Source organism: Klebsiella sp. JN_Kp127 (assembly GCF_040062505.1).
Taxonomy (GTDB): Bacteria; Pseudomonadota; Gammaproteobacteria; order Enterobacterales; family Enterobacteriaceae; genus Klebsiella; species Klebsiella quasipneumoniae.
This window is the reverse complement of sequence record NZ_JBEAHS010000036.1, coordinates 1-55,463: the sequence shown is the minus strand read 5'-3', so window position 1 is coordinate 55,463 and position 55,463 is coordinate 1. Positions and strand designations below refer to the sequence as shown.

The 55,463-nt window shown below is 57.9% G+C and carries 56 protein-coding genes (1 of these 56 running past the window's edge); 35 read left to right on the top strand and 21 right to left on the bottom strand.

Annotated features, from left to right (window positions below; all coding sequences use genetic code 11):
- The 4 genes from feoB to greB all read right to left on the bottom strand — a co-directional run.
- Positions 1–1,001, bottom strand: partial view of a Fe(2+) transporter permease subunit FeoB gene (gene feoB / locus ABLV04_RS13260; RefSeq protein ID WP_032454235.1) — the 5' end (the start) only. 1,318 nt of this gene lie to the left of the window's left edge; 1,001 of the gene's 2,319 nt are visible here — the first part of the coding sequence; its start codon is at positions 999–1,001; its stop codon lies off the left edge, out of view.
- Positions 1,002–1,029: 28 nt separating this feature from the next.
- A complete protein-coding gene (gene feoA / locus ABLV04_RS13255; protein ID WP_002920506.1) occupies positions 1,030–1,257 on the bottom strand; it encodes a ferrous iron transporter A in 228 nt (75 codons plus the stop codon).
- 418 nt (positions 1,258–1,675) lie between these two features.
- Positions 1,676–4,006 carry a Tex family protein gene (locus ABLV04_RS13250; RefSeq protein ID WP_048335460.1) on the bottom strand — a complete coding sequence of 777 codons (2,331 nt, stop codon included), beginning with the start codon at positions 4,004–4,006 and terminating at the stop codon, positions 1,676–1,678.
- Between the two features lie 100 nt (positions 4,007–4,106).
- Positions 4,107–4,580 (bottom strand): transcription elongation factor GreB, encoded by a 474-nt coding sequence (gene greB / locus ABLV04_RS13245; RefSeq protein WP_002920503.1) that lies wholly within the window; start codon positions 4,578–4,580, stop codon positions 4,107–4,109.
- Between the two features lie 227 nt (positions 4,581–4,807).
- Here greB and ompR point away from each other — a divergent pair, with 227 nt between their 5' ends.
- Together ompR and envZ are read left to right on the top strand one after the other, a co-directional pair.
- Positions 4,808–5,527, top strand: a complete 720-nt coding sequence (ompR, locus tag ABLV04_RS13240) for a two-component system response regulator OmpR (RefSeq protein WP_001157751.1) — start codon at positions 4,808–4,810, stop codon at positions 5,525–5,527.
- Positions 5,524–6,879, top strand: a complete 1,356-nt coding sequence (envZ, locus tag ABLV04_RS13235; RefSeq protein ID WP_023291203.1) for a two-component system sensor histidine kinase EnvZ — start codon at positions 5,524–5,526, stop codon at positions 6,877–6,879. Before ompR ends, envZ begins: the two co-directional genes overlap by 4 nt.
- A gap of 77 nt (positions 6,880–6,956) precedes the next feature.
- Here envZ and pckA read toward each other — a convergent pair whose 3' ends face one another.
- The 5 genes from pckA to ABLV04_RS13210 form a co-directional block, all read right to left on the bottom strand.
- Entirely contained in the window at positions 6,957–8,579 is a 1,623-nt protein-coding gene (gene pckA / locus ABLV04_RS13230; protein WP_048335459.1) for a phosphoenolpyruvate carboxykinase (ATP), read from the bottom strand.
- A 359-nt stretch (positions 8,580–8,938) separates the two neighbouring features.
- Entirely contained in the window at positions 8,939–9,823 is an 885-nt protein-coding gene (hslO, locus tag ABLV04_RS13225; RefSeq protein WP_017899960.1) for an Hsp33 family molecular chaperone HslO, read from the bottom strand.
- Positions 9,824–9,841: 18 nt separating this feature from the next.
- Positions 9,842–10,243 (bottom strand): ribosome-associated heat shock protein Hsp15, encoded by a 402-nt coding sequence (gene hslR, locus ABLV04_RS13220; protein ID WP_180266256.1) that lies wholly within the window; start codon positions 10,241–10,243, stop codon positions 9,842–9,844.
- Positions 10,240–10,923, bottom strand: coding sequence for a GMP/IMP nucleotidase (gene yrfG, locus ABLV04_RS13215; RefSeq protein ID WP_004202162.1), 684 nt, complete (start codon positions 10,921–10,923; stop codon positions 10,240–10,242). Before yrfG ends, hslR begins: the two co-directional genes overlap by 4 nt.
- A gap of 60 nt (positions 10,924–10,983) precedes the next feature.
- A complete protein-coding gene (locus ABLV04_RS13210) occupies positions 10,984–13,113 on the bottom strand; it encodes an intracellular growth attenuator family protein (protein ID WP_023291200.1) in 2,130 nt (709 codons plus the stop codon).
- A 320-nt stretch (positions 13,114–13,433) separates the two neighbouring features.
- Between ABLV04_RS13210 and nudE the strand changes: the two genes are divergently transcribed.
- Positions 13,434–13,994: an ADP compounds hydrolase NudE gene (gene nudE / locus ABLV04_RS13205; protein ID WP_032429005.1), complete on the top strand. Its 561-nt coding sequence runs from the start codon at positions 13,434–13,436 to the stop codon at positions 13,992–13,994.
- Between the two features lie 53 nt (positions 13,995–14,047).
- Here the strand turns inward: nudE and mrcA are convergent, their stop codons facing one another.
- Complete coding sequence (gene mrcA / locus ABLV04_RS13200; RefSeq protein WP_101866328.1) at positions 14,048–16,606, bottom strand: peptidoglycan glycosyltransferase/peptidoglycan DD-transpeptidase MrcA; 2,559 nt, start codon at positions 16,604–16,606, stop codon at positions 14,048–14,050.
- A 118-nt stretch (positions 16,607–16,724) separates the two neighbouring features.
- Here mrcA and ABLV04_RS13195 point away from each other — a divergent pair, with 118 nt between their 5' ends.
- The 12 genes from ABLV04_RS13195 to trpS all read left to right on the top strand — a co-directional run bounded on the left by ABLV04_RS13195 (position 16,725) and on the right by trpS (position 26,675).
- Positions 16,725–17,525, top strand: coding sequence for a pilus assembly protein (locus ABLV04_RS13195; protein WP_180264113.1), 801 nt, complete (start codon positions 16,725–16,727; stop codon positions 17,523–17,525).
- A complete protein-coding gene (locus ABLV04_RS13190) occupies positions 17,509–18,042 on the top strand; it encodes a PilN domain-containing protein (protein ID WP_048298487.1) in 534 nt (177 codons plus the stop codon). The genes ABLV04_RS13195 and ABLV04_RS13190 overlap by 17 nt, the downstream gene beginning before the upstream one ends.
- Complete coding sequence (locus ABLV04_RS13185) at positions 18,032–18,460, top strand: hypothetical protein (RefSeq protein ID WP_044524958.1); 429 nt, start codon at positions 18,032–18,034, stop codon at positions 18,458–18,460. The genes ABLV04_RS13190 and ABLV04_RS13185 overlap by 11 nt, the downstream gene beginning before the upstream one ends.
- Positions 18,450–18,830 (top strand): HofP DNA utilization family protein, encoded by a 381-nt coding sequence (locus tag ABLV04_RS13180; RefSeq protein WP_023291194.1) that lies wholly within the window; start codon positions 18,450–18,452, stop codon positions 18,828–18,830. Before ABLV04_RS13185 ends, ABLV04_RS13180 begins: the two co-directional genes overlap by 11 nt.
- Positions 18,766–20,007, top strand: a complete 1,242-nt coding sequence (hofQ, locus tag ABLV04_RS13175; RefSeq protein ID WP_064154975.1) for a DNA uptake porin HofQ — start codon at positions 18,766–18,768, stop codon at positions 20,005–20,007. Before ABLV04_RS13180 ends, hofQ begins: the two co-directional genes overlap by 65 nt.
- A gap of 270 nt (positions 20,008–20,277) precedes the next feature.
- Positions 20,278–20,799 carry a shikimate kinase AroK gene (gene aroK, locus ABLV04_RS13170; protein WP_002920267.1) on the top strand — a complete coding sequence of 174 codons (522 nt, stop codon included), beginning with the start codon at positions 20,278–20,280 and terminating at the stop codon, positions 20,797–20,799.
- A 55-nt stretch (positions 20,800–20,854) separates the two neighbouring features.
- Positions 20,855–21,949 carry a 3-dehydroquinate synthase gene (gene aroB, locus ABLV04_RS13165; protein ID WP_044524957.1) on the top strand — a complete coding sequence of 365 codons (1,095 nt, stop codon included), beginning with the start codon at positions 20,855–20,857 and terminating at the stop codon, positions 21,947–21,949.
- A gap of 84 nt (positions 21,950–22,033) precedes the next feature.
- Positions 22,034–23,323, top strand: coding sequence for a cell division protein DamX (gene damX, locus ABLV04_RS13160; RefSeq protein ID WP_180266257.1), 1,290 nt, complete (start codon positions 22,034–22,036; stop codon positions 23,321–23,323).
- 78 nt (positions 23,324–23,401) lie between these two features.
- Complete coding sequence (gene dam, locus ABLV04_RS13155; protein WP_004202178.1) at positions 23,402–24,229, top strand: adenine-specific DNA-methyltransferase; 828 nt, start codon at positions 23,402–23,404, stop codon at positions 24,227–24,229.
- Between the two features lie 17 nt (positions 24,230–24,246).
- Positions 24,247–24,924 carry a ribulose-phosphate 3-epimerase gene (gene rpe, locus ABLV04_RS13150; RefSeq protein WP_023291190.1) on the top strand — a complete coding sequence of 226 codons (678 nt, stop codon included), beginning with the start codon at positions 24,247–24,249 and terminating at the stop codon, positions 24,922–24,924.
- The gene (gene gph / locus ABLV04_RS13145; RefSeq protein WP_180266258.1) at positions 24,917–25,678 is read left to right on the top strand and encodes a phosphoglycolate phosphatase; all 762 of its coding nucleotides are present in this window, start codon (positions 24,917–24,919) and stop codon (positions 25,676–25,678) included. Before rpe ends, gph begins: the two co-directional genes overlap by 8 nt.
- Positions 25,671–26,675 carry a tryptophan--tRNA ligase gene (gene trpS, locus ABLV04_RS13140; RefSeq protein WP_002920253.1) on the top strand — a complete coding sequence of 335 codons (1,005 nt, stop codon included), beginning with the start codon at positions 25,671–25,673 and terminating at the stop codon, positions 26,673–26,675. The genes gph and trpS overlap by 8 nt, the downstream gene beginning before the upstream one ends.
- A 74-nt stretch (positions 26,676–26,749) precedes the next feature.
- Here the strand turns inward: trpS and cysG are convergent, their stop codons facing one another.
- The 3 genes from cysG to nirB all read right to left on the bottom strand — a co-directional run bounded on the left by cysG (position 26,750) and on the right by nirB (position 31,143).
- Positions 26,750–28,123 carry a siroheme synthase CysG gene (gene cysG / locus ABLV04_RS13135; protein ID WP_023291188.1) on the bottom strand — a complete coding sequence of 458 codons (1,374 nt, stop codon included), beginning with the start codon at positions 28,121–28,123 and terminating at the stop codon, positions 26,750–26,752.
- Between the two features lie 153 nt (positions 28,124–28,276).
- A complete protein-coding gene (gene nirD / locus ABLV04_RS13130) occupies positions 28,277–28,603 on the bottom strand; it encodes a nitrite reductase small subunit NirD (protein ID WP_023291187.1) in 327 nt (108 codons plus the stop codon).
- The gene (nirB, locus tag ABLV04_RS13125) at positions 28,600–31,143 is read right to left on the bottom strand and encodes a nitrite reductase large subunit NirB (RefSeq protein WP_050533985.1); all 2,544 of its coding nucleotides are present in this window, start codon (positions 31,141–31,143) and stop codon (positions 28,600–28,602) included. The genes nirD and nirB overlap by 4 nt, the downstream gene beginning before the upstream one ends.
- Before the next feature lie 238 nt (positions 31,144–31,381).
- Between nirB and ABLV04_RS13120 the strand changes: the two genes are divergently transcribed.
- The gene (locus ABLV04_RS13120; RefSeq protein ID WP_032454219.1) at positions 31,382–32,704 is read left to right on the top strand and encodes a cytosine deaminase; all 1,323 of its coding nucleotides are present in this window, start codon (positions 31,382–31,384) and stop codon (positions 32,702–32,704) included.
- Here ABLV04_RS13120 and tsgA read toward each other — a convergent pair.
- A complete protein-coding gene (gene tsgA / locus ABLV04_RS13115; protein ID WP_004202192.1) occupies positions 32,701–33,888 on the bottom strand; it encodes an MFS transporter TsgA in 1,188 nt (395 codons plus the stop codon). The two genes, ABLV04_RS13120 and tsgA, sit on opposite strands and share 4 nt — an antisense overlap.
- A 277-nt stretch (positions 33,889–34,165) precedes the next feature.
- On the opposite strand from tsgA, the gene ppiA reads away from it, so the two are divergent.
- The 5 genes from ppiA to ABLV04_RS13090 all read left to right on the top strand — a co-directional run bounded on the left by ppiA (position 34,166) and on the right by ABLV04_RS13090 (position 37,506).
- Positions 34,166–34,735 carry a peptidylprolyl isomerase A gene (gene ppiA, locus ABLV04_RS13110; RefSeq protein WP_002920238.1) on the top strand — a complete coding sequence of 190 codons (570 nt, stop codon included), beginning with the start codon at positions 34,166–34,168 and terminating at the stop codon, positions 34,733–34,735.
- Positions 34,736–34,841: 106 nt separating this feature from the next.
- Positions 34,842–35,009, top strand: a complete 168-nt coding sequence (locus tag ABLV04_RS13105) for a YhfG family protein (protein WP_004202194.1) — start codon at positions 34,842–34,844, stop codon at positions 35,007–35,009.
- The gene (locus ABLV04_RS13100; RefSeq protein WP_180266259.1) at positions 34,999–35,601 is read left to right on the top strand and encodes a putative adenosine monophosphate-protein transferase Fic; all 603 of its coding nucleotides are present in this window, start codon (positions 34,999–35,001) and stop codon (positions 35,599–35,601) included. Before ABLV04_RS13105 ends, ABLV04_RS13100 begins: the two co-directional genes overlap by 11 nt.
- A gap of 31 nt (positions 35,602–35,632) precedes the next feature.
- Positions 35,633–36,196: an aminodeoxychorismate synthase component 2 gene (gene pabA / locus ABLV04_RS13095; RefSeq protein WP_044524952.1), complete on the top strand. Its 564-nt coding sequence runs from the start codon at positions 35,633–35,635 to the stop codon at positions 36,194–36,196.
- An 89-nt stretch (positions 36,197–36,285) separates the two neighbouring features.
- The gene (locus ABLV04_RS13090) at positions 36,286–37,506 is read left to right on the top strand and encodes an aspartate aminotransferase family protein (RefSeq protein WP_032454216.1); all 1,221 of its coding nucleotides are present in this window, start codon (positions 36,286–36,288) and stop codon (positions 37,504–37,506) included.
- On the opposite strand, the gene ABLV04_RS13085 is transcribed toward ABLV04_RS13090, so the two are convergent.
- Together ABLV04_RS13085 and crp are read right to left on the bottom strand one after the other, a co-directional pair.
- Positions 37,496–39,574 carry a YccS/YhfK family putative transporter gene (locus ABLV04_RS13085; protein ID WP_180266260.1) on the bottom strand — a complete coding sequence of 693 codons (2,079 nt, stop codon included), beginning with the start codon at positions 39,572–39,574 and terminating at the stop codon, positions 37,496–37,498. The genes ABLV04_RS13090 and ABLV04_RS13085 overlap by 11 nt on opposite strands.
- Before the next feature lie 51 nt (positions 39,575–39,625).
- Positions 39,626–40,258, bottom strand: a complete 633-nt coding sequence (gene crp / locus ABLV04_RS13080) for a cAMP-activated global transcriptional regulator CRP (protein ID WP_000242758.1) — start codon at positions 40,256–40,258, stop codon at positions 39,626–39,628.
- Positions 40,259–40,564: 306 nt separating this feature from the next.
- On the opposite strand from crp, the gene ABLV04_RS13075 reads away from it, so the two are divergent.
- Positions 40,565–40,969 carry an OsmC family protein gene (locus tag ABLV04_RS13075; protein ID WP_023291180.1) on the top strand — a complete coding sequence of 135 codons (405 nt, stop codon included), beginning with the start codon at positions 40,565–40,567 and terminating at the stop codon, positions 40,967–40,969.
- Positions 40,970–41,024: 55 nt separating this feature from the next.
- Here ABLV04_RS13075 and ABLV04_RS13070 read toward each other — a convergent pair whose 3' ends face one another.
- The 4 genes from ABLV04_RS13070 to ABLV04_RS13055 form a co-directional block, all read right to left on the bottom strand.
- On the bottom strand, positions 41,025–41,894 hold the full coding sequence (locus ABLV04_RS13070; protein ID WP_004202201.1) for a phosphoribulokinase: 870 nt from the start codon (positions 41,892–41,894) through the stop codon (positions 41,025–41,027).
- Positions 41,895–41,930: 36 nt separating this feature from the next.
- On the bottom strand, positions 41,931–42,149 hold the full coding sequence (locus ABLV04_RS13065; RefSeq protein WP_002920151.1) for a YheU family protein: 219 nt from the start codon (positions 42,147–42,149) through the stop codon (positions 41,931–41,933).
- A complete protein-coding gene (locus tag ABLV04_RS13060) occupies positions 42,146–43,144 on the bottom strand; it encodes a hydrolase (RefSeq protein WP_072096663.1) in 999 nt (332 codons plus the stop codon). The genes ABLV04_RS13065 and ABLV04_RS13060 overlap by 4 nt, the downstream gene beginning before the upstream one ends.
- A gap of 219 nt (positions 43,145–43,363) precedes the next feature.
- Entirely contained in the window at positions 43,364–45,268 is a 1,905-nt protein-coding gene (locus ABLV04_RS13055) for an ABC transporter ATP-binding protein (protein ID WP_023291178.1), read from the bottom strand.
- 173 nt (positions 45,269–45,441) lie between these two features.
- Between ABLV04_RS13055 and kefG the strand changes: the two genes are divergently transcribed.
- From kefG to slyD, 4 genes are all read left to right on the top strand, one after another.
- Complete coding sequence (kefG, locus tag ABLV04_RS13050) at positions 45,442–46,005, top strand: glutathione-regulated potassium-efflux system ancillary protein KefG (RefSeq protein WP_004202208.1); 564 nt, start codon at positions 45,442–45,444, stop codon at positions 46,003–46,005.
- Positions 45,992–47,797 carry a glutathione-regulated potassium-efflux system protein KefB gene (gene kefB, locus ABLV04_RS13045; RefSeq protein WP_348815791.1) on the top strand — a complete coding sequence of 602 codons (1,806 nt, stop codon included), beginning with the start codon at positions 45,992–45,994 and terminating at the stop codon, positions 47,795–47,797. The genes kefG and kefB overlap by 14 nt, the downstream gene beginning before the upstream one ends.
- A gap of 11 nt (positions 47,798–47,808) precedes the next feature.
- The gene (locus ABLV04_RS13040; protein WP_002920143.1) at positions 47,809–48,009 is read left to right on the top strand and encodes a YheV family putative zinc ribbon protein; all 201 of its coding nucleotides are present in this window, start codon (positions 47,809–47,811) and stop codon (positions 48,007–48,009) included.
- A 93-nt stretch (positions 48,010–48,102) separates the two neighbouring features.
- Entirely contained in the window at positions 48,103–48,696 is a 594-nt protein-coding gene (slyD, locus tag ABLV04_RS13035; protein WP_004202213.1) for a peptidylprolyl isomerase, read from the top strand.
- 58 nt (positions 48,697–48,754) lie between these two features.
- Here the strand turns inward: slyD and ABLV04_RS13030 are convergent, their stop codons facing one another.
- A complete protein-coding gene (locus ABLV04_RS13030) occupies positions 48,755–48,973 on the bottom strand; it encodes a protein SlyX (protein WP_002920136.1) in 219 nt (72 codons plus the stop codon).
- Between the two features lie 222 nt (positions 48,974–49,195).
- On the opposite strand from ABLV04_RS13030, the gene fkpA reads away from it, so the two are divergent.
- The 9 genes from fkpA to ABLV04_RS12985 form a co-directional block, all read left to right on the top strand.
- Positions 49,196–50,026: an FKBP-type peptidyl-prolyl cis-trans isomerase gene (gene fkpA / locus ABLV04_RS13025; RefSeq protein ID WP_004202215.1), complete on the top strand. Its 831-nt coding sequence runs from the start codon at positions 49,196–49,198 to the stop codon at positions 50,024–50,026.
- A 168-nt stretch (positions 50,027–50,194) separates the two neighbouring features.
- Positions 50,195–50,917: a transcriptional regulator gene (locus ABLV04_RS13020; RefSeq protein ID WP_002920130.1), complete on the top strand. Its 723-nt coding sequence runs from the start codon at positions 50,195–50,197 to the stop codon at positions 50,915–50,917.
- The gene (gene tusD / locus ABLV04_RS13015; protein ID WP_002920128.1) at positions 50,917–51,303 is read left to right on the top strand and encodes a sulfurtransferase complex subunit TusD; all 387 of its coding nucleotides are present in this window, start codon (positions 50,917–50,919) and stop codon (positions 51,301–51,303) included. Before ABLV04_RS13020 ends, tusD begins: the two co-directional genes overlap by 1 nt.
- Complete coding sequence (gene tusC, locus ABLV04_RS13010; RefSeq protein WP_032454214.1) at positions 51,303–51,662, top strand: sulfurtransferase complex subunit TusC; 360 nt, start codon at positions 51,303–51,305, stop codon at positions 51,660–51,662. The genes tusD and tusC overlap by 1 nt, the downstream gene beginning before the upstream one ends.
- Positions 51,663–51,669: 7 nt before the next feature.
- Complete coding sequence (tusB, locus tag ABLV04_RS13005; RefSeq protein WP_004202221.1) at positions 51,670–51,957, top strand: sulfurtransferase complex subunit TusB; 288 nt, start codon at positions 51,670–51,672, stop codon at positions 51,955–51,957.
- A 124-nt stretch (positions 51,958–52,081) separates the two neighbouring features.
- Positions 52,082–52,456, top strand: coding sequence for a 30S ribosomal protein S12 (gene rpsL, locus ABLV04_RS13000; RefSeq protein ID WP_002920115.1), 375 nt, complete (start codon positions 52,082–52,084; stop codon positions 52,454–52,456).
- 96 nt (positions 52,457–52,552) lie between these two features.
- Positions 52,553–53,023, top strand: a complete 471-nt coding sequence (gene rpsG / locus ABLV04_RS12995; protein WP_002920113.1) for a 30S ribosomal protein S7 — start codon at positions 52,553–52,555, stop codon at positions 53,021–53,023.
- A 96-nt stretch (positions 53,024–53,119) separates the two neighbouring features.
- Complete coding sequence (fusA, locus tag ABLV04_RS12990) at positions 53,120–55,234, top strand: elongation factor G (protein WP_023291175.1); 2,115 nt, start codon at positions 53,120–53,122, stop codon at positions 55,232–55,234.
- A 69-nt stretch (positions 55,235–55,303) separates the two neighbouring features.
- Positions 55,304–55,463: GTP-binding protein (locus tag ABLV04_RS12985; protein WP_227507214.1), on the top strand; the 160-nt coding region annotated here is incomplete at its 3' end.

The following is a 55,463-nucleotide window of genomic DNA, read 5'->3' as shown; positions in this document are numbered from 1 at the left end:
CAGTCCGGGAAGTGCAGGGTGTAACCCAGCCATTGAATACCGTGAATAAAGACCGCGACCGAGCCGGCGTCGAAAATCGGCTGCAGCGCGCCGCCGATGTTGATGGCCAGCAGGAACATCAGGTACATAACAAAGAGAAAAATCGGCAACCCGAGGAAGCGGTTGAGGATCACTTTGTCCATCGCCGCGGTGAAGCGGCTTGGCTCGGCGGTCAGGGTGTTACTGACGGCGTCGCAAATGGCGGCGATGGTCTGATAGCGCGCGTCAGCGATATGCAGAGCCGGGTCGTCGATCTCGTCGCTGAGATTCGCCAGGGCGATATCCAGTTTATCGGCGGCGTCGCCGGCATAGGCCCGGCTGTAGATGTCGCCCTCTAGCATCTGCAGACCGAGCCAGCGCCGCTGCCGGGCCGGGATCTGCGCTGACATCTGCTGCGCCAGCAGGTCGGCTTCGCGCAGCAGCGGCTGTGGATAGTGGACCAGCTCGATATCGCTGTTCGCCTGATGACGGTCGAGGGCAATCTTCAGCGCTTCGATCCCGCGTCCGCGGGTCGAAACCAGCGGAATGACCGGGCAGCCGAGGCGTGCGGCGAGGGCATCGATATCGATACGCACCTGCTGCTTTTCGGCAATATCCAGCATGTTCAGCGCCACGACGCAGGGGATCCCCAGCTCGAGCAGCTGCAGCGTCAAATAGAGGTTTCGCTCGAGGTTGGAGGCGTCGACCACGTTAATCAGCATGTCGGCGTCGCCGCTGAGGATGTAGTGGCAGGCGATCTGCTCGTCCAGCGAGGTTTGCGAAGAGATGGTGGTCAGAGAGTAGGTTCCCGGGAGGTCGACCAGCGTGACCTGGTGGTCAGTGGTGGCGAACACGCCCTCTTTACGCTCAACGGTGACCCCGGCCCAGTTGCCCACGCGCTGGCGGGCGCCGGTCAGCTGATTAAACAGGGTAGTCTTGCCGGAATTAGGATTACCAATTAAACCAACGGTTAATTTTTTCATATTTCAAACTCTTGTGCCGGGTCAGCCGTTATTGTGCAACCGCTTCCAGTTCGATTAAGGCGAGATCTTTTTTGCGTAATACCAGACTGACGCGTCGGGTTTCAATATGAACAGGATCGCCGAGCGGCGCCACGCGCACCACATGAAAAGAGGATCCGGGCAGCATGCCGAGGGAGAGCAATTTCTGACGGTATGCTGGGCTAATATCGCGGGAAAATCCGGTAATTTTCCACGCACTATCAGGTGTGAATTGCATAGGGCCTACTTGTCTATCGCTAACCGAAGAAGAATTTTCCGGACGCCTGGAGGCAGTTGCGCCGGGGACCGTAGCCAACGAAAAAGAAAAAACATTCTGCAAGCGATGATAATGAGAATGGTTTTTATCATCAATACATATGATGCGCTTTATGCCATTTTTAAAGTGAAATTCACCTTTTTATTGATATGCCGCAAAGTCCGCCTGTGATCGAAAATATGCGAAATATTATTTCGTCGCTCTAATGTTTAATTAAGGTTTCTTAAGTTAACGAAATGAAAATATTAATTTCGCTATCTACCCGGCGCGGAATAAATGCAGGTTATCAGAAATAACTGAGAGCCATTTGCGCGAAAAAGCGGCTATAGGTCAGTGACAATGAAAAGGAAAACTGCCCCTGAAAAGGGGCAGGGAGGGATTAGCGTTTTTTACCCATCGCCGCGGCGAGGGCATCCATCATCGCGCTGTTGCCGGCAGGCTGCGCGTCGCGACCGCGGGGTTTGGCGGCTTTCGCGGCCGGGCGATTGCCCTGCGGGCGATCCTGACCGCCGCCGCGGCGGGCGTTGCTGTCGCCCGGCTGCTCGTCGAGACGCATGGTCAGGGCGATACGCTTACGCGGCAGATCGACTTCCATGACCTTGACCTTCACGATGTCGCCCGCTTTCACCACCGTATGCGGGTCTTCAACGAACTTGTTCGAAAGGGAAGAGATATGCACCAGGCCGTCCTGGTGAACGCCGATATCAACAAACGCGCCGAAGTTGGTGACGTTGGTCACCGCGCCTTCGAGGATCATCCCCGGCAGCAGGTCGTTCATAGTCTCCACGCCGTCGGCGAACTGAGCGGTTTTGAACTCAGGACGCGGGTCGCGGCCCGGTTTTTCCAGCTCTTTGATAATGTCGGAAACCGTCGGCACGCCAAATTTATCATCGGTGAAATCGACGGCTTTCAGGTTCCGTAGCTCGCTGCTGTTGCCCATCAGATCTTTCAGCGCCTGCTGAGTCGCCGCCAGAATGCGCTCGACCACCGGATAGGCTTCCGGGTGAACGGTGGAGGCGTCCAGCGGGTTGTCGCCGTGGTTGATACGCAGGAAGCCGGCGCACTGTTCAAAGGCTTTCGGCCCCAGACGGCTGACCTTCAGCAGCTGCTGACGGTTCTGGAACTGGCCGTTCTCGTCGCGCCAGGCGACGATGTTCTGCGCCATCATGCGGGTCAGGCCGGCAACGCGGGTCAGCAGCGGCACGGAGGCGGTGTTCAGGTCAACGCCGACGGCGTTCACGCAGTCTTCCACCACCGCGTCCAGCTTACGCGCCAGCTGGGTCTGGCTGACATCATGCTGATACTGACCGACGCCGATGGATTTCGGGTCGATTTTCACCAGCTCGGCCAGAGGATCCTGCAGACGGCGGGCGATGGAGACCGCGCCGCGCAGCGACACGTCGAGGTCCGGGAACTCCTGCGCCGCCAGCTCGGAGGCGGAGTAAACGGAAGCCCCGGCTTCGCTGACGATCACCTTCTGGGCGGTGACCTTCGGGAACTGCTTCTGCACGTCGAGGAAGAAACGCTCGGTTTCACGCGAGGCGGTACCGTTGCCGATGGCCACCAGCTCAACGTTGTATTTCTCACACAGCGCGGCGACGGCGACGGCCGCTTTGGCGGCCTGGCCGGTGTGGGGGTAAATGGTGTCCGTCGCCACCAGTTTGCCGGTACCGTCAACTACGGCCACTTTCACCCCGGTGCGCAGGCCCGGGTCAAGGCCCATGGTGGCGCGCAGCCCGGCGGGCGCGGCCATCAGCAGGTCGTGCAGGTTGCGGGCGAAGACGTTAATGGCTTCGTCTTCGGCGCGCTCGCGCACGGTGCCCATCAGCTCGGTTTCGAGGTGCATCAGGACTTTGATCCGCCAGGTCCAGCTGACGACGCCTTTACGCCAGCTGTCCGCCGGGGCGTTGTTCAGGCGCAGGCCCAGGTGGTCGATAATAATCTGCTCGCCGTGGCTCTCTTTCGGCGGCTCGTCAAACTGCGGGTCGGCGTTTAAAGAGAGCTGCAGGACGCCTTCATTGCGGCCGCGGAACATCGCCAGCGCACGATGCGACGGCACGGCGGCGATCGGTTCGTGGTGATCGAAGTAGTCGCGGAATTTGGCGCCTTCCTCTTCTTTGCCGCTGACGACGGTGGAGACCAGGTGGGCGTTTTTCCACAGATAGTCACGGACCTTCGCCAGCAGCGCGGCGTCTTCGGCAAAACGCTCCATCAGAATATAGCGCGCGCCATCCAGCGCCGCTTTGCTGTCGGCCACGCCTTTATCGGCGTCAATATATTTTGCGGCTTCCGTTTCCGGATCGTGGGACGGTTCGTTCCACAGCAGGTCAGCCAGCGGCTCCAGCCCGGCTTCGATGGCGATCTGTCCGCGGGTACGGCGCTTCGGCTTGTACGGCAGGTAGAGGTCTTCCAGTTCGGTTTTGCTGAGCGTGGTATTGATGGCTTTTTCCAGCGCGTCGGTCAGTTTGCCCTGTTCAGCGATGGATTTGAGGATCGCCTGACGACGGTCTTCGAGTTCGCGCAGGTAGCCGAGGCGGGTTTCCAGATTACGCAGCTGCGTGTCATCCAGACCGCCGGTGACTTCTTTACGATATCGTGCAATAAACGGCACGGTGTTCCCTTCATCAAGCAGGCGAACGGCAGCTTCTACCTGTTCGGCTCTGGCCTGAAGTTCACCCGCAATAATGCGGCAGAGCGAATCATTCATCATGGCTTTTAATTCATCTTTAGGGTCAAAAAACAGGGACTAGTTATACGGACTGGCGGCTGAAAATGCCAGCCGCGCCCGGCGTCTCTCGGAAAGTTCTTGTCTATTTTACGTATTCGATCTCGTTGACATACCAGCTGGCTTCCCCCGCCGGCGTGTTAACGATGGCCAGATCGCCGACCTCTTTTTTTAACAGCGCGCGCGCCATCGGCGAGTCGATGGAGATATAGTCTTTGCGGCCAAAAATTTCATCGTAACCGACGATGCGAAAGCGCTTGATATCGCCTTCATCGTTTTCAATTTCTACCCAGGCGCCGAAGAAGACTTTGCCCTCCTGCTGCGGGGAGTAATCGACGATCTTTAACTGTTCCAGACATTTGGTCAGATAGCGGACCCGGCGATCGATCTCGCGCAGGCGCTTTTTGTTGTACTGGTAATCCGCGTTCTCGCTGCGGTCGCCAAGGCTGGCGGCCCAGGTCACCTTTTTGGTCACTTCCGGGCGCTCCTGGCGCCACAGGTAGTCCATCTCCTGCTTCAGTTTTTCATATCCCTCGCGGGTGATCAGCGGCGTTTTCATCGTGAGTTCAACCTTCTGACAGTCTGTCGTTGCGCACAATTTGTAGCGCGCAATAATACCGACAGGATAAATACTGTGTCTTATGATTAAATGTATACTTAACCTGCTGTTAAATATGCTTTGTAACAATTTAGCCTGGAATGTATACCAGATTTAGCTGGTGAGCGCGCCGGGCTTTTTTGAGAATACGCACTGACTATTGCAGTGAACCTTTGGGAGTACAAACAATGCAAGAGAATTATAAGATTCTGGTTGTGGATGACGACATGCGCCTGCGTGCGCTGCTCGAACGTTATCTGACCGAGCAGGGCTTCCAGGTTCGTAGCGTGGCGAACGCCGAACAGATGGATCGTCTGTTAACCCGCGAATCCTTCCACCTGATGGTGCTGGATCTGATGCTGCCCGGGGAAGATGGACTCTCGATTTGCCGCCGTCTGCGCAGCCAGAGCAACCCGATGCCGATCATTATGGTGACGGCGAAAGGCGAAGAGGTCGATCGGATCGTGGGCCTGGAGATCGGGGCTGACGACTATATTCCGAAGCCGTTCAACCCGCGCGAACTGCTGGCCCGCATCCGCGCGGTGCTGCGCCGTCAGGCGAACGAGCTGCCGGGCGCGCCGTCGCAGGAAGAGGCGGTTATCGCCTTTGGTAAATTCAAACTGAACCTGGGCACCCGCGAAATGTTCCGTGAAGACGAGCCGATGCCGTTGACCAGCGGCGAGTTCGCGGTCCTGAAGGCGCTGGTTAGCCATCCTCGTGAGCCGCTGTCGCGCGATAAGTTAATGAACCTCGCTCGCGGCCGCGAATACTCTGCGATGGAGCGTTCCATCGACGTACAGATCTCCCGCCTGCGCCGCATGGTGGAAGAGGACCCGGCGCATCCGCGCTATATCCAGACCGTCTGGGGTCTGGGCTACGTCTTCGTCCCGGACGGTTCTAAGGCATGAAACGCGTGCGCTTTTCGCCGCGCAGCTCCTTTGCTCGCACGCTGCTCCTGATCGTCACCTTGCTGTTCGTCAGCCTGGTGACGACCTATCTGGTGGTACTGAATTTCGCGATCCTGCCGAGCCTCCAGCAGTTTAATAAAGTATTGGCCTACGAAGTGCGTATGCTGATGACCGATAAGCTGCAGCTGGAGGATGGCACCCAACTGGTGGTGCCCCCGGCGTTTCGTCGTGAAATTTATCGCGAGCTGGGGATTTCGCTCTATTCCAATGAAGCGGCGGAAGACGCAGGCCTGCGCTGGGCGCAGCATTATGAATTCTTGAGCCAGCAGATGGCTCATCAACTTGGCGGCCCCACTGAGGTGCGGGTGGAGGTCAATAAAAGCTCCCCCGTGGTGTGGCTGAAGACCTGGCTGTCGCCCAATATCTGGGTGCGGGTGCCGCTGACCGAGATCCATCAGGGCGACTTCTCGCCGCTGTTCCGCTATACCCTGGCGATCATGCTGCTGGCGATAGGCGGCGCCTGGCTGTTTATCCGAATTCAGAACCGCCCGCTGGTGGATCTGGAGCATGCGGCGCTGCAGGTCGGGCGCGGCATTATCCCGCCGCCGCTGCGCGAGTACGGCGCCTCTGAGGTGCGATCGGTGACCCGCGCCTTCAACCACATGGCCGCGGGCGTGAAGCAGCTGGCCGACGACCGTACGCTGCTGATGGCCGGGGTCAGCCATGATTTACGTACTCCGCTGACCCGCATTCGTCTGGCCACCGAGATGATGGGCGAGCAGGACGGCTATCTCGCGGAGTCGATCAACAAAGATATCGAAGAGTGCAATGCCATCATCGAGCAGTTTATCGACTACCTGCGCACCGGGCAGGAGATGCCGCTGGAGCTGGCGGATCTGAATGCGGTGCTGGGGGAAGTGATCGCTGCGGAGAGCGGCTATGAGCGGGAGATCGCCACCGCCCTGCAGGCCGGCGAAATTCCGGTACGCATGCATCCTCTGTCTATCAAGCGCGCGCTGGCGAATATGGTGGTCAACGCGGCCCGCTATGGCAATGGCTGGATCAAGGTCAGCAGCGGCAGCGAAGCGAGCCGGGCGTGGTTCCAGGTTGAAGATGACGGACCGGGGATTAAACCTGAGCAGCGGGAGCACCTGTTTCAGCCGTTTGTGCGCGGCGACAGCGCCCGCAGCACCAGCGGAACCGGGCTGGGGCTGGCGATTGTTCAGCGTATTATCGACAATCACAACGGCCGGCTGGAGATTGGCTCCAGCGAACGCGGCGGGTTACTGATCCGCGCCTGGCTGCCGGTGCACCGGGTGCTGACGCCGATGAAACCGGCCAAAGAGAGCTGATCGCGCCCGCGGTTGGCTGGTCAAAACGCTGCGCAATAAAAAGCCGGGCAAGCCCGGCTTTTTCATCTCTGCGTCCGTTAGCGCTGCGGCCCTGCCGCCACCAGCGCGGCGCCCGCTGGCGTATCGGTATACTTCTCAAAGTTCTCAATAAACAGCTTCGCCAGCTGGTCGGCTTTTTCCTGCCACTGCTCCGGGGAACCATAGGTGCTGCGCGGATCGAGGATCTGGGTATCCACGCCCGGGAGCGCCGTCGGGATCTGCAGATTAAACATCGGCAGGGTAAAGGTCTCCGCGTTGTCCAGCGAGCCATTGAGGATGGCGTCGATGATGGCGCGGGTATCTTTAATCGAGATGCGCTTGCCGGTGCCGTTCCAGCCGGTATTGACCAGATAAGCCTGCGCGCCAGCCGCCTGCATACGTTTGACCAGCACTTCGGCGTACTGCGTCGGGTGCAGCGACAGGAAGGCGGCGCCGAAGCAGGCGGAGAAGGTTGGCGTGGGTTCGGTCACGCCGCGCTCGGTGCCGGCCAGTTTGGCGGTAAACCCGGACAGGAAATGGTACTGCGTCTGATCGGCGGTCAGGCGGGAGACCGGCGGCAGTACGCCGAACGCATCGGCCGTCAGGAAGATCACTTTGGTGGCGTGACCCGCTTTGGAGACCGGTTTGACGATATTATCGATATGGTCGATGGGGTAGGAGACGCGGGTGTTTTCGGTTTTTGAACCGTCATCGAAATCGATTGTGCCGTCGGCGCGCACCACCACGTTTTCCAGCAGGGCGTTGCGGCGGATGGCGTGATAGATATCCGGCTCGGCCGCTTCAGAGAGCTTGATGGTCTTGGCGTAGCAGCCCCCTTCGAAGTTAAACACCCCATCGTCATCCCAGCCATGTTCGTCATCGCCAATCAGGCGGCGTTTCGGATCGGTGGAAAGGGTGGTTTTGCCGGTGCCTGAGAGGCCGAAGAAAATGGCGACATCGCCTTTCTCGCCGACGTTGGCAGAACAGTGCATGGAGGCGATGCCCTTCAGCGGCAGCAGGTAGTTCATGATCGAGAACATCCCTTTCTTCATTTCGCCGCCGTACCAGGTGCCGCCGATCAGCTGAATGCGCTCGGTGAGGTTGAAAGCGATGAAGTTTTCCGAATTCAGGCCCTGCTCTTTCCACTGCGGGTTGGTGCACTTCGCACCGTTCATCACGATGAAGTCGGGCGCGAATTCCGCCAGCTCTTCGTCGCTCGGGCGAATGAACATGTTTTTCACGAAGTGCGCCTGCCAGGCCACTTCGGTAATGAAACGTACGCTGAGACGGGTATCGGCGTTAGCGCCGCAGAAGGCGTCGACGATAAACAGGCGTTTACCGGACAGCTGCTGTGTCACCAGCCCTTTCAGATGCTGCCAGGTTTCCTGCGAAAGCGGCTTGTTGTCGTTTTTACCCTTGCCTTTATCGGACCACCAGACGGTATCGCGGGTGGTGGTGTCGCGCACGAGGTACTTATCTTTCGGAGAACGACCGGTAAAAATGCCCGTGTCGACGGCGATAGCACCCAGACTGGTTAATACGCCACGTTCGTAGCCTTCCAGGTTGGGGTCGAGCTCTTCCTGAAACAACATGTCGTAGCTGGGGTTGTGGACGATATCCTGAACGTCATTGATACCATAAGCCTTGAGATCCTGCGGGGTTAAACCATGATTAACGCGCATGTCACTGCTCCTTAGCCAAGATGTACTGCTGTAAATTGTAGGGTTTATTACCGGGTATTGACCGCGACCAGGCTCATAGATTTACGTATCTCGACATTCCGCAGAATGACGAAAAAAACGGTGACTCCTGTCACGAAGTGAAGTGGATTATCTCAGGAAATGGCCGGATGGTGGGGTTAGATGTTTCTCAATGGTTAAAAAGTAATTAAAAAAACTGCTGAAATGTGAATGTAATCGCTTTCCTGGAATAAAATTACGTAACTCTTTCAGCGAGAATCGATTCAACTCGTGAATAAATAAAAGTCAGGCACCGGGCGACAAACCACATCGCCGCCCGGCGCCTGAAGAAGAAGTGAGGATTAATGGACCTGCGGGTCGGCCGGAGAGGCGTTGTTACGGATCTCGGCGATGTCCATGGCGTTGAAGATATAGTGGTTACCGCAGTAGTCGCAGTGCATATCAATCTCGCCTTCGTCGGCAAGGATGCTATCTATTTCTTCGTCCGGCAGCGTCTTCAGCGCGCCGGCGCAGCGTTCGCGGGAGCAGGTGCACTTGAACTCCACGCTTTGCGGATCGTAGACCGTGACTTCTTCTTCATGGTACAGACGCCACAGCACATCGTTCGCCGGCAGGGTGAACAGCTCTTCCGCCTTGATGGTCTCGGTGAGCGTCGCCAGGTGTTCAAAGTCAGCAGTCTGGGCATCCTGGGCCGGCATCACCTGCAGCAGCATCCCGCCCGCCATCGGCTGGCCTTCATGTTCGCCGGTGCGGATGATAAGGCGCGTCGGCAGCTGCTCTGAACGCTGGAAGTAATCTTCCAGGCAGGCGGCCAGCGTATCGCCTTCCAGACCGACCACGCCCTGATAGCGCTCACCCTCTTCCGGGGAGATGGTAATGACCAGATAACCGTTGCCGACCATCGCTTTCAGATCCGCATCGTCCGCAATCTCGCCCTGCACGCGCGCGACGCCGCGCAGCTGCTGCTGGTTATTGCCGTTGATCACCGCCAGCTGTAAAGGCCCATCGCCCTGCAGCTGCACGGTAATGTCGCCGGCAAACTTCAGGGTCGCAGTCAGCAGACTGGTGGCGACCAGCAGCTCCGCCAGCACCGTTTTCACCGGCTGGGGATAAGTGTGATTCGCCAGAATCTGTTCCAGGGTTTCCGACACCGTCACCAGCTCGCCGCGCACGGCATAGTTTTCAAACAGATAACGATGTAATTGATCGTGTTGAGTCATAATCATCTCTCTTTCTGGCGCGAGTTACTCACTCTCGCCGTGTTTAAATCTCATCAGGTCGCGGCGCTCTTTCTTGTCCGGACGTCTGTCAGGGTGCGGCATGGTCAGGGCGTTCATTTTGCGCGCCAGGGCCATTTTTTCACGCTTCTCGATACTCTCCGCCGTCTCTTCATACAGGGTGACGGCTTCGCTTGCCGGGCGGCGCTGCTCGGTGATACCGACGATGCGCACCGTCCGCTCGTCGTTGCCCTGACGCAGCGTCAGCATGGCGTCCAGTTCGACGATTTTCCCTGGTTTGCTCCGTTGTCCGTTGTAATGCACCTTGCCGCCTTCAATCATCTCCCGCGCCAGCGCGCGGGTCTTGTAAAAGCGGGCGGCCCAAAGCCATTTATCCAGTCTGACGGTTTCGGCAGGCTTCTTTTTCATCGCCTCTCCTTCGGGGTAAGCGAAGGGATCAGTCGTCGGTAATCATTCAGCCCCGGATGGCGCAGATACTGCTTTTCCGCCAGCCCGGAGTCGGGATTGGTAATGCCCAGGCAGTAGCGAATGCCAAACTCCCTCGCGGCATCCAGAATCGCCTCGCTGTCGTCGACAAACAGCGTTTTATGCGCCTCAAGGCCGGTTTCCTCCGCCACGGCGCGCCACAGACGCTGATCCTCTTTCGGATAACCAAATGTGTGGGTGGAAAGTAATAAATCAAGGTGCGCATCCAGGCCGGTGTGTTTGAGTTTCACCGCCAGATTGTGGGGATGGGCATTGGTCAACAGAATACGTCGCTTACCGCTGGCCTTGAGCGCATCAAGGAACGGCACGGTATCCTCACGCAGCGTGGCGCGCGGACCCTGTTCGCTGGTCATCGCACAAATATCCAAACCCAGGCGCTCGCTCCAGTAATCCAGACAGTACCAGTTTAGCGTATGCTGCACGGCATGATACTCCTGGTGCATGGCCTCTTTCGCCTGTTGCAGATTGAGGCCGCGGGCGGCCCCCCAGGTTTCCGGCACCAGCGTTTGCCAGAAATAGTTATCGAAAGCGAGATCCAGGAGCGTGCCGTCCATATCCAGCAGAACGGTATCGACCTCCTGCCAGGCGATATCAAAATGCATGATGACTCTCCAGCGAGCGGGAAATGGGCGACAGGGTATCACACCCTGCCGCCGGGGAAATTAATCTTGCGGGTCAGACGAGGGGAGCAGCACCGGGTTCAGGCAGCTTTCGTAATATTTCTGAATTTCTTCCATACGCTGGCGATGGCGTTGATAACGACGCAGCGCCTGCACGCCGTGGTAAGCCATGCATCCCACCATCGACAGCAGCAGAAGAGTGATGCCCAGATAGCGCCACAGGCCGCTGCGGTCGGGAATGCGGTGCAGGTTGATATGCTGGGTGCCGTTGGCGTCAGTAAACAGATTGGTGACGATCCCTTCGGCGTGGAAGGGGGTATGCATCAGCATACCGGCCAGCCGCCGCAGTTCGCCCCATTGCTCATGCGCCGGGTAATCATACAGGCTTACCGCCGGCCACGGCTGATTGACCAGCACGCTGCCCTCGTCGCTGGCGATGAGGAAGCCGCCCGGGGCCGGGCTGTTGAGCGCCTGCGCCGCTCGCGAGGTTTCACGCATTACAAAGGGGGCGGTTGAGGTGGTCACCAGATTCTCCAGCGACTCGGCGCTGACTGGTCGCAGGAGCACGTTCACACCATCCAGTTTCCCGGCGGACGCGCGCTTGGTTAACGTCTCCCAGTTACGGGTATTGCCGAGATTAACCAGCGCGTTCTTCAGGCGCAGGCAATCATCGGCAGCCGAACAGAGATCGTTGGTTTTCTGAACGATATCGCCGAAATCATCCAGCAGCACCATGCCTGATTTTTGAATGGCGGAGCGCAGCGCCGGGCTGACGCGGGAGTCGTCGTCGGTTTCCGGGTGCAGCTGACGCTGGACGGACTCCATCAGGGCGGTCGCTTTGCTGACAATGTCAGACTCCGGCAGCGGCAGAGGAGGGGCATCGTTCCACACAATCTGCGAACAATCGAAAGGCAGGAACGGCGAATCCTCTTTGGCCGTCCAACTGCCCGGCGTGCGGATGTTGCACATCCCGGTACCGGTCAGGCGCAGCGTATCGCCAATGCGCACATGGGCCTTTTCCAGCTGGCTGACGGTCGTGGCTTCAATCGTCTGCGCCCCCTTCAGCCACGACAGGGTGAACTTAAACGGCATATTCAGCGGTACGCTGGCCCATAGCATGATCACCACCACAAGAGCGCCGGCGGCGATAATCGCGCTGCGCAGCCAGTACTGCAGCGGGAAATTTTTCACTTCATCATGAAGCGACAAGTAGCGTCCCTGACGGGCCACATGGCGGTTGAGATAGATATCAATATCGGTCTGCTGTCCGAGGTCCTGGGCGATCCAGGGCTGCCAGTGGCGCGGATAGATGAGATCGATAATGCCCAGCGAGATATTATTGATATGTTCCTGATCGTTTTCGCCGAACAGCCCCCAGCGCTTCGGGACGCCGCGCAGGCAGTGGATTTCGCGCAGCGCGGCGCGGCGCGGCGGGGCATAGATCCCCCACAGGCCGGCGGCGAGCAGCAGCAAACCGGCGGCTACCAGCCACGGGGTAAAGACGGCTGGCCCAATCAGGCTGAAATAAAAGAACAGGAAAGAGGCGACGATCAGGATCGCTTCCCGCAGACCGTCCGGGCGATTCAGGGCGTGCTCTTCCGGGCTTTCCCGCCGGATCTGCCGCAGCTCTACCTGTTCGCTCTCTTCGCCGCGAATCGAGGCCTGGGTGGCCGAGGCGCGTTCCAGAGCGTAGCTTTGCGCTTCCTGACGATAGTCGCTCAGGGTATGACCGTTAAGGGTGATAACCAGCGGCAGGCTGTCGGTGGGGATCAGCTCAACGCTGTTTTCATCGTTGATATGCTGTTCCCAGAACGGCGGCAGATGTACCTCCACCGAATCGAGAAAATAGCGCCATTTATTCGGCGCGTCGGTGGTGATCCCGTAGCGGGTGATGGCTCGCGTCAACCCATAGACGGTATCGCTCTGTTCGTTTAGCGCCAGAGCGACGGGCGCGCTGGTGGCGCCGGACGCGGGCACCTGCTGGGCGCGGCTCAGTTCGGCAAGATACTTTTCGATGGCCTGGCGCTCATCGGCAGGGAGCGGCCGCGTGGTGGCATCGCTAAAGGCGTGCAGTAGGGGGAGCCGGCGGCGTCTGGCGTGCGTGCGATACCACCATCCAATGAGCAATACGCAGATTAGCAGAGCTGTAAGGAATATCAGAAAGGTGCCCATGCCCATCCCATCATAGTTATATTTTTCTTACGAAATCGTCGGTGAACGTGAAGACTAACGTCAAGCTGCAGTGTTAGCGGCGCACCTGCTTGCAGGGTAGTGAATATGTCATGCAGCAGTGTATAAGCTTACCAAAAACGTTAAAGCGCAGAAATCGGTAAATTCTCAAACAGAATTCAAGCTATTGACTTTTTTATCTTTATTACTTTCACCTTTGCAGGGAAAAGGTTACAACTCTGTAAATAAGTGGCGATTTGGATTGCCGAAAGCGTGTTGCGTATCGCACAATGACTGCTTAATCACAGCATAGACCGATGACAATGAGCAAATCATTACAAAAACCCACCATTCTCAATGTTGAAACTGTCGCCCGTTCGCGCCTCTTTAATGTCGAAAGCGTCGATCTGGAATTCAGCAACGGTGTGCGTCGCGTTTATGAACGTATGCGGCCTTCCACCCGCGAAGCGGTAATGATTGTGCCGATTGTGGATGATCATATTATTTTGATTCGCGAGTATGCCGTCGGGACGGAATCCTACGAGCTGGGCTTCTCCAAAGGGCTGATTGATCCGGGTGAAACCGTGGATGAAGCGGCCAATCGCGAGCTGAAAGAAGAGGTTGGCTTCGGCGCCAATAAGCTGACGTTCCTGAAGAAGCTCAGTATGGCTCCCTCTTACTTCTCCAGCAAAATGAATATCCTGGTGGCGGAAGATCTCTATCCGGAGTCGCTGCCGGGCGATGAGCCCGAGCCGCTGCCGCAGGTGCGCTGGCCGCTGACGCAGCTGATGTCGCTGCTGGATGAAGAAGATTTTAACGAGGCCCGCAACGTCAGCGCGCTGTTTTTAGTGCGGGAATGGCTGCAGGCCCAGGGAAGACTCTGAACGAGCGTTCACGCTAAGCAGCAATAAAAAAGCGCCCGCAGGCGCTTTTTTTGTCAGAACAGCTCGTGGGTTTCACCGCCGCCGTCCGTCAAGGTGGTGCCCACCTCATGGACCGCCTGCTGCGTGGGCTGGGTACCCTCAATAAAGTATTCCGCCCGGCTGTTGCCCCCGTTCGCCAGCTGACCGGTGCTGCGATCGATATTCACCGTGACGATTCCCGGCGGCGGCGTTAACGGCTCTTCCGCAACGCCTTCCAGCACGCTCTTCATAAAGCTGTCCCAGGCCGGCTGGGCGCTTTTGGCGCCGCCTTCGTAGCCGGAGATCTGATCTTTAATCGCCCCTGATGCGGTGGTCCGGCCAAGATCGCGACGATGATCGTCAAAGCCGATCCAAACCGAGGTCACCACGCCCGGCCCGTAGCCTGAGAACCAGGCGTCCTTCGAGCTGTTGGTGGTTCCGGTTTTGCCGCCGATATCATGCCGCTGCAGATCCCGTCCGGCGCGCCAGCCGGTTCCCATCCAGCCCGGTTCGCCAAAGATGTTGCTGTTCAGCGCGCTCTTGATCAGGAAGGCCAGCGGGGTATTGATCACATGCGGCGCGTATTCCTGGGCGCCGCTCTGCGCCACCAGTGACTGATTGGCCTGCTCCAGCTGCGGCTGCGGCGGCACGTTGCCATTCTGCGGTTCCGTCGAGGTGGCGACATCTTCCACATCTTTGTTTTCCAGCACATTGGATTTTGGCGTATCGCCGTAAATCACCGGTAAATCACACTGCGGGCAGGCGATTTTCGGGCGCTCCTCGAAGAGGACCCCACCCTGATCATTCTCAATCTTACTGATAAAGAACGGGTTGACCAGGAAGCCGCCGTTGGCCATCACCGAATACCCGCGGGCGACCTGCAGAGGCGTAAAGGAGGCGGAGCCCAGCGCCAGCGATTCGGTGTGGACAATGTTTTGCGCCGGGAAACCAAAGCGCTGCAGATACTCGGCGGCATAGTCAACGCCCATGGCGCGCATGGCGCGCACCATTACCACGTTTTTCGACTGCCCCAGGCCCTGGCGTAAACGAATCGGACCGGCATACTGCGGCGGCGAGTTTTTCGGCCGCCAGTCGGAGCCGGCCCCGGCGTCCCAGCGCGAGATTGGCACATCGTTGAGCATGCTTGCCAGAGTTAAGCCTTTATCCATCGCAGCGGTGTAGAGGAACGGCTTGATGTTGGAGCCGACCTGGCGCAGCGCCTGGGTGGCGCGGTTAAACTTGCTCTGGTTAAAGTCAAACCCACCGACAAGGGCAATAATCGCGCCGTTTTGCGGGTTAATGGAGACCAGCGCCGAGTTGACGTCCGGGACCTGCGACAACCACCAGCTGTCACCCACTTTGCGAACCCAGATCTGCTGCCCGGCCTGCACGACGTCGTTGACTTTACGCGGAGTCGCTCCCTGCTGCGTATCGGAGATAAAGCGACGAGCCCAGCGCACGCCGTCCATCGTCAGTGAAACGGAGTCGCCGTTAGCCAACAGCGCGACGGCCTCCTGGGCAGTCGCGGAGGTGACCACCGCAGGAGAAAGCGGGCCTAAGCCAGGCTGGCGCTTCAGGGCGTCGACGATCTTTTTCGCCTCCCACGGCGTTTCGCCGACCTTCCACAGCACGCTGGCCGGGCCGCGGTAGCCGTGACGCATATCGTAATCCAGCACGTTATTGCGGACCGCCTGCTGGGCCGCCTGCTGGTTTTTGCGGGTAATCGTGGTGTACACCCGGTAGCCATCTTCATAGGCCTGCTCGCCATAGCGATTCACCATCTCCTGGCGCACCATTTCGCTCAGATAAGGCGCTGAGAAGGCGATTTTCGGCGCGTGGTAGCTGGCGTCGATGGGTTCGCTGCGCGCTTCATCGTATTGCGCCTGGGTGATGTACCCCTCGCTCAGCATACGCGACAGCACCACGTTGCGACGGGCTGTGGCGCGATCCATCGAATAGAGCGGGTTAAAGGTGGACGGGGCTTTCGGCAGACCGGCAATCACCGCCATTTCGCTGAGGGTCAGCTGGTCGATAGGTTTGCCAAAATAGACCTGCGCCGCGGCGCCGACGCCATAGGCGCGGTAGCCGAGGTAAATCTTGTTCAGATACAGCTCAAGGATTTCATCTTTGTTCAGCAGCTGCTCGATGCGGATGGCCAGAAAGGCCTCTTTAATCTTACGCATCAACGTCTTCTCGGGGCTGAGGAAGAAGTTACGCGCTAACTGCTGGGTGATGGTGCTGGCGCCCTGCGAGGCGTGGCCTGAGAACATCGCCACGCTGGCGGCGCGGAAAATACCCACCGGATCGACGCCGTGATGCTCATAGAAACGACTGTCTTCGGTGGCGATAAACGCTTTCACCAGCTCGGGGGGAATTTGCTGCAACGTTACAGGGATACGGCGCTTTTCGCCGTACTGCGCAATAAGCTCACCGTCGGCGCTATAGACCTGCATCGGGATCTGCAAACGCACATCCTTCAGGGTTGCGACGTCGGGGAGTTGCGGCTCTATGTATTTGTAGAGGCCAAAAATCGAGCCTGCTCCCAGCAGTACGCAACAGACTGCAAGGATCAATAGATACTTTACGAACTTCACCGGTGTTTTCCCATTTAGTTTTATTTGGGCAGTTTATAAACAAACGCGCGGTAGTATAAAGGCAAGCCAGGTGCATTGATATAGCCGGACAGTTTTGCCGGATAAGGAGATCGTAAGCATGGCTTTCAGAAACTGGCGGATCGGAATGCATATCCAACAGGATAGCATTGCCATTGTCGCGCTACTGCATGAGCGCTCACGCTGGGCACTGCGCCGCTGGTGGCGCATTCCGCTGCCGCCAGGTCTGGTGCGGCAGGGGATGGTGGAGGACGTTAGCGCCCTCGGCTCACGGCTGGCCGCCTGGCGGCGGGAGCTACCGGTGCAGCATCAGATCAGTATCGCCTTTCCCGCGGCTCGCACGCTGCAAAAACGCCTGCCTTATCCCCAGTTCGCCCTGCGAGAGCGGGAACAGGCGACGTGGATTGCCAGCGCCATGACCCAGCAGCTGGCGATGCCCGCCTCCTCTCTATGTATTGATTATGCGCCCACTTCGCGGGATGACGGCTGGCAGGTGACGGCGGCGCAGCGGCTGGATATCAATGTTCTGCGGGAGCTGGCAGGGCGGCTGCGGCTGCGGGTGGCGGCCATCGTACCGGATGCCAGCGCGCTCGGCGCCTTTTTCCCCTGGGTGACGGCAGCAGAGCAAGGCCTGGCGTGGCGGGATGAAAAGTACTGGCTATGGGCGACCCAGGAGGCCTGGGGCTGTGACGCCTGCGATGCGATAGGGTCCTTAAGCCAGCTGGCGGGGCAACTTCAGGTTCCTCTGCGCCTGTGTGCTGATGCGGGCGACGAGGCCAGTCGTTTTGATGTCTGGCAGGTGGTTCACCGCCGGCAGCCTCCGCTGCCAGCCGACGGCGATCGCTACGCCATTGCCCTTGGGCTGGCGCTGGGAGGCGGGCGCCATGACGCATGTCGTTAATCTTCTCCCCTGGCGTGACCTGCGTCGCCGCCAGCGCCTGCGCTACGCCCTGTTGTTAGCCACCGGTATCGTGCTGCTGGTGGGAACGACCCTGCAGGCGGGGCGAACAGCGGGTCTACAGCGCGACGCCCTGGCGAGGATCCACACGACAGCCGACGCAGCGTTGCTCGCCTCGCTCAAACAGCGCGAACAGGCGATGCGCGAGGCATGGCAGCAGCATCAACGCCAGCGCGAGCAGCGCCAGCGCAGATCGACGATCGCCGCCTGGCAACCCAGACTAATGGCGCTCGCGGCAGGCCTGCCCGCTCAGGCATGGCTGACGCGGCTGGAGTACCAGGGGGCGCGCCTGACGCTGGATGGTCTGGCCCTCAACCTGCAGGCGCTGGCCCGGGTGGAGGCTGCTCTGGCCAGCGTCGCGGGATTCGCGCCGGCTAAAGCCGGCGGAACGCAGCGCGACGCCGAGGGGCGCTGGCGGTTCAGTTTTACCCTGTCGGGAGCGCGCACCGATGCGGATTAACACCCGGCGCACCCGGGCGGGGCTGTTGATCCTGCTCGCGATGGGGCTGATGGGGGGCGGCGTGGCGCTCTGGCGCGATGCCCCCCAGCCGCTGGCGGCGCTGTCCCGCGATGGCGCTCTGCAAACGCAGTGGCGGCGGATCATGGCGCTGCGCATCCCCGCCGGTGAAAGTTCCGGGGAACGCATCGACAAGCAGCCGTTCTCGCCCATCGCCATTCCGCTCGCCGGCGCGAAGCTAATCGCCTGGCATCCGCAGGGGAGCGGCGGTGAGATGGCGCTGACTCTCTCCTGGCCGACGGTACCCGCCCTGTTCTCATGGCTGGCGCGCTGCGGGATGAACCCGCGTTCGTTCTCGCTGGAGCGCGAGGGGCAGGCGCTGCGCATGCGGCTGCAGCTGGAGGCGGAAGATGGGCGGTAAATGCTGGATTTTGCTGTGGTTGCCGCTGTCGCTGCTGGCGGCCGGGCGCGATCCTTTCCTGCCGGTTGAAGATCCTTGCCGCACGGCGCAGCTGTCGCAATGGCGCTATGGCGGCGCGGCCGGCGATGGCGCAGGCTGGACGGGGTTTTTGCAGGATGGAAGCGGCATGTGGCGACGGGTACGCCTGGATGAGCAATTGCCCACGGGCTGGCGGGTGAGTCGGCTGACGGCCGGCGAGCTGGACATCGTCACGCCTCCGGGATGTGAACCGCCAGCGTGGCGCTGGCAACGTGAAGGAAAACAAGATGATGCGATGGATAAGCCTGCTGCTTCTGCTGCTACCGCTGGCGGTGGTCGCCGCGCGAAATGACAAGCCGGTTTCGCTGGTCGTTGACGACGCGCCAGTGGCCCAGGTGCTGCAAGCCCTGGCCGAAATGAACCATAAGAACCTCGTTGTCGCACCGGACGTCAGCGGCACGCTCTCCCTGCGCCTGCAGAAGGTCCCCTGGACCCAGGCGCTGCGGGCAGTGGCGGATAGCGCAGGCCTCTCTTTGCAACAGCAGGGGACGGTCATCTACGCGCATACGCAGGCCTGGCAAAAAGCCAATCTGGCGCAGCGCGAAGCTGAACAGGCGAAACGTCTGCAGAACCTGCCGCTGCTGGCGGAGAGCGTGACGCTGCACTATGCCGATGCCGAGGAGCTGGCTAAAAGCGGCGGTAAGTTGCTTAGCGCCCGGGGCAACCTGATGGCGGACAAGCGGACCAATCGGCTGCTGATCCGCGATGATGCGCGGCATCTGCCGGCGCTGAAGGCCTGGGCGCAGGAGATGGATCTGCCGGTCGGACAGGTGGAGCTGGCCGCCCATATCGTGTCGATGAGCGAAACCAGCCTGCGTGAACTGGGGGTGAAGTGGCGGCTGGCGGAGGCTGAAAGCACCCCGGGATCCGGGCACATCACCACCCTAAGCAGCGATGTGTCGGTCAACGATGCCAGCACCCGCGCAGGCTTTAACATCGGCAAAATTAACGGGCGCTTGCTTGAGCTGGAGCTTTCCGCGCTGGAGCGCAAGCAGCAGGTCGAGATTATCGCCAGTCCTCGTTTGCTCGCCTCCCATATGCAGCCCGCCAGCATCAAGCAGGGGAGCGAGATCCCCTATCAGGTCTCCAGCGGTGAAAGCGGCGCCACGTCGGTGGAGTTTAAAGAGGCGGTGCTGGGCATGGAGGTGACGCCGACGGTGCTGCAGAAGGGGAGAGTGCGGTTGAAGCTGCGAATAAGCGAGAACACGCCAGGCCAGGTGCTGAAGCAGGATAACGGCGAGGCGCTGGCCATTGATAAACAGGAGATCGAGACCTTGGTGGAAGTCCGCAGCGGCGAGACCCTGGCATTGGGCGGCATCTTTTCGCAGAAAAACAAAACCGCCCGCGACAGCGTCCCGCTGCTTGGCGATATCCCGGTGCTAGGGCGTCTGTTTCGCCGCGACGGGAAAGATAATGAACGCCGTGAACTGGTTGTCTTTATTACGCCACGGATTCTGGCAGTACGTTAAGCAGGTTTTTCATGCTAAACACGTTTCAGGTGTTTGACGTGAGGACGGATTTAGCATACAAGGGGTACCGATTTGAGAGTCGGGTACGACATCAATCCTCCCTTTATTGTCCGGCGATTTTATTCAGTTGCCAAACCAGCCGGAGTATTGAGATAATTTTTAGTCTGACTCTCGCTCTATTGCATATGAGGTTTCAGTTCATGCCCTGCGGCGCTGGGTGTCTGCGAAGCGGGTTTATCATTAACGAATAGTCTTAGTAGTACCGAAAAAATGGCAGAGAAACGCAATATCTTTCTGGTTGGGCCTATGGGTGCCGGCAAAAGCACTATTGGGCGCCAGTTAGCCCAACAGCTCAACATGGAATTTTACGATTCTGATCAAGAGATTGAGAAACGCACTGGCGCTGATGTGGGCTGGGTCTTCGATGTTGAAGGCGAAGAAGGCTTCCGCGACCGTGAAGAAAAAATTATCAATGAGTTGACGGAAAAACAGGGGATTGTGCTGGCGACTGGCGGCGGCTCTGTAAAATCCCGTGAAACGCGTAACCGTCTCTCCGCCCGCGGCGTGGTGGTCTACCTGGAAACAACGATCGAGAAGCAGTTGGCCCGTACGCAGCGCGATAAAAAGCGTCCTTTGCTACAAGTCGATGCGCCGCCTCGTGAAGTACTGGAAGCGCTGGCTGACGAGCGTAACCCGCTGTATGAAGAGATCGCCGATGTGACTATCCGCACAGACGATCAGAGTGCGAAAGTCGTCGCGAACCAGATTATTCATATGCTGGAAAGCAACTGATTCTGGCTTAATAAAAGTGCGTCAGAGTAAAAGTCATTGAGGTGGATGTCGCGTTATGGAGAGGCTTACTGTTACCCTCGGGGAACGTAGTTACCCGATTACCATCGCGGCTGGTTTGTTTAACGATCCAGCTTCCTTCCTGCCACTCAAGTCGGGCGACCAGGCTATGCTGGTCACCAACGAAACGCTGGCGCCGCTTTATCTGGATACCGTCCGCTCTGCGCTGGAGCAGGCAGGGGTCAACGTTGACAGCGTGATCCTGCCCGACGGCGAGCAGTATAAAAGCCTGGCGGTGATGGATACCGTATTTACCGCGCTGTTACAAAAACCCCATGGCCGCGACACCACGCTGGTGGCGCTCGGCGGCGGTGTTATCGGTGATTTAACCGGTTTCGCCGCGGCAAGCTATCAGCGCGGCGTGCGTTTTATTCAGGTCCCTACCACCTTGCTGTCGCAGGTCGACTCGTCGGTCGGCGGCAAAACCGCAGTAAACCACCCTCTCGGCAAAAACATGATTGGCGCCTTCTGGCAGCCGGTTTCCGTGGTGGTTGATCTTAACTGTCTGAAGACGCTTCCGAAGCGCGAACTCGCTTCCGGACTGGCTGAGGTCATCAAGTATGGGGTGATCCTCGACGGCGCATTCTTCAGCTGGCTGGAAAACAACATTGATGCCCTGCTGGCGCTGGATGAAAAGGCCATGGCGTACTGCATTCGCCGTTGCTGTGAGCTGAAAGCGGAAGTTGTGGCTGCCGACGAGCGTGAAACCGGGTTACGTGCTTTACTCAATCTTGGACATACCTTCGGCCATGCTATCGAGGCGGAAATGGGCTACGGTAACTGGCTGCACGGCGAAGCGGTGGCGGCAGGTATGGTGATGGCGGCGCATACGTCCGAGCGGCTGGGGCAGTTCCGCGCGCAGGATACTCAGCGCCTTATCGATCTGCTCAAGCGTGCAGGCTTACCGGTACGCGGCCCGCAGGAAATGAGTGCGCAGGCGTATTTGCCCCATATGATGCGCGATAAGAAAGTACTGGCTGGCGAAATGCGGCTGGTGCTCCCGCTCGCAATAGGAAGCAGCGAGCTGCGCGGCGGAGTGCCGCATGATGTGGTTCTTGGCGCGATTGCTGATACTCAGCAGGCGCAACAATAAGAAGGTCTGGCCGCGTTCGCGCGGCGTTATCATTTCGGGTGATGTGCAATAATCGTGAGCATAAGCCTTTTAGTGGGGTGTTAAATGGATGATTTCAAACCAGAAGACGATATGAAAGCCGATCGCAACGATCGTCGTGCTGGTCGTTCCCGTCAGTCTTCCGAGCGTGATGCCGATCCGCAGATCAATTTTGACGATGTCGATCTTGATGCCGATGAAGGCCGTCCGACGCGCGCCGGCAAGGCCCGTCGTGAGCGTGACGAGGAAGAGTTCGAAGAAGAACTGGATGCGGAAGACGAGGAGATGCTCGAAGAGCAGCCTGTAGAGCGTCGTCCGCGTAAGCGTAAAAAAGCGCCGGCGAAACCCGCTTCCCGCCAGTACATCATGATGGGCGTGGGGATTCTGGTGCTGTTGCTGTTAATCGTAGGTATCGGTTCCGCGCTGAAATCGCCATCTTCGTCCAGCCAGCAGACCGCTTCCGGCGAGAAGAGCATTAATCTGTCTGACGACCAGTCCGCCAGCACGCCAGCTGCCGGCCAGGATCAGACAGCCGCCAATACCACCACACAGCAGGACGTCACGGTACCGCCTATTGCCGCGAACCCGACCCAGGGCCAGGCAGCGGCAGAACCGCAGGGCCAGCAGCGTGTTGAAGTTCAGGGCGATCTGAATAACGCGCTGACCCAGCAGCAGGGCCAGCTGGACGGCGCCGTAGCTAACTCGACGCTGCCAACTGAACCGGCAACCGTCGCGCCGATCCGTAATGGCGGCAGTGGCGCCGCGGCGCCGCGCCAGACGACCGAACGTCAGACGGCGGCAACGCCGCGTCCGGCCGAGCGTAAGCACACCGTCATCGAAGCGAAGCCGCAGCCGAAACCACAGGCGGTGGCGAAAGCGCCGGTAGAAACGAAACCGGTCCAGCCGAAGCATGTTGAAAGCGCGGCCACTACCGCTCCGGCGAAAACGACCGTCAGCGAAAGTAAACCGGCAGCCACCGCGCAGAGCAAACCAGCCACGACCGCGACGACCGCAGCGCCAGCCGCAACGGCAGCCGCGGCAGCGCCGGCGGCGAAGAGCGGTAAAACGGCAGGTGACGTCAGCTCGATGAAATCTGCGCCGTCGGGTAACTATACCCTGCAGCTCAGCAGCTCCTCTAACTATGAAAACCTGAATAACTGGGCGAAGAAAGAGAAGCTGGACAGATATGTTGTCTATGAAACGTCGCGTAACGGCCAACCGTGGTACGTGCTGGTGAGCGGTATCTATTCATCGAAAGATGAAGCGAAACGCGCGGTCACCTCGCTGCCGCCGGACGTGCAGGCGAAAAATCCATGGGCAAAACCACTGCATCAGGTTCAGGCTGATCTGAAATAATGCCGTGGGGTAGTCTTAAGCGCAGGATGCTGTCGGAGCTTTCTCCACAGCCGGAGAATGTGTAATTAGTTAGGCAGCATGAAAAAGAATCGCGCTTTTCTAAAGTGGGCAGGGGGGAAGTACCCCCTGCTTGACGATATTAAAAAGCATTTGCCGGAAGGTGAGTGCTTAATCGAGCCCTTTGTGGGCGCCGGGTCGGTATTTCTCAATACCGACTTTTCTCGTTATATCCTCGCGGATATCAACAGTGATTTAATCGGCCTGTACAACATCGTCAAATTGCGCACCGACGAGTATGTCGCTGCCGCCCGCGAGATGTTTACCCCGGAAAACAACGTCGCTGAGCGCTACTACCAGTACCGTGATGAATTCAACCAGAGCCAGGATCCGCTGCGTCGCGCGGTGCTGTTCCTGTATCTGAACCGTCACGGCTACAACGGCCTGTGTCGCTACAATTTGCGCGGCGAATTCAATGTGCCGTTTGGCCGCTATAAGAAGCCCTATTTCCCCGAGGCTGAGCTCTATCATTTTGCCGACAAGGCGCAAAACGCTGAGTTTTACTGCGAATCTTATGAAGAGTGCATGCAGCGTGCGGATAGCCGCACGGTGGTGTATTGCGATCCGCCCTATGCGCCGTTGACGGCGACGGCGAACTTTACCGCCTACCACACCAACAGCTTCAACCTGGAGCAACAGGTGCTGCTGGCGCAAAAGGCGGAATCGCTGATGAAGAAACGGATCCCGGTGCTGATTTCCAACCACCGCACGCCGTTGACGCAGGAGTGGTATAAAAACGCGGCAGAAACGCATATTGTGAAGGTTCGGCGCAGCATCAGCAGCAACGGTGGTACGCGTAAAAAGGTGGACGAGCTCTTAGCGCTCTACCGTCCGCCTAAGACCAAATAAATTTCAAGGAGATGCGGATGAAGCAGTATTTGATTGCCCCTTCGATTCTGTCGGCTGATTTTGCCCGTCTGGGTGAGGATACCGCGAAGGCGCTGGCGGCGGGTGCGGATGTCGTGCACTTCGACGTCATGGACAACCACTACGTGCCGAACCTGACGATTGGCCCGATGGTGCTGAAGTCGCTGCGTAACTACGGTATTACCGCGCCGATCGACGTCCACCTGATGGTGAAGCCGGTCGACCGCATCATTCCTGATTTTGCCGAAGCTGGCGCCAGCATCATCACCTTCCACCCGGAAGCCTCCGAACACGTCGACCGCAGTCTGCAGCTTATCAAAGAGCACGGCTGCAAAGCGGGCCTGGTGTTTAACCCCGCGACGCCGCTGAGCTATCTCGATTACGTGATGGATAAGCTGGACGTGATCCTGCTGATGTCGGTTAACCCGGGCTTTGGCGGCCAGTCCTTTATTCCGCAGACGCTGGATAAACTGCGTGAAGTGCGCCAGCGCATAGATGCGTCCGGCTACGACATTCGCCTGGAAGTGGATGGCGGAGTGAAAGCGAGCAATATCGGCGAAATCGCCGCGGCGGGTGCGGATATGTTCGTTGCCGGTTCGGCGATCTTCGGCCAGCCGGACTACAAGAAAGTCATTGATCACATGCGTAATGAATTAGCGAAGGTGAGTCATGGATAAATTACAGGCGATCCGCGGCATCGCGTTTGATCTCGACGGCACGCTGGTGGACAGCGCGCCGGGTCTGACCGCCGCCGTTGATAACGCCCTCTACGCCCTGGAGCTGCCGGTGGCGGGAGAAGAACGCGTCGTGACCTGGATCGGCAACGGCGCCGATGTTCTGATGGAGCGGGCGCTGACCTGGGCTCGCCAGGAGCGTGCAACGCTACGTGCGGCGATGGGCAAGCCTTCCGTCGACGATCATGATATTCCACAAGAGGAACAGCTGTGCATTTTGCGTAAACTGTTTGACCGCTATTACGCCGAAGCGGCGGAAGAGGGCAGTTTCCTGTTTCCGGCAGTGGCCGATACGCTCGGCGCGCTGCAGGCCAAAGGCCTACCGCTGGCGCTGGTGACCAATAAGCCGACGCCGTTCGTCGCCCCGCTGCTGGACGCGCTCGATATGGCGAAATACTTTACCGTGGTGATCGGCGGCGATGACGTACAGAACAAAAAGCCGCATCCGGAACCGCTGCTGCTGGTGGCGCAAAAGCTCGGCCTGACGCCGGAGGCGCTGCTGTTCGTCGGCGATTCCCGTAATGATATTCAGGCGGCCAAAGCGGCAGGCTGCTGCTCTGTTGGCCTGACCTACGGCTATAACTATGGCGAACCGCTTGCGCTGAGCGAGCCGGACTATCTCTTCGACCAGTTTAATGAACTCTTACCCGCTCTCGGGTTACCGCACAGTGAAACTCAGGAATTGAAACATGACTAAGCCCATCGTTTTTAGTGGCGCACAGCCCTCAGGTGAACTGACCATTGGCAACTACATGGGTGCGCTGCGTCAGTGGGTAAACATGCAGGACGATTACCACTGCATCTATTGCATCGTGGACCAGCACGCCATCACCGTGCGCCAGGATCCGCAGCAGCTGCGTAAGGCGACGCTGGACACCCTGGCGCTGTATCTGGCCTGCGGCATCGACCCGCAGAAAAGCACTATTTTCGTTCAGTCTCACGTGCCGGAACATGCCCAGTTAGGCTGGGCGCTGAACTGCTACACCTATTTCGGCGAACTGAGCCGCATGACCCAGTTTAAAGACAAGTCCGCGCGCTACGCGGAGAACATCAACGCCGGTCTGTTTGATTATCCAGTACTGATGGCCGCTGACATTCTGCTGTACCAGACCAACCAGGTTCCGGTGGGCGAAGATCAGAAACAGCACCTTGAACTGAGCCGCGATATCGCCCAGCGTTTTAACGCCATCTACGGCGATATTTTTAAAGTGCCTGAGCCGTTTATCCCTAAATCCGGCGCGCGCGTGATGTCGCTGCTGGAGCCGACGAAAAAGATGTCCAAGTCCGACGACAACCGTAACAACGTCATCGGCCTGCTGGAAGACCCGAAATCGGTGGTCAAGAAGATCAAACGTGCGGTCACCGACTCCGACGAGCCGCCGGTGGTGCGCTACGACCTGAAAGAGAAAGCGGGCGTCTCCAACCTGCTGGATATCCTCTCCGCGGTCACCGGGAAAACCATTCCTGAGCTGGAGCAGCATTTCGAAGGCAAAATGTATGGCCACCTGAAAGGCGAAGTCGCCGAAGCGGTATCGGGCATGCTGATTGACCTGCAGGAGCGCTATCACCGTTTCCGTAACGACGAAGCGTTTCTCAATCAGGTGATGAAGGACGGCGCAGAAAAGGCCAGCGCGCGGGCTTCTCAAACCCTGAAAGCGGTATACGAAGCGATTGGCTTTGTCGCCAAGCCGTAAGCGACGCAACAGCTAAAAAGGGCGGGATTATCCCGCCCTTTTTTATGCCTGTCGTTCACACCGTCAGGCGAAGGTTAGTGGTTCGAGAACCAGTTCAGTTTATCCCGCAGACCGACCACACGGCCGACAATGATCAGCGCCGGGCTGGCCATCTGCTGCGCCAGAATATCCAGCTGTCCTAAGGTGCCGCTGACCACTTTTTGCGTCACGGCGGTGCCGTTCTCGACGATGGCGGCAGGCATATCTTCCGCCATGCCGTGGGCGATAAGCTTCTCGCGGATCGCCGGCGCCTGGTTCAGACCCATGTAGAACACCAGGGTCTGTTTCTCCACCGCCAGGTTCGCCCAGTCCAGCTCGCCGCCGGTTTTCAGATGGCCGGTGACCAGGCGGACGCCCTGGGCGAAATCGCGATGGGTCAACGGGATCCCCGAGTAGGCGGAGCAGCCGGAGGCGGCGGTGATGCCGGGCACAACCGAGAAGGGGATCCCCGCCTCGCAGAGGGTCTCCAGCTCCTCTCCGCCGCGGCCAAAGATAAAGGGATCGCCGCCTTTCAGCCGGACCACGCGTCTTCCTTTTTGCGCTTCGCGCAGCAGGATCTGGTTGATCTCCTCCTGCGGCACGCAGTGATAGCCTGAGCGCTTGCCGACGAACACCCGGTCGGCATCGCGGCGCACCAGATTCATAATGTCGTCGGAGACTAGCCGGTCATAGACCACCACGTCGGCCTGCTGGATCTGCTGCAGGCCTTTAAGCGTGAGCAGCCCGGCGTCACCTGGGCCGGCGCCAACCAGGACGACCTCGCCGCGATGCTCTAACGGCTCGGTCAGCAGCTGCTCGGTGGTATCCGCCACCGCCTGCCGATCGTCATTGGCCAGCGACTGCGCCAGCCGGTCGTTAACGAACAGCTTCTCCCAGAAGCGGCGGCGTTCGCCTACGGTGGCAAACTGTTGCTTCACGCGCGCGCGCAGATGGCCGGCGTAGCGGGCCAGCTGGCCAAGATGCAGGGGTAAGACTGACTCCAGCTTCTCGCGCAACAGGCGCGCCAGCACCGGGGATGTCCCGCCCGAGGAGACGGCGACCATCAGCGGCGAGCGGTCGATAATGGACGGCATGATAAAGCTGGCCTGGCGCGGGGCATCCACCACGTTACAGAAGATACGCCGCGCTTCGGCCGCGTCGCTGACCTGCTGGTTCACCGTCTCATTATCGGTAGCGGCGATGGCCAGCCAGCAGTTGTCCAGCAGCGAGGGGATAAACTCCCCCTGCACCAGGGTTAGCATCTGTGAATCGGCCCACACATGAAACTGCGGGGTAAAGTCGAGCGCATTGACCGTGACGTTTGCGCCAGCATCCAGCAGCAGACGGGCCTTGCGTTCGGCGACATCCCCGCCGCCAACCAGTAAACAATCACGCTGGCGCAACTGGCAGAATATGGGTAAGTGATCCACAGAATAACCTCATAAAAATAAGGGGTAGAAAATGAGTGGTCGTAGAATAGCAGCAAAGGTAATACAAAACATGCGACATATCCCGCACTCATGCGCTGTCGGTCAGAAGTGTTACTTATATCTCCCCCCGTGGCCGGGGGGAGGATGCGGGACTCACGCCTTAAGCTGAACGTGGCCGTCTTTTACCCGGGCGTCGAAACGGGCGATAGAATGGCTGGCATCTTCCATACACAGGCCGTCGCTCAGGCGGAAACGTTGTTTTTTCAGCGGGCTGGCAACCCACAGGGCGCCGTCATGCTCGGCGATAATGCCGCGAGACAGTACGCTGGCGTTAAAGAACGGATCAATGTTGCTGATGGCGAACACCCTGTCGTCATGATAGGGACGGAAGATCGCCACCTGCTGCTGACCGAGCAGGGCGCAGACGCCGGTGGCGGGCAGGATGTCGTCAATGTTGCAGATGTTTACCCACTGGCTCATGCTTTTTCCTCCACCAGAGTAACCGGGATGCGCTCATACGGCGTGGCCGGGCGATGCTGGTCACGTTCTGGCACCACCTGAACGTTCGGGTCGCGCTGGTCGCTGTTGATAAAGTGTTTGAAGCGGGTCTGCGCCGCCGGGTTATTGACGGTCTCGGTCCACTCGCAGGCGAAGGCGGCGCGCAGGCGAGCCAGCTCCTCTTCCAGATGGTCGTTCAGACCGAGCTTGTCATCGATGATGACGCTGCGCAGATAGTCGATCCCGCCTTCCATGTTGTCCAGCCACGGCGCGGTGCGGGTCAGCTTATCGGCGGTGCGGATGTAGAACATCATAAAGCGGTCGAGATACTTAATCAGCGTCTCGCGATCGAGGTCCGCGGCCAGCAGATCGGCGTGGCGCGGCTTCATCCCGCCGTTACCGCACACGTACAGGTTCCAGCCTTTCTCGGTGGCGATGATCCCGACGTCTTTGCCCTGGGCTTCCGCACATTCGCGGGTACAGCCGGAGACGCCGAACTTCATTTTGTGCGGCGTACGGATGCCTTTGTAGCGATTTTCCAGTTCGACGCCGAAGCCGACGCTGTCGCCGACCCCGTAGCGGCACCAGGTGCTGCCGACGCAGGTTTTCGCCATCCGCAGCGCTTTGGCGTAGGCGTGGCCGGTTTCGAAGCCCGCTTCAATCAGCTGCCGCCAGATCTCCGGCAGGTCGTCTTTCTGCGCGCCAAACAGGCCGATGCGCTGGGAACCGGTGATTTTGGTGTACAGATTGAATTCACGAGCGATACGGCCCACGGCGACCAGCCCTTCCGGCGTGATTTCGCCGCCCGCGGAGCGCGGAATGACCGAGTAGGTGCCATCTTTCTGGATGTTGGCGAGGAAGTTGTCGTTGGTGTCCTGCAGCGGCGTGTGCTGAGGCTTGAGGATGTACTCATTCCAGCAGGAGGCCAGCAGGGAGCCGACGGTCGGTTTACACACTTCACAGCCGTAGCCCTGGCCGTGTTTGGCCAGCAGTTCGTCGAAGGTTTTGATGCCTTCCACGCGGATCAGGTGGAACAGCTCCTGGCGGGAGTAAGCGAAATGTTCGCACAGGTTGTTGTTGACCTCGATACCCTGTTTCGCCAGCTCGGCGTTGAGCACCTGGGTGACCAACGGGATACAGCCGCCGCAGCCGGTACCGGCCTTGGTTTCCGCTTTCAGCGCCGCGACGGTATGGCAGCCTTTATTGATGGCGGCGATCAGGTCGCCTTTGCTGACGTCGAAGCAGGAGCAGATTTGCGCGCTGTCCGGCAGTTTATCGACGCCGATCGACGGCTTGCCGCTGCCGGCGTGGGCCGGGAGGATCAGCGAATCCGGATTCTCCGGCAACTCGATGGCGTTCAGCACCAGCTGCAGCAGGTTGCCGTAGTCGCTGGTGTCGCCGACCAGCACCGCGCCGAGCAGGGTTTTGTTATCGGCGCTGACGATCAGACGCTTATAAACTTCTTTGCTTTCGTCGAGATAGACGTAGCTGCGGGCGCCCGGCGTGCGGCCGTGGGCATCGCCGATACCGCCCACGTCTACACCCAGCAGCTTCAGCTTGGCGCTGAGGTCGGCGCCGGTGAAGCTGTTTTCACTGCCGAGGAGGTGGTCGACGGCCACCTGGGCCATTTTATAACCCGGCGCGACGAGGCCATACACGCGGTTGTTCCAGCTGGCGCATTCGCCGATGGCATAGATATCCGGGTCGGAGGTCTGGCAGCTATCGTTGACCATGATGCCGCCGCGCTGGGCAACCGCCAGTCCGCACTGGGTGGCCAGTTTATCGCGTGGGCGGATCCCGGTAGAGAAGACGATGAAATCGACCTGCAGCTCGCTACCGTCGGCGAAGCGCATGGTTTTGCGCGCCTCGGTACCCTGCTGAACGATCTCTTTGGTGTTTTTGCTGGTGTGAACTTTCACGCCCATGCTTTCAATTTTGCGCCGCAGCTGCTCGCCGCCCATCTGGTCGAGCTGCTCGGCCATCAGCATCGGCGCGAATTCGATAACATGGGTTTCGACACCGAGGTTTTTCAGGGCGCCTGCGGCTTCCAGGCCGAGCAGGCCGCCGCCGACCACCGCGCCGCGTTTGCTGCGACGGGCGCAGGATTCAATGGCGTTAAGATCTTCAATGGTGCGATAGACGAAGCAATCCTGAGTTTCCGCGCCTTTAATCGGCGGGATCCATGGGTATGAGCCGGTCGCCATAATCAGCTTGTCGTAGAACACCGTGCGCCCGGCGCTGGAGTGGATCACTTTCTCCTGGCGGTTGATGGTGATGGCCCGTTCGCCGACCAGCACCTTGACGCCGTGTTTCTCATAGAAACCTTCGCGGACCAGCGACAGCTCTTCTGCGGTATGGTGGGAGAAATAAGACGACAGGTGGACACGGTCGTAGGCGATACGCGGTTCTTCACAGAACACGGTAATGTCGAACTGTCCGGCAGGCGCCTTATCGAGAAGCTCTTCGATAAAGCGATGGCCGACCATGCCGTTACCGATAATAGCGATTCTGACTTTGCTCATTTTTGCCTCGATTTCTTTTCTATTACCGCCTACCTTAACGATTCAGCCATCAGGCTTATTGATGCAAATCAATGACAACTTCACCTACCACTTAATGGGTATATAATTGATTTGTCTGTAATTTTCTAAGTTGTGGAAAACGCTGGCTTTTCCTTTTTGCCGATTTTGTGTACAAGAATTGGGTGGGTCGCGATTGGGGTTGAGTAGAAAACAAGCCGTATTGAATAGAGAGGGTGATATGACAGCAGCGCCGCTTTGGTTGATTCAGAACGTACGCCTGGCAGACCGCGACGGCCTGTGGCAGATAGCGATAGATAAGGGCCGCTTTGGCGAGATCACACCGATGGGGGAGGCGCGGGACGAAAGCTACGAGGTACTGAACGCTCGCGGCGGTCTGGCGATCCCGCCTTTTATTGAGCCGCATATCCATCTGGATACCACCCAGACGGCCGGTGAGCCGAACTGGAACCAGTCCGGCACCCTGTTCGAGGGGATTGAGCGCTGGGCGGAGCGGAAAGCGCTGCTCAGCCATGAGGACGTTAAAGCCCGGGCGTGGAAAACCCTCAAGTGGCAGATCGCCAATGGCGTGCAGTTTGTCCGTACCCATGTCGATGTCTCCGATCCAACGTTGACGGCGCTGAAGGCGATGCTGGAGGTCAAAAAGGAGGTGGCGCCATGGGTCGAGCTGCAGATTGTCGCTTTTCCGCAGGAGGGGATCCTCTCTTACCCCAACGGCGAGGCGCTGCTGGAAGAGGCCCTGAAGCTGGGGGCGGATGTCGTCGGGGCGATCCCGCACTTTGAGTTCACCCGTGAATATGGGGTGGAATCGCTGCATATCGCCTTTCGACTGGCGCAGAAATATGACCGCCCGCTGGATATTCACTGCGATGAAATTGACGATGAACAGTCGCGCTTTGTTGAAACCGTTGCCGCGCTGGCGCTGAAGGCGGGGATAGGGCCGCGGGTGACGGCCAGCCATACCACCGCCATGCACTCCTATAATGGCGCCTATACCTCGCGCCTGTTCCGCCTGCTAAAGCTCTCCGGCATCAACTTTGTCGCCAATCCGCTGGTCAATATTCATCTGCAGGGCCGGTTTGACGACTACCCGAAGCGACGGGGCATTACCCGGGTGAAGGAGCTGATGGCGGCGGGGATCAACGTTTGCTTTGGTCATGATGATGTCTTTGACCCGTGGTACCCGCTGGGGACCGGTAATATGCTGCAGGTCCTGCATATGGGGCTGCACGTTTGCCAGCTGATGGGCTACCAGCAGATTAACGACGGCCTGCAGCTTATCACTGACAACAGCGCCCGCACGTTTGGCCTGACCGATTACGGCATCGTCAGCGGCAACCCGGCTAACCTGATCATCCTCCCGGCGGAGAATGGCTTTGAGGCGGTACGCTGCCAGGTGCCGGTGCGCTGGTCAATTCGCCAGGGAAGGGTGATCGCGATTACCCAGCTGGCGCAAACCTGGATCCAGACCGACCGCGGTGGCGAGGCGCTCTCTTTTATGAGGAACAGCCCCCTTGCGGACGCAAAGGGGCCGAAGGCTTAGTGAGACGCCGCCTGCGCGTTGTTCTGGCGGTGACGGGAGACGAAGCCGAGGATAAAGCACATCACGAACACCACGGCGTAGAGGCCGTTAGCGGTGTGCAGCGCTGCCAGCGGACCGCTGGCAGCCACAATCGGGCCGGTGACCACGAAAGTCAGCATGGTGCCGATGGTGCCGCAGGTGAGGATAAAGTTCACCAGCTTTGGTGAAGCGACTTTAGTTTGCTGCGAACCGAGCGTAATGATCGAGGTGTAGATGGCGCTGGAGAAGAAGCCCAGGGTCAGAATAAACCACGGCATATGCTCCGGCGAACCATTTATAAACAGGTACATCAGCACCGTCGCGAGGCCGGCGAGGACGGTTAAGATGCGCTGCAGGTCGAAGAAGCGCAGGATAAAGCTGAATGACCACATGCCGATCATGTAGGACATCCAGAAATCGCTCACCAGTTTACCGGCATCGCCGAGGCTCATGCCCAGGCTCTTGGCATATTCCGGTACCCAGGAGATAAAGCCCAGCTGACCGAGGATGTAGCACAGCGCCGCGACGGAGAGGAACAGCACGCCGATGCCCCACTTCTCTTTCACCACCGGCTGGCTGTTTTCGCTCTGCGCTTTTTTGCCGAGCACCGGGAAGTCACAGCCGAATGTCAGGACGAAAATAGCGACATACACCAGACCGATACAGGCGTAGACCCAGTACCACTCGATGCTGCGCGCCAGCAGGACCGCGGCGACCATCGGAAAAATCATTCCCGCCATGCTAAAGAAGGAGTCGGTAAACAGCAGACGCGCCCCGCGCTGACGGCCTTCATACATATGGGTGATCAGGAAGGTCCCGATCGACATGGTGATCCCGCTGACCAGGCCGAGAACGAACATCGACGCGGAGAACAGCGCCAGGCTGTGGCTGAGCATCAGGCCGGCCACCGCCAGCACCATTAAAATAAAGCCAAAACGCAGCTGAGTTTTCAGCGGCACGATCTCCATCAGCCAGGCATTGAGGAAAATGGAGATCAGAATACCGGCGTTCAGAAAGGTAAAGGTGTTGCTCATACTGGAAACGGGCAGATGGAAATAATCCGCAATGTTACCCATCACCATCCCGGTGACGATCACCAACGCGCCGGTCAGGGCGTAGGAGAAGAAGCTGATCCATGTGAGCTTAATACGGTTGCTGTTAGTCATGACTGGCCTGTGAATAGAAAGGTAAAGCGCGTTGACGCTGCGCCGGGCGGACAGATTTTAGTCGTTCAGGTGATGTAATTAAATGTTTATTGTGAAATACGTTATCTTTTGCATGTTTTAATGTGACTTGCATCACGCTTTTTTCGGCGCAAGGGAGAACGTTTGCGCGGTTACAATTATTACAGCTAAGTAAAATTTGGTAAAAGGCTGGCCCAGGATGCAAAGGCTCTTTAGAATCAAGGCACTCGCTTTTATTCTGCTCCGTTAAGGAATTTCCATGCTCAAATCAACACTGGCGGCGATGGCTGCCGTTTTCGCCATTTCAGCTTTCTCCCCGGCCATGGCGGCAAAGGGCGATCCGCATGTGCTGCTGACCACCTCGGCAGGTAACATTGAGCTTGAGTTAAACAGCCAGAAAGCCCCGATTTCCGTGGATAACTTCCTGAAGTACGTTAACAGCGGCTTCTACAACAACACCACCTTCCACCGCGTGATCCCGGGATTCATGGTGCAGGGCGGCGGCTTTAACGAGCAAATGCAGCAGAAACAGCCTAACCCGCCGATCAAGAATGAAGCAGACAACGGCCTGCGCAACACCCGCGGCACCATCGCGATGGCGCGTACCGCCGATCAGGATAGCGCCACCAGCCAGTTCTTCATCAACGTGGCGGATAACGCCTTCCTCGACCATGGCCAGCGCGATTTTGGCTATGCGGTGTTTGGCAAGGTAGTCAAAGGCATGGACGTTGCGGATAAGATCTCCCAGGTCCAGACCCATAACGTCGGCCCATACCAGAATGTGCCGACTAAACCGGTTGTTATCCTCTCTGCGAAAGTGCTGCCCTAATCCTCCCGCGGCGCGGTGGTTTATCGCCGCGCCCGGTTGCCTCCCGGCATAACCTGTAATTGCTGCTTATACTTGTGGCACACAGGGGACGATAAGGGGGGCGACGATGCGTCCACTCACCGATAAGCAAAAATCCCGGCTCTGGGAACAGACACGTAATAGCAATTTTCAGGCCAGCCGTCGCCTCGAAGGCGTATCGGTGCCGCTGGTTACGCTGACTGCCGAGGAGGCGCAGGCTCGCCTCGCGACGCTGCGGAGGGAGTATGAGCGATAAATTTGGCGATGAACGCGATCCTTACCTCTATCCGGCGCTGAACGTCCTGCGCAACCGCCTCGGCATCCGCCAGGCTAAAACGCTGCAGCAGGCTGCCCTGGAGATGACGTCCCTGCGGGCGGCCACCCTGCCGCTGGGCCCGCGGGTGCGCGGCTTACCCTATCTGTGCGCTATTCATCATCAGCTGTATCAGGATCTGTTTGACTGGGCGGGTAGGCTACGTGAAGTGAACCTCTACCTGGGCGATACGCCGTTCTGCCACTTTGCCCGCATCGAAGAGGAGGGGAACGCCCTGATGCAGGCCCTGGAGCAGGAGGATTATCTCTGCGGCCTGCCGCGGGATACCTTTATCGAACGCCTGAGCTGGTTCTATGGTGAAATTAATGTGCTGCACCCTTTTCGTCTCGGCAATGGCCTGACCCAGCGCATTTTCTTTGAACAGCTGGCGATACATGCCGGCTATCTTCTTGACTGGCGTGACGTCGATCCTGCCGCCTGGAGCACCGCCTGTCAGCAGGGCGCGATGGGCGATCCGGACCCGCTGGCGGCGATCTTTAGCAAAGTGGTAAGCGAAGCGCGGGAATCTGAGTAGAATAGCCCGGTTTGATTGTTCCGGAGCCGCTATGATCCTGCTTATCGATAACTATGACTCTTTCACCTGGAATCTGTATCAGTACTTTTGCGAACTGGGGGCGGAAGTGCTGGTCAGGCGCAACGATGCGTTGACGCTGGAGGAGATAGCGTCGCTGGCGCCGGAGAAGATAGTGATTTCGCCTGGTCCCTGTACGCCGGATGAAGCGGGGATTTCCCTCGCGGTAATCCGTCACTATGCAGGGAAAACGCCGCTGCTGGGCGTCTGCCTCGGGCATCAGGCGATAGCCCAGGCGTTTGGCGCGACCATTGTGCGGGCGGCGCAGGTGATGCATGGAAAAACCTCGCTTATCGAGCATAACGGCGAAGGGGTGTTTCAGGGGCTGAATAATCCTTTGACGGTGACCCGCTATCATTCGCTGGTGATTGACCCGCCGACGCTGCCGCCTGAGTTTATCGTCACCGCCCGCAGCGCCAGCGGTGAGATTATGGGGATCCGTCATCGCGACTGGGATCTCGAGGGCGTGCAGTTCCATCCGGAAAGCATCCTCAGCGAACAGGGCCATCAATTGCTGGCGAACTTTATTAAGCGGTGATTTCGGTTGCCATTGACTGATTTTTTATGCATATTTTGTGATTAGATTATCATAATCGCATCTGCATAACGAAGAGGGATGGGCAAGACATGGCAACTGAACAACCGGCAATCACCCGCGCCACATTCGATGAAGTTATTTTGCCAATTTATGCACCGGCAGAATTCATCCCGGTAAAGGGAAAAGGCAGCCGCGTCTGGGATCAGCAGGGCAAAGAGTATGTTGATTTCGCCGGCGGTATCGCGGTGACGGCGCTCGGCCATTGCCACCCGGCGCTGGTGGCGGCGCTCCACGAACAGGGCGAAACGCTGTGGCATACCAGCAACGTCTTTACCAATGAGCCAGCGCTGCGCCTGGGACGTAAACTTGTCGATGCCACCTTCGCCGAGCGAGTGGTGTTTATGAACTCCGGTACCGAAGCCAATGAAACGGCCTTTAAGCTGGCGCGTCACTATGCGGTGACCCGCCATAGCCCGTACAAAACCAAAATCATCGCTTTCCATAATGCCTTTCATGGTCGCTCCCTGTTTACCGTCTCCGTCGGCGGGCAGCCGAAGTACTCCGATGGTTTCGGCCCGAAACCGGCGGATATTGTCCATGTTCCCTTCAACGACCTGCAGGCGGTAAAAGCGGTGATGGATGACCACACCTGCGCGGTGGTGGTGGAGCCGATTCAGGGCGAAGGCGGCGTGACGGCAGCGACGCCGGCGTTCCTGCAGGGGCTGCGCGAACTGTGCGATCAACACCAGGCGCTGTTAGTCTTTGATGAAGTGCAGTGCGGAATGGGGCGTACCGGCTCGCTGTTTGCCTATATGCACTATGGCGTAACCCCGGATATTCTCACCAGCGCCAAAGCGCTGGGCGGCGGTTTCCCGGTCAGCGCCATGTTGACCACCCACGAGATCGCCAGCGCCTTCCATGCGGGTTCCCATGGCTCAACCTACGGCGGCAACCCGCTGGCCTGCGCGGTCGCCAACGCCGCTTTCGATCTGATCAATACCCCGGCGGTGCTGGATGGCGTGAACGCCAAACGCGAACTGTTCGTCAAACACCTGCAGCAGCTGGATGCCGAGTTTGATCTGTTCAGTGATATTCGCGGGATGGGCCTGCTGATTGGTGCCGAACTCAAGCCGCAGCACAAGGGCCGCGCGCGTGATTTTCTCTATGCCGCTGCGGAAGCCGGCGTCATGGTGCTTAACGCCGGGCCGGACGTGATGCGTTTTGTTCCCTCGCTGATCATCGAAGAGCAGGATATTGCCGAGGGGATGGCGCGCTTTGCCCAGGCAGTGGCAAAGGTGATTAACGGCTGATCTTCCGCAGCCAGATGCCGTGATGCGGCCGCTGACGCCATGCCACTGACGAAATGGTGTGCATGGTGTTCAGATGGCCCAGAATGCGTTGCAGATGCTGCTCCAGGGTGCTTAACGGACCGATCGGCACCTCGCTTTCCGGTGACTCCATAATATTGACATCCCCTGCGCTGCCGGGGCCATCGCTGTCCAGCCGCTGCTGACAGCGCTGCAGGGCAATCTCACAGGATTCGAGATAGCGCTGGGCAAGATCCGGGGTGAGCATCGTATGCTCCCGGGCCAGAGTGGTCATGGCGTTGATGTGTTCGACGATAAACTGGCTGTGCGTCACCCATAGCTTCATATCTTCCAGGTAGTGGGTATTAAACCCGGGCTCCTGCATCGCCTGATTCAGGGAGTTGTAGAGCGCGTTGTGCGCCTGATTGACGCGCATGCGCTGGTAGGCCAGCGCGGGCGCTTTGGGGTCGGGGCTGAGGATCAGGCGAATCGCCTGCTGGTCGGCCTCCAGCGCATCGTGGGCGTTTTTTTTCAGCAGGCCGCTCTGCCACTGCGGCCACAGCCAGACCATCCCGCCGAAGGCGATCAGGCAGCCGATCAGCGTGTCGATCAGCCGGGCGATAATAAACTGTTCGCCGTTGAGCGTCAGAAGCTGCAGGGTATATACCGCCGTCACCGTAAACCCCACCATCGCCCAGCCATAGTGTTTGCGGATGATCAGGTAGCTGAGCAGGGTGATCAGCAGCATCCCGCTCAGGGTATAGCTCTCCGGAACGTGAAAGTGCAAGGTCAGCCCGGCGATGATCAGGCCGGCGAGCGTCCCCGCCGCCCGGTGGACAATACGTACCCGCGTGGCGCCATAGCCGTTCTGTGTCACGAAGAGGACGGTCATCAGGATCCAGTAGGGCTTCGGCAAATGCAGGGCGTTGCCCATCAGGCTGGCGATGCTCAGCATCACGCTGATGCGGGCGGCGTTGCGCAGCGCGGGCGACTTCAGCGACAGATAGTTCTTTAGCGCGGGAAACAGCGGTAAACGACGCTCTTTGTCAGCCATCAGATCCCGGGCATACAGTGGGCGCTGGGTATGCAGCACCCGGGCGATGCGGCTGAAGTGCCAGGCGCAGAAGTGGCCGACCGGGTTATCCGGATGCTGGCGGGCGATTTTTTCCAGGGCGCCGATCTGTTTATCCATCTGGAAACGCTGCGGAAAACGATGATAGAGAATGTCATCCGCCAGCACCCGCAGGCGGGCGGCGACGGTCTGCGCGTTCCAGCGGATCACCGCTTCGGCATGGCTGCGCTCAACCAGCTTTTGCACCTCTTCTGGCTGATGCAGGCTGACCGAAATATGCTCCTGTAGATCCAGCCCCATCTGGAACGCCCGCAGAAGACGTTTGTGGTCGTTACGTTGGTTGGCGGCCAGCATATGCATCTGCTGATAGCACTGGGTGATTAAATCGACCACCTTCTGCTGGCGGATGAGCAGCGGCGGCAGGGCGGTCGAGGGATCGGTATGCTGGGTCAACAGGCTATATTTGGCTTCGCAATAATTGGCCAGTTCCCGGTAGAGCAGACTGAGCGACTCCCGCAGCGGCTGTTCGCGCCACAGCCAGAACCAGAACCAGTTAAACACGCCGTACCATAGCGTGCCGAAGGCGTAGATCAGCAGCGGCTCCCAGACGGGCATATTGCCCGCCAGGCTCAGGGTAAAGATGGCGGCGATCAGCGACGCGGGCAGCAGGCGCGCGTGCAGCGAACTGATTTCCGCGGTGACGCCGAGCAATAGCGCCAGGCCGCTGAGAATAAGCGGCAAAGGTATGGTCTGGGCGAGCAGCAGCTGCACCACCAGGCTGCATCCGGCAAACAGACAGCCGCCGATAATCAGACGCTTAAAAAAGCGCTTATGCGGAGTGTCGAGACCGGCGATGTTGCAGCAGGCGGGAACTAAGGAAAACAGGAGTCCCTGCTGGAGATGGCCGAGCAGAAGACCGATGGCCACAGGCAGACACAGCACCAGCGTTTGCCGCAGTGCATAGTTGACTTCCGGGTGGTAAATCAGCCTGCGCCACATGAGGGAAAAACAAAAACGGCGTACTGCAGGAGCAATACGCCGCTTAGCAACTTAACGGGTGCCGTAGACGACGATAGTTTTACCGTGTGCGGAAATCAGGTTCTGATCTTCCAGCATTTTCAAAATACGGCCAACGGTTTCACGAGAGCAGCCGACGATCTGACCAATTTCCTGACGGGTAATTTTAATTTGCATACCGTCCGGGTGGGTCATGGCATCGGGTTGCTTCGCCAGGTTCAGCAGCGTCTGGGCGATACGGCCCGTCACGTCGAGGAAGGCGAGGTTGCCCACTTTCTCAGACGTCACCTGCAGACGGCGAGCCATTTGCGAAGAGAGACGCATCAGAATGTCCGGGTTCACCTGGATCAGCTGACGGAATTTCTTATAAGAGATCTCGGCCACTTCACATGCGGTTTTCGCCCGTACCCAGGCGCTACGCTCCTGACCCTCTTCAAAAAGGCCTAATTCACCGATGAAATCGCCCTGGTTGAGGTAGGAGAGGATCATCTCTTTACCTTCTTCATCCTTGATGAGTACAGCCACGGAGCCTTTAACGATGTAGTACAGCGTTTCTGCTTTCTCACCCTGGTGGATCAGCGTGCTCTTTGATGGGTACTTATGAATGTGGCAATGAGACAAGAACCATTCAAGGGTAGGGTCTGTTTGCGGTTTGCCAAGCACCATGCGCGGTTATCCTCTGTTATAAGCTATCTCCGGGCGCCGACACTACACGGCGTCCGGGCATGCAATCGTATTGTTTCCCTATACCTGGGAAGCTGGCTGATGATTTTTCGACAGCCTGTAATGTGAACTCCTCTGCATACATGCAGTACATCAATGTATTACTGTAGCATCCAGACTGTTTTAGCATAGCTTTCGCCGCATGTCTCCTGGTGTCTCGCTTCAGCATGACGCAGGTCGCCTTCCGTTGCGAGAATTGTTATGTGCGCGTAATCTGACAGGAATATTGCGATACTGGAGTTAAATTTTATGCAAGCGCGTGTGAAATGGGTTGAAGGGTTAACCTTTATCGGGGAGTCCGCGTCAGGACACCAGATTCTGATGGATGGCAACTCCGGAGATAAGGCGCCCAGCCCGATGGAGATGGTGCTGATGGCGGCGGGCGGTTGCAGTGCGATCGATGTGGTCTCCATTTTGCAAAAAGGTCGTCACGACGTGACCAACTGCGAAGTGAAGCTGACCTCTGAGCGTCGGGAAGAGGCGCCGCGCCTGTTCACGCATATTAATCTGCACTTTATCGTCACCGGTAAGGCGCTGAAAGATGCCGCAGTCTCCCGCGCGGTGGATCTGTCGGCAGAGAAATACTGCTCGGTGGCGCTGATGCTGGAAAAAGCGGTGAAGATCACCCACTCCTATGAAGTGATCGAGGCGTAGTCTTCGCCTGCTGATGTGAATGATCTCAACCCCGGCCTGGCCGGGGTTTTTTCTGTTAGCCGATCTTTCGGCCTTCCATCAGACGCTCGACCAGCGGCGCCATAATAAGCTCCATCGCCAGCCCCATTTTACCGCCCGGCACCACCAGGGTGTTCATGTGCGAAATAAACGAGCCCTGTAGCATCGCCAGCAGCCAGGGGAAGTCGATGTTCTGCAGGTTGCGGAAATGGATCACCACAAAGCTCTCGTCCAGAGAGGGGATCGCTTTCGCGGCAAACGGGTTGGAGGTGTCCACCGTCGGCACGCGCTGGAAGTTGATGTGGGTGCGGGAAAACTGCGGGGTGATGAAGTTAATGTAATCTTCCATCGATCGGACGACGGAGTCCATCACCGCCTCCCGGGAGTGGCCGCGTTCGCTGGTGTCGCGAATGAGTTTCTGGATCCACTCCAGGTTAACGATAGGCACGACCCCGACCAGCAGGTCGACATGGCTGGCGACATCATGCTGCGGCGTGACAACCCCGCCGTGCAGCCCCTCATAGAACAGCACGTCCGTCGGCTCCGGCAGCGGCTGCCATGGGGTGAAGGTTCCCGGCACCTGATTCCACGGCACGGCTTCGTCATAGGTGTGCAGGTATTTACGCGACTGGCCTTTGCCATGGCGGCCATAGTCGACAAAGGTCTGCTCCAGCAGGCCGAAGTCGTTCGCCTCCGGGCCAAAGTAGCTGATATGTTTGCCCTGATCCCGCGCTTTGCGGATCGCCATGTCCATTTCCGGGCGGGTGTAGCGATGAAAGCTGTCGCCTTCCACCTCCGCGGCGTGCAGATTTAGCTGCGCGAAGATTTTGCGAAAGGCGAGGCTGGTGGTGGTAGTGCCCGCGCCGCTGGAGCCCGTGACGGCGATCACCGGATGTTTGGCAGACATAACAACTCCCTGGTTAAACGATGTAGTGGCGTCGCCTTAGCCGTTAAACAGGGCGCGCGGCATAATATTGACCGTCTCATGCAGTTCCGACCACACGAGGACCGCCTCTCCGCGTTTCAGCTGCTGTTTTACATCGGCGACTTTATCGGCAAGTGAACGTTCATGTTCACCATAATCGGTGCCTTCGCGTAACACAAAGCTTTCAATCAGGTTATCCAGCGTTTCGGGATCCAGATCCTGCCAGGGAATAATCATACGGGAACCTCCAGCCAGCGGTTTAACCAGTCGGGAATGCGTCTTTCCAGCCACATCTCCGGTTTACGCAGGGTGCCGCCGACGAAGCCGACGTGGCCGCCTTGTTCAGTCAATTGATACTCAACGTTCGCCGGCAGTTGCTCCTGCGGGGGAATGGAGTGGTGGTCCATAAACGGGTCGTCTTTCGCATGGATGATGAGCGTCGGCTTAGTGATATCGCTGAGCCGCGGCATGGCGCTGCATTGCCGGTAATAATCCAGCGCATCGGCGAAGCCATGGATTTTGGCGGTGATCATATCGTCAAATTCCCGGATGCGGCGCATCCCTTTGAGCTGGCGTAAATCGACGGGCAGCGAGCCAGGATACGCTTTCAGCTTACGTGAGGCGTTGGCTTTTAACAGATTGAGCAGATAACGCTGATAAACTCGCGAGAAGCCCTTATCCATATGATAGCTGCAGGCTTCCAGCATGAAAGGCGCGGAAACGATCACCGCCGCATCCAGCGGGCAGCGGTCGCCTTCTTCTGCCAGCAGGCAGCCCAGCATGTTGCCGCCCAGCGAATAGCCGACGGCGGCGGTCGGCGCGGGGCCAAACTCGCGCTGCAGCCAGTGGAGAAACCAGGTGCCATCTTCCGTTTCGCCGGAGTGATAGATGCGGTGATTGCGGTTAGGTTCGCCGCTGCAGCCGCGAAAGTGCATGACCACGCCCAGCCAGCCGCGCTGCATCGCCGCGTGGATCAGGCCATGGGCATACGGGCTGTGCAGACTCCCTTCCAGACCATGAAAGACGACCAGGCGCGGCTTGTGGCGCGCCTGGTGCGGGTCTTCGCTCCAGGCGAGATCGACAAAATCGCCGTCCGGCAGCTCAAGGCGCTGCCAGTGCGGGGTAAAGCGCAATTTACGGCGGATCAGCCGCGGCAGCATGGTTTGCAGATGACGATTGCCCACGCCGCGCATGGGATGGAACTCACGCGAATCGTTTTCGGGGGGCGTCATGTCTGTGGGGATGATTTCAACCATAGCACCAGAATAATTAATAAACGTGATGATGACTATACCGCGCAGGGCGCGCGGGAGTTAGCCAATATGTGGTCTTGTGGCCAATGACGCCCGGTGACACCGAAAACAAACCATTGATGTCATTGATGGCCTGAGCATGGGAATGGCAGAAACCCATTCTGCCCGCGCCGTCGCAGGCAGAATGATGAGGCGGCGTTAGCCTTCCTGAAGCATGCGCTCCAGCTGCTCTTGAGCCTCCAGCCAGGCCATTTCGCACTCTTCCAGCCCGGATTTCGCGCTGGCCTGCTGCTGCAGGCATTCAGTCAGTTCCGCTTTCCGCGAGGCGTCGTAGAGTTCGCTGTCGCCAAGTTTCTCTTCCGCACTGGCCAGCTGCGCGTTGAGCTTGTCCATCTCTTTCTCCAGACGGGCGATCTCTTTGCGCAGCGGTTGGGTCTGGCTGCGCAGCTCCGCTTCCCGACGCTTCTGGTCTTTGCGCGCTTGCGCGCTGTTGCCGCTCTCTTTTGGCGCGTCGCCGCTCTGGGACTCCTGTTTTTGCGAGTCGCTGAGCCACTGCTGATAATCGTCCAGATCGCCGTCGAACGGTTCGACTTTGCCATCGTGGACAAGGTACAGATCGTCGGTGGTGGAGCGGATCAGGTGGCGATCGTGCGATACGACCACCAGCGCCCCTTCAAAGTCGATCAGCGCTTCGGTTAAGGCCTGACGCATATCGAGGTCGAGATGGTTGGTCGGTTCGTCGAGCAGCAGCAGGTTAGGGCGCTGCCAGACGATCAGGGCCAGCACCAGACGCGCCTTTTCTCCACCGGAGAAGCGGCGGGTCTCTTCGCTGACCTTATCCCCCTGGAAACCAAAGCCGCCAAGATAATCGCGCAGCTTCTGCTCCAGCTCCTGCGGCGCCAGGCGCGCCAGGTGCTGCAGCGGCGACTCATCGGCGCGCAGGAACTCCAGCTGATGCTGGGCGAAGTAGCCGAGCTTGATGCCTTTGGCGAGGCCGATCTCGCCGCTCACGGGCTGGAGTTCGCCAGCCAGCAGCTTAATCAGCGTCGATTTCCCTGCGCCGTTGCGGCCCAGCAGGCCGATACGCGACCCCGGCACCAGATTGAGCTTAATGGAGTCGAGGATAATACGCTCGCCATAGCCGGCGCTGACTTTCTCCATCTTCAGCAGCGGGTTTGGCAGGCTCTCCGGCTGGCGGAAGCTGAAGTGGAACGGGTTATCCACGTGCGCCGGGGCGATGAGTTCCATCCGCTCCAGCATTTTAATACGGCTCTGCGCCTGCTTGGCTTTGGTGGCTTTGGCGCGGAAGCGATCGATATAGCTTTGCAGATGCGCGACACGCTGCTGCTGGCTTTCGTACATCGCCTGCTGCTGAGCGAGCCGGGTGGCGCGCTGCACTTCAAACGAGCTGTAGTTGCCGGTGTACTCAAACATCGTCTGCTGTTCGATATGGATAATTTTGTCGACGATAGGATCGAGGAAATCGCGATCGTGGGAGATCAGGATCAGCGTCCCCGTGTAGCCCTTCAGCCACTTCTCCAGCCAGATCACCGCATCAAGGTCGAGGTGGTTAGTCGGTTCATCGAGCAGCAGCAGATCGGAGCGGCAGATCAGCGCTTGCGCGAGGTTAAGACGCATACGCCAGCCGCCGGAAAAATCGCTGACCGGCCGCTCGAGCTGTTCATTGCTGAAACCCAGGCCGTGCAGCAGGCTGGCGGCGCGGGAGCGGATGGTCCAGGCGTCGATGGCGTCCAGCTTGCCGTGGACGGTGGCGATGGCATGGCCGTCGTTGCGCTCGTTAGCCTGCTGGAGCGCGGCTTCCAGCTGGCGATATTCGCGATCGCCGTCAATGACATAATCGATTGCCGGCTGCGGCAGGGCCGGGGTTTCCTGATTTACCCAGGCCAGCTGCCAGTTGCCGGGAAAGGTCATACTGCCGCCGTCAGCGCTTATCTCGTTTTTCAAAAGCGATAGCAGCGTCGATTTCCCGCAGCCGTTTTTCCCCACCAGACCGACCTTCTGGCCAGGGTTGATGGTAGCGGTGGCGTTGTCCAGCAGGACGCGTACGCCGCGACGAATTTGTAACGAGGAGAAAACAATCATAAGGCGCCGTATGTTCAGACTATGTTAATTTGTCATTATGATAATGTAGTGTGGAAGCGAATCGCTTCACCGGGCCGCCATGGTAGCCCAAAACGAAGACGATACACAAAGTCATTCTGGCTGTGTCAAAACGCCAGGGCTGTGCAGGCCGCCAGAAGACCTACGGGAGGGGAATGATGTCTCAGACAGCGAAAGTGTTGCTGCTGTATGCCCACCCAGAATCTCAGGATTCCGTGGCCAACCGGGTTTTATTACAACCGGCCTTACAGTTGCCAAACGTCACCGTGCACGATCTCTACGCGCACTATCCGGATTTTTTTATCGATATTGCTCACGAACAGGACCTGCTGCGCCAGCATGAGGTGATCGTTTTCCAGCATCCTTTATATACCTGGAGCTGTCCGGCGCTGCTCAAGGAGTGGTTGGATCGTGTCTTAAGCCGCGGCTTCGCCAGCGGCGCCGGAGGGAACGAACTGGCGGGAAAGTACTGGCGCAGCGTGATCACCACCGGCGAACCTGAGAGCGCCTACCGTCGCGATGCGAATCGCTATCCAATGAACGATATTTTACGTCCTTTTGAACTGACCGCCGGCATGTGCCGTATGCACTGGATGAGCCCCATTATCGTCTACTGGGCCCGGCGGCAACAGCCAGAGGAGCTACGCAGCCGCGCCCTGGCCTATCGGGACTGGCTGGCCAACCCCCTTGCCGCCGGAGGTGTCCATGGCGGGATTTGATTTGCTGCTGGCGGGGGTGCTGTTTTTGTTCGCGGCCGTTATCGCCGTCCCTCTGGCTTCAAGACTGGGGATTGGCGCGGTGCTGGGCTATCTGCTGGCCGGGATCGCCATAGGTCCGTGGGGGCTCGGGTTTATCAGCGATGTGGATGAAATTCTCCATTTCTCTGAACTCGGCGTGGTGTTTCTGATGTTTATCATCGGCCTGGAGCTCAATCCCGCCAAGCTATGGCGGCTGCGAAGCCCCATCTTCGGCGTTGGCGCGGCGCAGGTGATGCTCAGCGCGGCGATCCTCGGCGGTCTGTTGATGACGACAGGATTTTCATGGCAGGCGGCGGTGGTCGGCGGGATCGGCCTGGCGATGTCCTCTACCGCGATGGCACTGCAGCTGATGCGCGAGAAGGGAATGAGCCGCAGCGAATCAGGGCAGTTAGGCTTTTCGGTCCTGCTGTTTCAGGATCTGGCGGTGATCCCGGCGCTGGCGCTGGTGCCTCTGCTGGCGGGTTCCGCGGATGAGCATGTGAACTGGCTAACGGTCGGCATGAAGGTCCTGGCGTTTGCCGGGATGCTGATTGGCGGACGCTATTTGCTGCGGCCGGTGTTCCGCTTTATCGCCAGCTCCGGGGTCAGGGAAGTGTTCACTGCCGCCACGCTGCTGTTGGTCCTTGGATCCGCCCTGTTTATGGAGGCGCTGGGGCTGTCGATGGCGCTGGGTACTTTTATCGCCGGCGTGCTGCTGGCGGAAAGTGAGTATCGCCATGAACTGGAGATCGCCATCGATCCGTTCAAGGGGCTGCTGCTTGGGTTGTTCTTTATCTCGGTCGGTATGGCGCTGAACCTTGGCGTGCTGTACACCCATCTGCTGTGGGTGGCGGTGAGCGTGGCGGTGCTGGTGGCGGTAAAAATGCTGGTGCTCTACCTGCTGGCCCGTCTCTATGGCCTGCGGAGTTCCGAGCGTATGCAGTTTGCGGGCGTATTAAGCCAGGGCGGCGAGTTCGCGTTTGTCCTCTTTTCGCTGCCCGCTTCTCAGCGGTTGTTCCAGCACGACCAGATGGCGCTGCTGCTGGTGGCCGTCACCTTGTCGATGATGACCACGCCGCTGCTGATGAAAGGGATCGATAAGATACTGTCGCGACGCCTGAATCCAGCAGAGGATACCGATGAGGCGCCGTGGGTAGAGGACGATAAACCGCAGGTGATTATTGTTGGCTTTGGCCGTTTCGGCCAGGTCATCGGTCGCCTGCTGATGGCCAATAAGATGCGTATTACGGTGCTGGAGCGAGACATCAGCGCGGTGAATCTGATGCGCAACTATGGCTATAAAGTCTATTTTGGCGACGCCACCCAGCTGGAACTGCTGCGCTCGGCGGGGGCGGAGGAGGCGCAGTCGATCGTCATTACCTGTAATGAGCCGGAAGACACCATGCGGCTGGTGGAGATGTGTCAACAACACTTTCCACATCTGCACATCCTGGCGCGCGCTCGCGGGCGCGTCGAGGCGCATGAGCTTCTGCAGGCCGGCGTGACGCAGTTTTCCCGTGAGACTTTCTCCAGCGCGCTGGAGCTGGGGCGTAAAGCGCTCATCACCCTGGGGATGCATCCTCACCAGGCTCAGCGCGCGCAGCTGCACTTCCGACGCCTCGATATGCGAATGCTGCGTGAGTTAATGCCGGTGCATACTGATACGGTACAGATATCACGCGTGCGGGAAGCCCGGCGCGAACTGGAAGAGATTTTTCAGCGCGAAATGCAGAAAGAGAGCCGGCAGCTGGACGGCTGGGACGAGTTTGAATAAAGGTAAATCATATGGCAGTACGTAAACGTTTTATTGCCGGGGCGAAATGTCCGGCGTGCCAGGCGCAGGATTCACTGGCGATGTGGCGTGAAAATAATGTCGATGTTGTTGAATGCGTTAAGTGCGGTCATCAGATGCGTGAGGCGGATAAAGAGGCCCGTGAGCATGTACGCAAAGAGGAGCAGGTGATTGGCATTTTTCATCCCGACTAGCGTTATCCGTCGGCTTTTTTTAAGCTAAAGGGTACACGGCAGCAGAATTCCGCTACAATCTGCGCCACTATTCTTCCCATCTCAGGAGATATCATGAAAGTAGCAAAAGACCTGGTGGTCAGCCTGGCCTATCAGGTACGTACAGAAGACGGTGTGTTGGTTGATGAGTCTCCGGTAAGCGCGCCGCTGGATTACCTGCACGGTCACGGCTCCCTGATTTCCGGCCTGGAAAACGCGCTGGATGGCCACGAAGTGGGCGACAAATTTGACGTAGCCGTTGGCGCTAACGACGCTTACGGTCAGTATGACGAAAACCTGGTGCAGCGTGTACCGAAAGACGTCTTCATGGGCGTTGATGAACTGCAGGTTGGCATGCGCTTCCTGGCGGAAACCGATCAGGGTCCGGTACCAGTAGAGATTACTGAAGTTGAAGACGACCACGTTGTGGTTGATGGCAACCACATGCTGGCAGGCCAGAACCTGAAGTTCAATGTGGAAGTTGTCGCCATCCGCGAAGCGACCGCTGAAGAACTGGAGCACGGTCACGTGCACGGCGCGCATGGTCATGATCACGACCACGATCATGGTCACGATGGCTGCTGCGGCGGTCACGGTCACGACCACGATCATGGCCACGACCATGGTAAAGGCGGTTGCGGCGGCCACGGTGGCTGCGGTTGCCACTAATCTTCGCGCTTCGGCACGAAGACAACAAAAAAGCGGGGAGACCCGCTTTTTTTACGCCTCAATAATGCGGCGGCGGCGTCTCTTCGGCCTGGGAGGCGATATGGGAGGGTTGGGTCGCCTTCAGCTTCTCGATCATCAGACGCATATGCTCGCGCATCTTTGCCATCTCAATCTCGTGGGCGGTTACGGTTTTATTGAGGTCTTCGATGGTGATTTCCTGAAACGCCAGCCGGCTTTCCAGCTCCGCAAGGCGCGTTTCTAATGTGCTATCGTGCATGGGTAACCTCTTTAGTCTGATCCTGCGGGCGGATTCTACTTAAGTTTCCCCCGGCGCGCAGCATCGCTGCGTCCTACAGGAAACTTATTCATACAAAAATAGTCCTAAAAGAGGCGATATTCAGGAACGTCCGTATGTAGATTTTAACGGCGACGTTCTATAGTACGTTTTTTGCTTTTTACGATAACCCTGGGGTGAGAGGCCCCGGCCCTGGAGAAATGGATGAAATCACTGTTTAAAGTAACGCTGCTGGCGACCACAATGGCCGTCGCCCTGAATGCACCGCTGACCTTTGCTGCAGATACCGCGGCGAAAGCAGCCCCGGCGGCTGAGAGTAAATCGGCATTTAAAAATGACGATCAGAAATCGGCCTATGCGCTGGGCGCGTCCCTGGGGCGTTACATGGAAAACTCCCTGAAAGAACAAGAAAAACTCGGCATTAAGCTGGATAAAGCCCAGCTGATCGCCGGCGTACAGGACGCGTTTGCCGATAAGAGCAAACTGTCCGACCAGGAGATCGAACAGACTCTGCAGGCCTTTGAAACGCGCGTGAAGACCGCGGCTCAGCAGAAAATGGAAAAAGACGCCACTGAGAACGAAACCAAAGGTAAAGCTTTCCGTGACAGCTTTGCCAAAGAGAAGGGCGTGAAAACGTCGAAAACTGGCCTGCTGTATAAAGTCGAGAAAGAAGGCACTGGCGATGCGCCGAAAGACAGCGACACCGTGGTGGTTAACTACAAAGGTACGCTGATCGACGGCAAAGAGTTTGATAACTCTTATACCCGCGGCGAGCCGCTCTCTTTCCGTCTCGACGGGGTGATCCCGGGCTGGACTGAAGGCCTGAAGAACATCAAGAAAGGCGGCAAAATCAAGCTGGTCATTCCGCCAGATCTGGCCTACGGCAAAACCGGCGTCCCGGGCATCCCGGCCAACTCTACGCTGGTCTTTGATGTAGAGCTGCTGGATATCAAACCGGCGCCGAAGGCAGATGCTCAGCCGGAAGCCGCTGGCGATGCGAAAGCCGCGGACGCGAAAGCTGACGCTAAGAAGTAATCGGGTTCAGGCCGCCGTCTCGTCAGAGGCGGCGGCTTTTTTATTGAGCGCAGATATAATTAAAACTGGAAAGATCCTCAGGCGCTGTATTACTTTAGATAGCTTAATAATGATGATGAGCCTGCCCTGACAATAACGACAGGCTCCTGAAAAGGAGTGCTTTTTTTCATGTCCAGGTCGCTTTTAACCAACGAAACCAGCGAGCTTGACCTGCTGGATCAACGTCCCTTTGACCAGACCGATTTCGATATTCTTAAATCTTATGAAGCGGTGGTGGACGGGTTGGCGATGCTCATCGGTTCGCACTGTGAAATCGTGCTGCATTCTTTGCAGGATCTGAAATGCTCTGCCATCCGTATCGCCAATGGTGAACATACCGGCCGCCAAATCGGTTCACCGATTACCGATCTTGCGCTGCGCATGCTGCACGATATGACGGGCGCCGATAGCAGCGTTTCCAAATGCTACTTTACCCGCGCCAAAAGCGGCGTCCTGATGAAGTCGGTGACGATTGCCATCCGCAACCGCGATCACCGGGTGATTGGTCTGCTGTGCATCAATATGAATCTGGATGTGCCGTTTTCCCAGATCATGAGCACCTTTATTCCGCCAGAAACGCCCGAGGTTAACTCGCCGGTGAACTTTGCTTCCTCGGTTGACGATCTGGTCGCCCAGACTCTGGAATTTACCATCGAAGAGGTGAATGCCGATCGCAGCGTGTCCAACAATGCTAAAAACCGTCAAATCGTGCTGAATCTCTACGAGAAAGGGATCTTCGATATTAAAGACGCCATTAACCAGGTGGCCGATCGTCTGAACATCTCCAAGCACACCGTCTACCTCTATATTCGCCAGTTCAAAAGCGGCGATTTCCAGGGGCTGGATAAGTAATGCGTTTTGCCCTCACGGTGACCGGCCCTGCCTATGGCACGCAGCAGGCGAGCAGCGCCTGGCAATTTGCGCAGGCCGTGCTGCAGGAAGGCCATGAGCTGGCGTGCGTTTTTTTCTATCGCGAAGGCGTGCTTAACGCTAACCAGCTGACGGCGCCCGCCAGCGATGAGTTCGATCTGGTGCGCGGGTGGCAATCCCTCCACGATGAGCACGGCGTCGCGCTGCATATCTGCGTGGCGGCCGCCCTGCGTCGTGGCGTAACGGACGAGCGCGAAGCGCAACAGCTCGCTCTGCCTGGCCATAATCTGCAGCCGGGTTTTACGTTGAGCGGACTTGGCGCGCTGGCGGAAGCGGCGCTTACTTGCGATCGGATGGTACAGTTTTGATGAAACGTGTGGCTTTCGTTTTTTCCTCCGCGCCGCACGGCAGCGCCGCCGGCAGGGAAGGCCTCGACGCCTTATTAGCCACCTCCGCCCTCACCGACGAGATTGGCGTATTTTTCGTGGGCGACGGCGTGTTTCAGCTGTTGCCCGCCCAGCGGCCTGGCGCTGTGCTGGCCCGCGATTACATCGCCACTTTTAAACTGCTGTCGCTATATGATATCGACCAGTGCTGGCTGTGCGCCGAGTCGGCGCGAGAGCGCGGCCTGGACCCCGCGACACCGTGGGTGGTGGATGTCGAATGCCTGGCGCCGGATGCCCTGCGCGCCCGTCTGCATGAATTTGATGTGATTTTGCGTTTCTGAGGCCCCCATGCTCCATACGCTCAGTGTTTCTCCCTGGCATGCCGATATCGCAGCAATGCTTCGCTTGATGGAGCAGGGTGACGATCTGTTACTGCTGTCTGATGGCGTCGCGGCGGCTATCGCCGGCGGTCGCTTCCTTGAGATCCTGCAATCCGCCCCCATAACCCTTTACGTGCTGCAAGACGACGTTGACGCCCGCGGGCTAACTGGTCAAATTGCGGACAGTGTCGGCAGGGTTAGCTATACTGATTTCGTCAGACTCACAGTCAAACATGCCGGTCAGTTGGCCTGGTGATGGCGGGATCGTTGTATATTTCTTGACACCTTTTCGGCACCGCCCTAAAATTCTGCGTCCTCATAATATATGAGGCGATTTATTACGTGTTTACGAAGCAAAAGCTAAAACCAGGAGCTATTTAATGGCAACAATTAACCAGCTGGTACGCAAACCACGCGCGCGCAAAGTTGCAAAGAGCAACGTGCCAGCGCTGGAAGCCTGCCCGCAGAAACGTGGCGTATGTACTCGCGTATATACCACCACTCCTAAGAAACCGAACTCCGCACTGCGTAAAGTTTGCCGTGTGCGTCTGACTAACGGTTTCGAAGTCACCTCCTACATCGGTGGTGAAGGTCACAACCTGCAGGAGCACTCCGTGATCCTGATCCGTGGCGGTCGTGTTAAAGACCTTCCGGGTGTTCGTTACCACACCGTTCGTGGTGCGCTTGACTGCTCCGGCGTTAAAGACCGTAAGCAGGCTCGCTCCAAGTACGGCGTGAAGCGTCCTAAGGCTTAATGGTTCTCCGTTAAGTAAGGCCAAACTGATTTATCTTAATGTCATACTAAACTCTTAGAGTTTTGGACAATCCTGAATTAACAACGGAGTATTTCCATGCCACGTCGTCGCGTCATTGGTCAGCGTAAAATTCTGCCGGATCCGAAGTTCGGATCAGAACTGCTGGCTAAATTTGTCAATATCCTGATGGTAGATGGTAAAAAATCTACTGCAGAAACTATCGTATACAGCGCGCTGGAGACCCTGGCTCAGCGTTCTGGTAAATCTGAACTGGAAGCCTTCGAAGTTGCGCTCGAAAACGTGCGCCCGACTGTCGAAGTTAAGTCCCGCCGCGTAGGTGGTTCTACTTATCAGGTTCCAGTTGAAGTTCGTCCGGTCCGTCGTAATGCCCTGGCAATGCGTTGGATCGTTGAAGCTGCTCGTAAACGCGGTGATAAATCCATGGCTCTGCGCCTGGCGAACGAACTCACTGATGCTGCAGACAACAAAGGTACTGCAGTTAAGAAACGTGAAGACGTTCACCGTATGGCCGAAGCCAACAAGGCGTTCGCTCACTACCGTTGGTAATCCCTTCGGAGTCATAGTCACCAGGCGGGCGCTTCAGATGAGTCGCCCGCTCTGGATAACTTAACTGAACGCCTAAAGAAATAAACGAGGAATCAAATGGCTCGTACAACACCCATCGCACGCTACCGTAACATCGGTATCAGTGCGCACATCGACGCCGGTAAAACCACTACTACCGAACGTATTCTGTTCTACACCGGTGTAAACCACAAAATCGGTGAAGTTCATGACGGCGCCGCTACCATGGACTGGATGGAGCAGGAGCAGGAACGTGGTATCACCATCACTTCCGCTGCGACTACTGCATTCTGGTCTGGTATGGCTAAGCAGTATGAACCGCACCGTGTAAACATCATCGACACCCCGGGGCACGTTGACTTCACTATCGAAGTAGAACGTTCCATGCGTGTTCTTGATGGTGCGGTAATGGTTTACTGCGCAGTTGGTGGTGTTCAGCCGCAGTCTGAAACCGTATGGCGTCAGGCAAACAAATATAAAGTTCCGCGCATCGCGTTCGTTAACAAAATGGACCGCATGGGCGCTAACTTCCTGAAAGTTGTTGGTCAGATCAAAACCCGTCTGGGCGCGAACCCGGTTCCGCTGCAGCTGGCAATTGGTGCTGAAGAAGGTTTCACCGGCGTTGTTGACCTGGTGAAAATGAAAGCCATCAACTGGAACGATGCAGACCAGGGCGTAACCTTCGAATACGAAGATATCCCGGCTGACATGCAGGATCTGGCTGACGAATGGCACCAGAACCTGATCGAGTCCGCAGCTGAAGCTTCTGAAGAGCTGATGGAAAAATACCTGGGTGGTGAAGAACTGACTGAAGAAGAGATCAAAAAAGCTCTGCGTCAGCGCGTTCTGAACAACGAAATCATCCTGGTAACCTGTGGTTCTGCGTTCAAGAACAAAGGTGTTCAGGCGATGCTGGATGCGGTAATTGACTACCTGCCATCCCCTGTTGACGTTCCGGCGATCAACGGCATCCTGGACGACGGTAAAGATACTCCGGCTGAGCGTCACGCAAGCGACGACGAGCCGTTCTCTGCACTGGCGTTCAAAATCGCTACTGACCCGTTCGTGGGCAACCTGACCTTCTTCCGCGTGTACTCCGGTGTGGTTAACTCTGGTGATACCGTACTGAACTCCGTGAAAGCTGCACGTGAGCGTTTCGGTCGTATCGTACAGATGCACGCTAACAAACGTGAAGAGATCAAAGAAGTTCGCGCGGGCGACATCGCTGCTGCAATCGGTCTGAAAGACGTAACTACTGGTGACACCCTGTGTAACCCGGATGCGCCGATCATTCTGGAGCGTATGGAATTCCCTGAGCCGGTAATCTCCATCGCCGTTGAGCCGAAAACCAAAGCTGACCAGGAAAAAATGGGTCTGGCTCTGGGTCGTCTGGCTAAAGAAGACCCGTCTTTCCGCGTATGGACTGACGAAGAGTCTAACCAGACCATTATCGCCGGTATGGGTGAGCTGCACCTCGACATCATCGTTGACCGTATGAAGCGTGAATTCAACGTTGAAGCGAACGTCGGTAAACCTCAGGTTGCTTACCGTGAAGCAATTCGCGCGAAAGTTACCGATATCGAAGGTAAACACGCCAAGCAGTCTGGTGGTCGTGGTCAGTACGGTCACGTTGTGATCGACATGTACCCGCTGGAGCCGGGCTCTAACCCGAAAGGTTACGAGTTCATCAACGACATCAAAGGTGGTGTAATTCCTGGCGAATACATCCCGGCCGTTGATAAAGGCATCCAGGAACAGCTGAAAGCTGGTCCGCTGGCAGGTTACCCGGTAGTTGATATGGGTATCCGTCTGCACTTCGGTTCTTACCACGACGTTGACTCCTCTGAGCTGGCGTTTAAACTGGCTGCGTCTATTGCCTTTAAAGAAGGCTTTAAGAAAGCAAAACCAGTTCTGCTTGAGCCGATCATGAAGGTTGAAGTAGAAACTCCGGAAGAGAACACTGGTGACGTTATCGGTGACTTGAGCCGTCGTCGCGGTATGCTGCGCGGTCAGGAATCCGAAGTAACCGGCGTTAAGATCCACGCTGAAGTACCGCTGTCCGAAATGTTCGGTTATGCAACTCAGCTGCGTTCTCTGACCAAAGGTCGTGCATCATACACCATGGAATTCCTGAAGTATGATGATGCGCCGAACAACGTTGCTCAGGCCGTTATTGAAGCCCGTGGTAAATAATCCACAGGATTAAAACCTAAGTCCCGTGCTCTCTCCGAAGGGGAGAGCACTATAGTAAGGAATATAGCCGTGTCTAAAGAAAAATTTGAACGTACAAAACCGCACGTCAACGTTGGTACTATCGGCCACGTTGACCATGGTAAAACTACCCTGACTGCTGCCATCACTACCGTTCTGGCTAAAACCTACGGTGGTTCCGCTCGCGCATTCGACCAGATCGATAACGCGC

What these genes read in the sequence shown, in the direction of transcription:
- feoA (WP_002920506.1), bottom strand. Translation starts at nt 1,257, where the DNA reads ATGCAATTCACACCTGATAGTGCGTGGAAAATTACCGGATTTTCCCGC.
- ABLV04_RS13250 (WP_048335460.1), bottom strand. Translation starts at nt 4,006, where the DNA reads ATGATGAATGATTCGCTCTGCCGCATTATTGCGGGTGAACTTCAGGCC.
- greB (WP_002920503.1), bottom strand. Translation starts at nt 4,580, where the DNA reads ATGAAAACGCCGCTGATCACCCGCGAGGGATATGAAAAACTGAAGCAG.
- ompR (WP_001157751.1), top strand. Translation starts at nt 4,808, where the DNA reads ATGCAAGAGAATTATAAGATTCTGGTTGTGGATGACGACATGCGCCTG.
- envZ (WP_023291203.1), top strand. Translation starts at nt 5,524, where the DNA reads ATGAAACGCGTGCGCTTTTCGCCGCGCAGCTCCTTTGCTCGCACGCTG.
- pckA (WP_048335459.1), bottom strand. Translation starts at nt 8,579, where the DNA reads ATGCGCGTTAATCATGGTTTAACCCCGCAGGATCTCAAGGCTTATGGT.
- hslO (WP_017899960.1), bottom strand. Translation starts at nt 9,823, where the DNA reads ATGATTATGACTCAACACGATCAATTACATCGTTATCTGTTTGAAAAC.
- hslR (WP_180266256.1), bottom strand. Translation starts at nt 10,243, where the DNA reads ATGAAAAAGAAGCCTGCCGAAACCGTCAGACTGGATAAATGGCTTTGG.
- yrfG (WP_004202162.1), bottom strand. Translation starts at nt 10,923, where the DNA reads ATGCATTTTGATATCGCCTGGCAGGAGGTCGATACCGTTCTGCTGGAT.
- ABLV04_RS13210 (WP_023291200.1), bottom strand. Translation starts at nt 13,113, where the DNA reads ATGGGCACCTTTCTGATATTCCTTACAGCTCTGCTAATCTGCGTATTG.
- nudE (WP_032429005.1), top strand. Translation starts at nt 13,434, where the DNA reads ATGAGCAAATCATTACAAAAACCCACCATTCTCAATGTTGAAACTGTC.
- ABLV04_RS13195 (WP_180264113.1), top strand. Translation starts at nt 16,725, where the DNA reads ATGGCTTTCAGAAACTGGCGGATCGGAATGCATATCCAACAGGATAGC.
- ABLV04_RS13190 (WP_048298487.1), top strand. Translation starts at nt 17,509, where the DNA reads ATGACGCATGTCGTTAATCTTCTCCCCTGGCGTGACCTGCGTCGCCGC.
- ABLV04_RS13185 (WP_044524958.1), top strand. Translation starts at nt 18,032, where the DNA reads ATGCGGATTAACACCCGGCGCACCCGGGCGGGGCTGTTGATCCTGCTC.
- ABLV04_RS13180 (WP_023291194.1), top strand. Translation starts at nt 18,450, where the DNA reads ATGGGCGGTAAATGCTGGATTTTGCTGTGGTTGCCGCTGTCGCTGCTG.
- hofQ (WP_064154975.1), top strand. Translation starts at nt 18,766, where the DNA reads ATGATGCGATGGATAAGCCTGCTGCTTCTGCTGCTACCGCTGGCGGTG.
- aroK (WP_002920267.1), top strand. Translation starts at nt 20,278, where the DNA reads ATGGCAGAGAAACGCAATATCTTTCTGGTTGGGCCTATGGGTGCCGGC.
- aroB (WP_044524957.1), top strand. Translation starts at nt 20,855, where the DNA reads ATGGAGAGGCTTACTGTTACCCTCGGGGAACGTAGTTACCCGATTACC.
- damX (WP_180266257.1), top strand. Translation starts at nt 22,034, where the DNA reads ATGGATGATTTCAAACCAGAAGACGATATGAAAGCCGATCGCAACGAT.
- dam (WP_004202178.1), top strand. Translation starts at nt 23,402, where the DNA reads ATGAAAAAGAATCGCGCTTTTCTAAAGTGGGCAGGGGGGAAGTACCCC.
- rpe (WP_023291190.1), top strand. Translation starts at nt 24,247, where the DNA reads ATGAAGCAGTATTTGATTGCCCCTTCGATTCTGTCGGCTGATTTTGCC.
- gph (WP_180266258.1), top strand. Translation starts at nt 24,917, where the DNA reads ATGGATAAATTACAGGCGATCCGCGGCATCGCGTTTGATCTCGACGGC.
- trpS (WP_002920253.1), top strand. Translation starts at nt 25,671, where the DNA reads ATGACTAAGCCCATCGTTTTTAGTGGCGCACAGCCCTCAGGTGAACTG.
- nirD (WP_023291187.1), bottom strand. Translation starts at nt 28,603, where the DNA reads ATGAGCCAGTGGGTAAACATCTGCAACATTGACGACATCCTGCCCGCC.
- nirB (WP_050533985.1), bottom strand. Translation starts at nt 31,143, where the DNA reads ATGAGCAAAGTCAGAATCGCTATTATCGGTAACGGCATGGTCGGCCAT.
- ABLV04_RS13120 (WP_032454219.1), top strand. Translation starts at nt 31,382, where the DNA reads ATGACAGCAGCGCCGCTTTGGTTGATTCAGAACGTACGCCTGGCAGAC.
- tsgA (WP_004202192.1), bottom strand. Translation starts at nt 33,888, where the DNA reads ATGACTAACAGCAACCGTATTAAGCTCACATGGATCAGCTTCTTCTCC.
- ppiA (WP_002920238.1), top strand. Translation starts at nt 34,166, where the DNA reads ATGCTCAAATCAACACTGGCGGCGATGGCTGCCGTTTTCGCCATTTCA.
- ABLV04_RS13105 (WP_004202194.1), top strand. Translation starts at nt 34,842, where the DNA reads ATGCGTCCACTCACCGATAAGCAAAAATCCCGGCTCTGGGAACAGACA.
- ABLV04_RS13100 (WP_180266259.1), top strand. Translation starts at nt 34,999, where the DNA reads ATGAGCGATAAATTTGGCGATGAACGCGATCCTTACCTCTATCCGGCG.
- pabA (WP_044524952.1), top strand. Translation starts at nt 35,633, where the DNA reads ATGATCCTGCTTATCGATAACTATGACTCTTTCACCTGGAATCTGTAT.
- ABLV04_RS13090 (WP_032454216.1), top strand. Translation starts at nt 36,286, where the DNA reads ATGGCAACTGAACAACCGGCAATCACCCGCGCCACATTCGATGAAGTT.
- ABLV04_RS13085 (WP_180266260.1), bottom strand. Translation starts at nt 39,574, where the DNA reads ATGTGGCGCAGGCTGATTTACCACCCGGAAGTCAACTATGCACTGCGG.
- crp (WP_000242758.1), bottom strand. Translation starts at nt 40,258, where the DNA reads ATGGTGCTTGGCAAACCGCAAACAGACCCTACCCTTGAATGGTTCTTG.
- ABLV04_RS13075 (WP_023291180.1), top strand. Translation starts at nt 40,565, where the DNA reads ATGCAAGCGCGTGTGAAATGGGTTGAAGGGTTAACCTTTATCGGGGAG.
- ABLV04_RS13070 (WP_004202201.1), bottom strand. Translation starts at nt 41,894, where the DNA reads ATGTCTGCCAAACATCCGGTGATCGCCGTCACGGGCTCCAGCGGCGCG.
- ABLV04_RS13065 (WP_002920151.1), bottom strand. Translation starts at nt 42,149, where the DNA reads ATGATTATTCCCTGGCAGGATCTGGATCCCGAAACGCTGGATAACCTG.
- ABLV04_RS13060 (WP_072096663.1), bottom strand. Translation starts at nt 43,144, where the DNA reads ATGACGCCCCCCGAAAACGATTCGCGTGAGTTCCATCCCATGCGCGGC.
- ABLV04_RS13055 (WP_023291178.1), bottom strand. Translation starts at nt 45,268, where the DNA reads ATGATTGTTTTCTCCTCGTTACAAATTCGTCGCGGCGTACGCGTCCTG.
- kefG (WP_004202208.1), top strand. Translation starts at nt 45,442, where the DNA reads ATGATGTCTCAGACAGCGAAAGTGTTGCTGCTGTATGCCCACCCAGAA.
- kefB (WP_348815791.1), top strand. Translation starts at nt 45,992, where the DNA reads ATGGCGGGATTTGATTTGCTGCTGGCGGGGGTGCTGTTTTTGTTCGCG.
- ABLV04_RS13040 (WP_002920143.1), top strand. Translation starts at nt 47,809, where the DNA reads ATGGCAGTACGTAAACGTTTTATTGCCGGGGCGAAATGTCCGGCGTGC.
- slyD (WP_004202213.1), top strand. Translation starts at nt 48,103, where the DNA reads ATGAAAGTAGCAAAAGACCTGGTGGTCAGCCTGGCCTATCAGGTACGT.
- ABLV04_RS13030 (WP_002920136.1), bottom strand. Translation starts at nt 48,973, where the DNA reads ATGCACGATAGCACATTAGAAACGCGCCTTGCGGAGCTGGAAAGCCGG.
- fkpA (WP_004202215.1), top strand. Translation starts at nt 49,196, where the DNA reads ATGAAATCACTGTTTAAAGTAACGCTGCTGGCGACCACAATGGCCGTC.
- ABLV04_RS13020 (WP_002920130.1), top strand. Translation starts at nt 50,195, where the DNA reads ATGTCCAGGTCGCTTTTAACCAACGAAACCAGCGAGCTTGACCTGCTG.
- tusD (WP_002920128.1), top strand. Translation starts at nt 50,917, where the DNA reads ATGCGTTTTGCCCTCACGGTGACCGGCCCTGCCTATGGCACGCAGCAG.
- tusC (WP_032454214.1), top strand. Translation starts at nt 51,303, where the DNA reads ATGAAACGTGTGGCTTTCGTTTTTTCCTCCGCGCCGCACGGCAGCGCC.
- tusB (WP_004202221.1), top strand. Translation starts at nt 51,670, where the DNA reads ATGCTCCATACGCTCAGTGTTTCTCCCTGGCATGCCGATATCGCAGCA.
- rpsL (WP_002920115.1), top strand. Translation starts at nt 52,082, where the DNA reads ATGGCAACAATTAACCAGCTGGTACGCAAACCACGCGCGCGCAAAGTT.
- rpsG (WP_002920113.1), top strand. Translation starts at nt 52,553, where the DNA reads ATGCCACGTCGTCGCGTCATTGGTCAGCGTAAAATTCTGCCGGATCCG.
- fusA (WP_023291175.1), top strand. Translation starts at nt 53,120, where the DNA reads ATGGCTCGTACAACACCCATCGCACGCTACCGTAACATCGGTATCAGT.